Source organism: Mucilaginibacter sp. GW821-FHT07H05 (assembly GCF_059418485.1).
This window is the reverse complement of the sequence record NZ_JBWKPY010000001.1, coordinates 115343-173013: the sequence shown is the minus strand read 5'-3', so window position 1 is coordinate 173013 and position 57671 is coordinate 115343. Positions and strand designations below refer to the sequence as shown.

Here is a 57671-nt window from a genome sequence, read left to right as displayed (position 1 = left end):
CGCCGCCCAGTACGAAGTATTACGCAGCAAAGGCCACTCGCCATCCGAAGCGTTTAACGAAACTGTTGAAGAATTAACCCAATCGTTAATGCCATTGGTTGCTGAAAACGGTATGGACTGGATGTACGCCAATTGCTCAACTACCGCGCAACGTGGCGCTTTAGATTGGTGGAAGAAATTCCGTGATGCTACCAAACCGGTATTTGAAGACCTGTACAACAGCGTTGCAACCGGTGTAGAATCACAGCGTTCAATCGACTCGAACAGCAAAACTGATTACCGTGAAAAATTAGATGCTGAATTGGCCGAATTACGCGACAGCGAAATGTGGCAAGCTGGCAAAACTGTACGCAGTTTACGCCCGGAGAACCAGGCTGTAGAAGCATAATTTTACAAGTCTAAAGTCAAAAGTATTAAGTCAAAAGTCAGCAATGGCCCGACTTAATACTTTTCACTTAAGACTTAGAACTTTTGACTTGAGACTTAAAAAGGACTTAAGACTCGAGACTTAGAACTAAAGACTTAAAAAATGGGACAAACATTATTTGATAAGATCTGGGATGCGCACGTCGTCAGTAGCGCGGAGGGTTTCCCGGACATATTATATATCGATACACACTTTATCCACGAGGTTACCAGTCCGCAGGCATTTGACGGGCTCCGTAAGCGTGGATTGCCTGTTTTCAGGCCAAAGCAAACCGTAGCAACGGCCGATCATAACGTGCCTACCTGGAACCAGCACTTGCCCATCAAGGAGGAGCTTTCGCGTTACCAGGTAGATATGCTGACCAAAAATTGCGCGGAATTTGGCATTGAACTATACGGCTTAGGCCACCCTTTCCAGGGCATTGTACACGTAATAGGCCCCGAACTGGGCATTACCCGTCCCGGTGGCACTTATGTATGCGGCGACAGCCATACTTCTACCCACGGTGCATTTGGCGCTATCGCGTTCGGTATCGGCACATCGCAGGTTGAGCAGGTTTTAGCTACCCAGTGTTTGCTGCAATCGCGCCCCAAGCGCATGAAGATCGAAGTAAATGGCAAACTACAAAAAGGTGTTGGCGCTAAGGATATCATCCTGTATATCATCTCTAAAATATCCGCGGCCGGCGGTACCGGCTATGCTGTTGAATATGCCGGCGATACCATCCGCGGGTTAAGTATGGAAGGCCGCATGACTATCTGTAACATGAGCATTGAAATGGGTGCCCGTTGCGGATTAATAGCGCCCGATGAAACCACCATTAACTATGTAAAAGGCCGCGAATTTGCCCCTAAGGGCGAAGCGTGGGACAAAGCCGTAGCTTACTGGAAAACATTATATAGTGACGACGACGCGCAATTTGACAGCGTACTGAACTTTGACGCGGCCGATATTGAGCCGATGATCACCTACGGTACTAATCCGGGCATGGGCATTGGCGTTACGCAAAACGTTCCGGCTACAGCCGATGTAGAAAAATCAGAGCAATTATCGTATACAAAGGCGCTTAACTATATGGGCATTCACGATGCCGAACCTTTGTTGGGAAAGCCGGTAGATTATGTGTTCATAGGCAGTTGCACCAATTCACGTATTGAAGACCTTCGCCAGGTGGCTGAGTTTGTTAAAGGCAAACACAAGGCCGATAACGTGGTGGTTTGGGTAGTACCCGGATCGAAACAGGTACAGGAACAAGCCATCCGCGAAGGTTTGGACAAGGTATTTGAAGCAGCTGGTTTCCCGCTGCGCGAACCGGGCTGCAGCGCGTGCTTAGGCATGAACGAGGACAAGATCCCCGCAGGTAAATACTGCGTATCCACCTCAAACCGCAATTTCGAAGGCAGGCAGGGACCAAACTCACGCACGTTTTTGGCAAGCCCGTTAACTGCTGCGGCGAGTGCGATAACTGGTGTAGTAACCGACATTAGAGAATTTCTGTCTGAATCAGAATTTGCTGAACTATAGAATTTACAGAATATTATAAGCTTGATGGAACGGGATGAACTTACATACAAAATAATTGGTTGTGCCATGAAAGTGCATAACACGCTTGGTAACGGCTTTCAGGAAGTAATTTACCAAAGGTGTTTAGCAATTGAATTGGCAGAAGCAGGTATAAGTTTTGTTCGTGAACAAGAGCATACAATTTTTTATAATGGGATAAATGTCGGCACAAGAAGAGCAGACTTTGTTGTTGAAAAAAGATTATCGGTTGAACTAAAAGCAATTATTAATTTGGAGGATGTGCATTTAGCACAAGCAAAGAATTACACCATTGCTTATGATTTCCCTATAGGCTTGTTAATAAACTTTGGAAGTCAAAGTCTTCAATACAAACTGATATTTAACCCCAAATACAATATTAAAATCAATAATAATTAGAGTGAAAGGATTCTGAAAATCCTAAAATTCTGAAAATTCTGATCACATGAGTACTAAAATTTTCAAACATATCCAAAGCACCGTAGTGCCGGTTAATATCGAGAACATCGATACGGATCAGATTATCCCGGCAAGGTTTTTAAAAGCCACTACCCGTGATGGTTTTGGTAATAACCTGTTCCGCGATTGGCGCTTTGACGAGAATGATCAGCCTAAAACTGATTTCATTTTGAATAACCCGTTATACTCGGGCAAGATATTACTGGCGGCCAAAAACTTTGGTTGCGGCAGCAGTCGCGAGCATGCTGCCTGGGCCATTGCCGATTATGGCTTTGATGCCGTGGTAAGCAGCTTCTTCGCCGATATTTTTAAAGGCAACGCGCTGAACAATGGCTTGCTGCCCGTACAGGTAAGCGATGAGTTTTTGACCAAGCTGTTCGCAGCCGTAGAAGCCGACCCGCACACGCAGGTGGAGATTGACCTGGTAGATCAATTCATCAAAATATCCGCCACCGGCGAAATGGAAAACTTTGAAGTTAATCCATACAAAAAAGCCTGCATGACCAATGGGTACGATGATATTGATTATATCCTGAGCAATAAAGGTTTGGTTGAGGAATTTGAATTAAATAAATAACATATGCCATTGCGAACAATAGCGTTGCAATCTCATCGGGTGCAAACTAACTACGAGATTGCCACATCGCTACGCTCCTCGCAATGACAAAGCTTATAGAAATGGGACTTAAAAAACACATATTAGTAATACCCGGCGATGGTATCGGCCCTGAGGTTACCACCTGGGGTAAAGCCGTACTGGAAAAGATAGCTGAAAAATTCGGTCACGAGTTTACTTATGACGAGGCCCTGATGGGTCACGCCGGCATTGAAGCTACAGGTGAGCCACTGCCCGATGAAACTTTGGCTAAAGCTAAAGCCAGCGATGCCATTTTGTTCGGCGCTATCGGTCATATTAAATATGATAACGATCCATCGGCAAAGGTGCGCCCTGAGCAGGGTTTATTAAAGATCCGCAAGGAACTGGGCCTGTATGCCAACCTGCGCCCTATTATGCTGTTTGACGAGTTGCTGGATGCATCGAGCCTGAAACCGGAAGTACTAAAGGGTACCGATATCCTGTTCTTCCGTGAGTTGACCGGCGACGTATACTTCGGCGAGAAGAAACGCAGCGAAGACCGCAATACCGCATCCGACCTGATGATCTATCACCGTTACGAGGTAGAGCGTATTGCCCGCAAAGCTTACGAGGCCGCCCGTGTACGCAGTAAACGCCTGTGTTCGGTAGATAAGGCTAATGTGCTGGAATCATCACGCCTGTGGCGCGAGGTAGTGCAGGAACTGGCCCCGCAATATCCTGATGTAGAGACTGAACACATGTTTATTGATAACGCCGCCATGCAGTTGGTGAAGAACCCTAAAAAGTTTGATGTGGTATTAACCGCCAACCTGTTCGGTGATATCCTGACCGACGAAGCATCACAAATTGCAGGATCGATGGGGATGCTGGCCTCAGCCTCTATTGGTGATGGCACAGGTTTCTTCGAGCCTATCCACGGTTCGGCACATGATATTGCCGGGATGGACAAAGCTAATCCGCTGGCCTCTATCCTATCCGTAGCGCTGATGCTGGAGATCAGCTTCGGCCTGAAAGACGAAGCTAAGGAAGTAACTGCTGCTATTGATAAAGTATTAAAAGACGGTTACCGCACCGGTGATATTGCCGATGCCAATACCGATAAGGCCAAGATATTAGGTACTAAGGCTATGGGAGCTAAGGTAATCGAAAACCTTTAACCCCCCGGCCCCCTAAAGGGGGAGTTAATGTGCAGATATGCGAATATGCAGATGTGCAAATGAATAAATCGGTGTAATCAAAAAACATCGGTGTAATCACGAAAAAAATGAAATGGAACGCAGATTTATATGATGACAAACATTCTTTCGTATTTCAATACGGCGAGAATGTGCTGGAATTGCTGGATGTAAAACCGGGCGAGCGTGTGCTTGACCTGGGCTGTGGTACGGGTTATCTGGCCAGTCAGATCAAAGCACAGGGCGGTATAGTTATTGGCGCCGATGCATCGCCGGAAATGATCGCGAAAGCTAAGGCTACTTATCCTGATGTAGAATTTGTGGTGGCCGATGGTACATCCTATCATTTTGATGAGCCCTTTGATGCCGTGTTCAGTAATGCTACCCTGCACTGGATAAAGGATGCCGATGCGCTGACCAAAAACGTTTACAAAAGCCTGAAACCCGGCGGCCGTTTTGTGGCCGAAATGGGCGGCAGGGGCAACATGGACCAAATAGTGGCCGCTACCCTAACCGTGTTAAACAAATACGGCTACGGCGCTAACGAAGCTTACAATCCGTGGTATTTCCCATCCACTGCGGAATATGCCACAAAGCTGGAAGCAGCTGGTTTCAGGGTAACGTTTACCGCACACTTCGATCGCCCTACGCTGTTGCAGGATGGCCGGGCCGGTGTGGCTAAATGGTTGCAAATGTTTGGGTCTACTTTTTTTAAAGATATCCCGGAAACGGAACTGAAACAAATACTGGAAGAAATTACTGACATACTGGAACCCGATTATAACAAAAACGGTGATTGGTATGCCGATTATAAAAGATTGCGTTTTGTCGCGGTGCGACAGATGTGAGAATTGAGATATGAGATTTGAGATATCAATTCACTTAGAACAAACTGAACTAATTAAACTAAACAATAGATAAATTAACCGATGTAAGATACACGAGTGAGACAGCAAAAGTCTCAAATCTCCTATCTAACATCTCAAATTTAAAAAGACAATGTTACACGACCCCAACCGCGTTTATGTATTTGACACCACGCTTCGCGATGGCGAACAGGTGCCGGGCTGCCAGTTGACAACCCCCGAAAAGATAGAGATAGCCCGCGAACTGGAAGCGCTGGGTGTAGATATTATTGAAGCCGGTTTCCCGGTATCAAGTCCGGGAGATTTTATGAGCGTGGTAGAAATATCAAAAGCCGTAAAAAACCCAACCGTGTGCGCCCTTACCCGTGCCAACAAAATGGATATCGATGTGGCGGTAGAATCGCTAAAATATGCCAAGCATCCGCGGATCCACACCGGCATTGGCTCGTCTGATCAGCATATCAAACACAAGTTTAACAGTACGCGCGAAGAAATTTTAGAGCGTGGCGTTGAAGCCGTGAAATATGCCAAAAAATCGGTTGAAGATATTGAGTTTTATGCCGAGGATGCCGGTCGTGCCGATGTAGCATTTTTAGCTAAAATGGTTGAAGCGGTTATTGCCGCCGGCGCTACCGTAGTTAATATCCCCGATACCAATGGCTATTGCCTGCCCGATCAATACGGCAGCAAAATTGCCTACCTGAAAGAACACGTTAAGAATATCGATAAAGCCATTATCTCGGTACATTGCCATAATGATTTAGGTTTGGCTACGGCTAATTCAATAGCCGGACTGCAAAACGGCGCCCGCCAAATTGAGGGCACCATTAACGGTATTGGCGAACGTGCGGGCAATACCTCTATCGAAGAAGTGGTAATGATTTTGAAAACCCATAAATTACTGGGCTTACATACCAATATCAACGCCAAAAACTTTTACGAGCTGAGCCGTATGGTAAGCCAGCAAATGCGGATGCCGGTACAGCCCAACAAAGCTATTGTGGGCAGCAATGCCTTCGCGCATAGCTCGGGTATCCACCAGGATGGCTTTTTAAAGAACCGCGAGAATTATGAGATCCTGCGCCCCGAGGATGTAGGTTTCCCAAGCGCAAGTATTGTATTAACGGCACGCAGCGGCCGCCATGCGCTGAAATTCCACTTAGAGCGTTTGGGTTTTAAAATGGATAAGGAAGAGCTGAACGAGACCTATAAAAACTTTTTAACCCTGGCCGATAATAAGCTGGATATAGATGATAACGATTTACAGAGCCTGATGGCAAATCGTTTGGTGAAACAATCGTAAATGGAAACAGCTACTAAATACCAGCTCGATTTTGAAGCGGCGTATGCCCGCCTGAAGGGGGTGGTTAAACACACACCTTTGGAGTTTAACCAGCGTTTATCTGACAGGTATGGTTGCGAGATCTACCTGAAACGTGAGGACCTGCAAATTGTGCGTTCGTACAAACTGCGTGGCGCCTATAATATGATCAGCCAGTTAGGGGCCGATCAGCTGGCTAATGGCGTGGTTTGCGCCAGCGCGGGCAATCATGCGCAGGGCTTTGCCTATTCCTGCAAAAAACTGGGGATTAAAGGTGTGGTTTTTATGCCCGAAATTACCCCCAAGCAAAAGGTTAAACAAACCGAAATGTTTGGCAACGGCAACATCCAGATCGTTTTAACCGGCGATACCTTTGATGATTGCCTGCACGAAGCCCTGGCCTATACCGAAGCCCATGAAATGACCTTTATCCCTCCTTTTGATGATTATCGTGTGATTGAGGGACAAGGTACCGTAGGTATGGAAATATTGGAGGACCTGCCCGAAGTTGAGGCTGTAATTATGCCTGTCGGTGGTGGTGGTTTATCTGCCGGAACAGGTAGTTATTTAAAACAGCAAAACCCCAACATTTTATTATTAGGTGTTGAGCCCGAGGGCGCGCCATCTATGGTGGAAGCCATGCGCCAGGGACAACCTGTAACTTTAGATAAGATCAACCGTTTTGTTGACGGCGCCGCGGTAAAACGCATTGGCCAGTTAACTTACGAGATTGGCAGCAAAATACTGGATGATATGCAGCTGGTGCCCGAGGGCAAAGTTTGTACCTCCATCCTGAAACTATATAACGAGGATGCTATTGTGGTTGAACCTGCAGGCGCCCTGTCTGTTGCCGTGCTGGATGTTTATAAAGAGCAGATCAAAGGTAAAAAGGTAGTCTGCATCATCAGCGGCGGCAATAACGATATCGACCGCATGCAGGAGATCAAGGAGAAATCCTTACTATACGAAGGGTTGAAGCATTACTTTATCATCACCTTCCCGCAGCGCCCGGGTGCACTGAAACTGTTTGTGAACAACGTATTAGGCCCGGCGGACGATATTACCCGTTTTGAATTTATCAAAAAAACCGAACGCGAAAGCGGCCCGGCCCTGGTAGGTATCGAACTAAAATCGGCCGATGATTACGCCGGCTTATTACAGCGCATGGAAGCGCACCGCTTTGGTATTAAAATATTGAACGAAGATCCTACTTTGTTTGAGTATTTGGTGTAGGTGCACTGGCACCTACACCACCATGTCATTGCGAGGTACGAAGCAATCGCGAACTATACAAAGCCGCTCTGCTGACGTGCGATTGCTTCGTACCTCGCAATGACGTCTCTATTTTAAACACCATGTCATTTCGAACGAACCTGCGGAGGTAATGGGTTGGTGTGAGGAGAAATCTTATACGATTTACCTATCGCGTGTATAAGATTTCTCTTTCGCTCCCCCCCATCCCTACCCGGGCTCTATCGAAATGACAAACTAATCAATAGCGCCAATACAAATACTAATTTATTTAGCAAAACCCTTGCTAATCCCAATCCATCTTCCTATTTTTCGTGCAATATTCAATCGCACTGAAAAAATAAATGTCAGATACCCCAACTTTAAACAAAGAGCAAGCACAGGCATTTAAAGCCATTAAGTCATTTTTGGAACATCCATCGGCCAATACCTTTGTGCTGAAGGGATATGCCGGTACTGGCAAAACCTTCCTGATGCAGCATTTGGGCAAGTGGCTGGAAGAGCAGGAGCTGAGTTTCAGGATGCTGGCCGCCACCGGGCGGGCCGCTTCAGTCCTGCGCGGCAAAACAGGTTTTGATACCAAAACCGTGCATAGCGAGATCTATAACTTTAGTAAGGTTGAAGGCCTGGAAAACGCCCCGGCAAAAGATGGTGGCACAGATAAAGGCGGGCAAATGAGTATGCAGTTTTTATTGCGCGTGCCCGACGAGGATAAGATATTATACATAGTAGATGAAGCCTCGATGATGTCGGGCGAGCAAAGCGGCGGTGATGATCACTTTGCCAACTTTGGTTCGGGGGTGTTGCTGGACGACTTGTTTGAGGTGGCCGGGAAAAACAAAATTATTTTTGTGGGCGATCCCTGCCAGTTGCCGCCTGTTGGTCAAAAGGTTAGTCCGGCGCTGGATATGGATTGGCTGGCTAAAAAGGACCGCATAGCCGTATCCTTCACCCTGCAAAAAATTGAGCGTACCGATGCCGGGAATGATGTATTGAAACTGGCCAGCGCTGTGCGGACCATGGGCGGGCAATACACCGCCAACCGTTTTATTAAACTCCCGGCCGCCGGATTAAATAATGTAAAACTGCACGATTCGTTGCAAAGTATGTTCAGGGTATACTCCGACCGTTACCGGAAAACCGGCCCCAACCAAACATTGGCTATTGCCCGCAGCAATAAACTGGTACAAAATATCAATAAAGCCATGCGGCGCGATCTGCATGGCAGTCAGCATATTCCTTTAAAAGTTGGCGATGTATTGCTGGTTACTCAAAACAATTACAAAATACCGCTTACTAACGGCGATTTTGTGACAGTGGTTAGCCTGGGGACGATCAATAAGCGCATGGAATTGAGTTTTCAGAAGATCAGGGTAAAAGCCCTTGCATCGGATATTGAGTACGATACCATGCTATCGCTTGATGCCTTGAACGACGAAAAAGGCGGGCTGGATACCGAGCAGCAAAAAACGCTGATGATAGACTTTAATGCCCGTATGAATATTAAAGATATCAAATCAAACAGCGCCGAGTATAAAAAGCATTGGAAGGAAGATGAATATCTGAACTGTATTCGCGCCAGCTATGGTTACGCGGTAACCTGCCATAAAGGCCAGGGCGGCGAGTGGACCGATGTGTTTTTATTCCTGGATAAAAGCATGTATGGCATGGACCCGCCCGAGCTTTGCAAATGGTGGTATACTGCCATTACCCGGGCAAAAACCGAATTGAATTTGGTTAGGGATTGGTGGGTGACCGATAGTGATGGTACAACCGTTACAGTATTTGAAAATGCGACAAATTAAGCTATTTGATAAAGCTATAAGTAAGCCAATACTTTACCTCCTTACCCATTAATATCCTTGCTGTATTAATAATAACCAAGCAGGCATTAATCAGAGGGAATAATACAATACATATTAAAATAAGTTCGGGTGCGCCCAAACCGCCCGTAAATCCTCTGCCAAAGTTCATTATAAAGAATATACTGATGACCAGCCAAAGCAAAAACGCAATGAGGTAGGTAAGTTGAAAATTAACTATCCTTTTACCACTTTCATTAATTGCTGGTTCGCGATCTTTTTTTATCAGCCATAATACCAATGGTAATATCAAACCCAAAATTGGAAAGTATAAAAACAGGCAGCATATGCCCGAGAGATTCATGAGGGCAATATAACCATCGCTGGTTTTAGCCGCTTCAGCCCCTATCAATTCATCAATACTTACTTCTAAGGCTTTAGCCAGCCGGTTTAAGGTATCACCGCGGGCTTCTGTCTCGCCGTTCTCTATGCGCTGCACAGTTCGCAGGCTTATTTGTGCCAGGCTTGATAAGTGCTCCTGCGAGTAGCCCTTGCTATTACGCAGGGTTTTAATTTTATCGCCCAGAATTTCTTTTTCCATAACCCAAATTTAGGTGGCCCGTTGGGTAATATACAAAGATTTGTTTACGTCATATTTATGACATTACACATAAATTGTCATTGCGAGCGATAGCATGGCAATCCCATAGGACAAGCAACGCGGACCTGCCTATGAGATTGCCGCGTCGCCCCAACACCCTCTCCCTGCCGCTCCTCGCAATGACATGGAGTTAGTGTACTAATACTCCAAATACTTCCTTACCTTCAACTGCACGGTATCGCCTTCCTTATATTTATCGGCATGGGCGTTCATCACGCGAATGCTTAGGTCATCACGGGCAATCACCAATTCTTCATAAAATCCTTTAAACAGCACCTGGCTGATGACCCAGTGCTGGTGGGTATAGCTGGGTGTAGTAGTCGCCCAGTCTGGATAGATCACAATATGATCCTTTTCAGTTACAATGCCGCACAGTTCGGCCTCGGTACGGCTTAGTACGTTGCAATTGGTTAACAGTTGCGCTGTATACAAATGCTGCGGATTTTGATATAAGGCTTTAGGATGGCCGTGTTCCAGGATCTCGCCATCTTTAAGCACGATCAACTCATCAGCCATGGATAGCACCTCGGCCGGATCATGCGATACCATGATTACGGTCAGTCCGGTTTCCCGCACCACTTTACGGATATCCTGCTGCAGGCCTTCGCGGAACGAGGTATCTACCTGGTTAAAGGGCTCGTCTAACAGTAAAACCTGGGGCTGGGTTACCAGCGCGCGCGCAATAGCCACACGCTGGCGCTCGCCGCCGCTTAAGTCGGCTACGCGCTTGGTTTCTATACGCTTCATGTTCAGTTGCCGGATCACCTGCGCGGTTTTGCTGTGCTTGGCCTCGATATCGGTATTAGGCAGCAGTACCGATATATTATCATATACCTTGGCAAACAAGTTCATATCATCGGTTTGCTGGGTCACCATTTTCATAGCATCATGACCGGGTATCAGCTTTTCGTGCGGGCCCCAAACGCGCTCGCCTTTAAAATAAACCGCACCGGTATCAGGTGTGATCAACCCGAACAACATGTGCAGCAAGGTAGTTTTACCGCTGCCGCTGGCACCAATAATGGCGGTAATTTTACCGGGGTGGATAGTGAGGTCGGTAGGTTTTAAGCCTGCCGGTTGCACGCCGGGATATATTTTACTAATGGCGCTGGCCTGTAAAAAAGATACGTTAGTCATTAGGGACAAATGTAATTACATCCGCTCATCCCCCAAAGTCATGCTGAATTTATTTCGGCACCCCATCATAAGTTTAAGATTGGCTGTTGCCCACTTTGTATGTGGGGTGCTGAAACAAGTTCAGCATGACAGATTGATATTCTCAAAAAAACAATCTCACATTATTACACTTTATTGATATATATCAATTGTTCGATATGATTTAAATGAGCACATTTGCATGTTTAAACATTTAATAAAACAAAAACGATGAAAAAAACACTAATCACCCTATTTACAGCAGTAGCTTTATTAGCATTTAAACCTATTGCCGATGGTACCTGGACCGTAGATTCGGCCCACTCAAAATTAGGATTCTCTATTACCCACATGATGGTGAGTGATGTTGACGGAACCTTTAAAAACTTTACCGCTACCATTACCTCATCTAAAGATGATTTCAGCGACGCGGTTGTTGAGCTGAGCGCCGATGTAAATTCGGTAAGTACTGATAACGAAGCCCGTGATAAACACATTAAAAACCCCGACTTTTTTGATGTTGCCAAATACCCTAAAATGACTTTCAAAAGTACCTCTTTCAAAAAAACAGGCGACAAAACCTATAAAGTAACCGGCGACCTGACTTTAAAAGGCGTAACTAAATCTGTTGTTTTAGATGCTACTTTCCGTGGTGTTTATACCAGCCAACAAACTAAAAAACCGGTTGCAGGCTTTAAAGTTAGCGGTACCATTAAACGTAAAGATTTTGGTATCGGCGCTAACTTCCCTACCGCTGCTTTAAGCGACGAAGTTGTACTGACCGCTAATACCGAGTTTGCTAAAAACTAATTCTGCGCGCTTTATTTTCTTATAAAGCTGGCTAACAAAACAAGCCCCGGCAATACCGGGGCTTGTTTTGTTTTATAATTTCAGTATCATTTCTTGAGTTTGGCTTAATGATTGTTTAATTTTTATTTAACATTTAAAACATATCATTATTTTTGCAGCCGCTTTACAGGCTTAATATTTTGAATAAATCTAACACCATATCCCCTAAAGAAAGCTGGAAAATGATCTGGAATTCATCTACATCCCGGTTCCAGCTCATCAGCGGCTCTGTATTTGTGGCTATATTATTAGCTATAATGCCTTTCTTTTTTAACACCATCGAAAAACGCCGCGGCGGCGTGCAATTAAACGATTGGGTACTAAACCATATACCTGCCCACAATGTATCAGGCTGGATATTTGCCATTATCTGGGGCATGGCCGCGCTGGCATTTTACCGCGCCGCGCGCAAACCGCAAATGTATGTCACCTATGTTTGGGCTTACTCGTTCATTATCCTGATCCGCTTTTTTACCATTAGTGTAGTGAAACTGGAACCACCTGCCGGACTAATACAACTGATAGATCCTCTTACCGGTATATTTTATGGCAATGCTAATATCACTAAAGATCTGTTCTTCTCGGGCCATACGGCTACCCTGGTGCTGATCTTACTTACGCTCGAAAAAAAATCGGATAAAATGATCGGCCTGCTGGCGGTAATTGCCGTGGGTATCCTTTTACTGGTTCAGCATGTACATTATACGCTTGATGTGCTTGTTGCCCCCTTTGCGGTATACCCCATCTTTAAACTGGTTGTCTGGATGCTTGGGAATAAGGAAAAAGCCGACACTGCTTATTAATTTTACGGCACATTAGTTCCCATTGCGAACGGGATGTCACGGGGCGCTTGTCGAACCATAGCGGGCAGACCGACACATGCACCCTTCGACGGGTTACCCGTGACGGCTTTACTTTTTAGTTTTCGACAGCAAAAGAGCTTCCGGGTGAAAACGGGCAGAACAATGGTGGCTTGTGTGGCTGGAAAGGGCATTAGCTTGGTGCAGAAGCGAGGGTAAGTGGGTGCGCGAGCGGGGCATCAAGGTGCGGCCCTGTGGTTCTGCCCGGTTTGCAGGGCAAAGGCCCGTGCGGCAAAGGAAGCATTTTTGCTGTCTTGAATTTTGCTACTTTTTTTCAAGAAAAAGTAGTAGGCCGCTGCTGCTATGAGCAGACTGCCAAGCATAATGCAGACCCAGACGGCTACGAGATTGCCATGCTATCGCTCGCAATGACAATTATTTTTAACTTCAGATCACCTTTAAAGTCCCACCGGGATTTGGTAGCTTAGAATGACACCCCTCCTCTGTCGTCCAATCCTTTAAAGTCCACCGGGACTGATAACCCGACATTTTTTACAACTTTCCTCACTTCAATATCACCTTGGTAGCGCCGTAACCAAACTTCTCTTTACGGGCATCCATAAAGGTTTGGATCCGGTTATTTTTGCTTAGTAATTTATGGAGTTCGTGTTTTAAAATGCCGTTGCCCGCGCCATGTATAAATGTTATCTCGGGCAGTTGGTGTACGATGGCGGCGTCCAGCGCTTTTTTGAAATGATCCAGCTGAATATTCAGGATAGTGGCGCTGCTTAAAAACTGGTGATCGTCCTTTAATTTTTCAATATGCAGGTCAACCTCGGCAGTGGGCTTATCTATCAGTTGCTTTTCTTCGGCGGGTTTAAAAAAGCTTTCCTTCAGCTTCCCGGCATCTATTACCAGTTCGTCTTCATCCAGGCGGATCAACCACCCTTGCTGATTAAGTAAAGGCACCTGCTTTTTACTCCCGGCAAAATCTTTGGCTTTAAACTTTTCGGTAATAATGAGCGGCTCAACCGTCTTTTTATTTTGCGTGGTATAGTACAGTATCTGCAGGTTAAAAGCCGGCCAGATCTGTAAATCGGCCAAAGGCGCCGAAAATATTTTGGCCTGCCCTGCCGGCATTACCACTCCTGCAAATTCACCTTTATATTGCTGATTTTGCACGGTAGTTAAGGTAAGCAGTAGCTGGTACGATGTATCGTTCACCAAATGGAAATGCACTACGGCCGCTGTTTTTTGATCGGGCACTACGGCCAGGTAAACGCCTTTCTCTTTAAATTCGGTAGGGATAATGGGTGTCGCCGTGTTACTTTGCGCATTATTATCCCCGTTAGCATGCCCATGCACCGATGTAACCTTGCTGGCCTGTACCGGTATCTCAAAGTCGTCGACGCCGGTAACGCCTATCATATCATCGCCAATAATCCGGGTAACATAGCCCTCCATGTTCTCGTCTACAAACCGCACAAAATCGCCTAACTTATATTTCATTTTCCGTTGGTTTCAAGCCTCAAAGATATTGTAATAATGAGGTTATGCCCATTCGAATTTATAATATCCGTTAAAACATAACTTATGCTTTTTAATTTACGTATCAGGATTAAATAAATATGCTGATAAGGATTATATTTGTTATTCACTTCATCCCTGATTAATATGTCTTCTGAACCTTCACATGTGACAGACCCGTCGGTTTTAAAACATTTATTTACCCACAACCTAAACAAGCTTTACTACGGCAAGCTTTATATTAAAAACAACCTCGATCATTTAATTGAAGTGGCATCGTTTAAGGCCTTGCAATTAGCCCTGCAAGAGTTACAGGACGATGTGGATAAACAGCTTGGCCGCTTGAATGAAATATACCAGACGTTAAACATTACCCCATCCAACGAGGAATGCATTCCTGTTAAGGCCATTTTTAAAGAAACCTTCGCGCTGGAAAAGAAAGGCATAGGCCAGGAATTGCTGGGTGACATGAACATTATGCTGTATATGCAACTGATAGAGCATATCAATATCAACGCATTCCGCATGCTGCGCATACTGGCCAAACACTTAAAACTGACGGAGATTGAACAATTGTTACTGGAAAGCTTTGACGAATCTATCGACGATGACCGCCTGTTTATGCTGATCACTACCGAGTACCTGCATACCCAGGGTTACGACGAAATAGCTTAAAAAAATAAAACCGGGCTTTGCAGCCCGGTTTCGGTGATAGTTATTCAATACCCCTATTAAAATAACCACTCAAAATTAAAAGAATTTTCTGTTTGTAATCGCATCTTTTTTAAAAAATATTTTTAAAAAGTCTTTTACGTCAGTAACAACTGTAAAAACTTCAGGTCGAGCCAACGGTTAAACTTAAACCCTACCTGTTTAAAATGCGCTACTTCAATAAATCCTAAAGATTGGTGCAGCCTCAAACTGCCTTCAGCAGCGCTATCTACACCTGCAATCAATACATGCATGCCTTTACCACGCGCATGCGTAATTACCGCCTGAACCAATAGCTTGCCCACACCCCTGCCCCTTTCGCCCACATGCACATATACCGAATGTTCTACCGCAAAACGGTAACCCGGCCAGTTGCGGAAAGGGCCATAAGTGCTAAAGCCAATTACCCTATCATCCGCTTCGGCAACAAATACAGGGTGGCCCACCTTTAATTTATCAGCAAACCACAACTCGCGCATGGGCAGGGTATGTAGATCTTCCTGGTAAACCGCGGTGGTGTTAATAATGGCGTGGTTATAAATATCCAGTATAGCCGGTAAATCGGCAGCATTGGCATGGCGGATGATGGGTGCTTGCATGTTTAAAAATATGGATTTTGTATTGATATCCCATAATATCTGGTCATACTCCACCGTAGTCGCTTCGCTCCGGCCCACAAGTGTTCGGAAGATTTTTAGTTCCCTCCCACGGGAGGGGTGCGGCTGACTGTGTTGTGGCAGGGAGGGGTTTCTACGCTTGATGAAACCCCTCCCTACACCCTCCCTATGGGAGGGAATCGCACAATCCCACCCCTTTTTCTAATCTTCCGAACACTTGTGGGCTGGAGCCGAGCGACTGCAGGTGAAGCTCCACAAAAATTACTTTTTTTCAGCACCTTCAGGCTGTATACCGCCTTCGGGATGGGTAATGCCATGGTGACAAGTGATACAGGCTATACCGCTGTTCATCACCATACCTAAGGAGTCTTTACCGGCTTTAAAATATTTCTTATTGATCTTTGCCGTCATTTTAAACATTTCGCGGGCCATTAATTTTTCGGGCTTAATATCCGATGCTTCGTTACCCCGTTCGTGGCAAAAGTTGCAGCGTACACCCAGGGCCTTTGTCCACGTGCGCATAATCTTTTCTACCTGGTCGTGCGATAAATTTTTAGGTAGAACTTTCAGGTTCTTCGGCTTTTCAGGATCGGGCGGCATGGAGGCTAAAGCGCCGAAAACAATGAGGGAGGTTAGTCCCAGCGTAACGAATAGTTTTTTGTTTAGTGCGATCATATTTACTTTAATAGGGTGAGCTACTAAAATAATCAACTTCTGTTAAAATAACGATTTGCCATAAAAAAGATACGATACTTATCTATTTTAAAAACCCTGCTGATAATTGCTTGCTGAGATCCCAAAGCCGGTTTCGGGCCGCTTCATCATTGGCGGTGGCAGAAGATTTGGCAACCCTTTGTTTTTTAAAATATTGCCCACTTTTGGCATCCAGTTTGGGTTCGGTTGCCAGATAGATGGAGGTTTGGGCCCCTTCTTCGGCCGATATCATGAAAGGCCTGGCCAAAAACAGCAGTTTCTTTTGCCAACCGCTAAAATCATCCCAGAATGCCGATTTTACTACGCCCGGATGCAGGGCGAATGCTGTAATGCCTTTGCTTTTATACCGTTCGGCTAAGGATTTGGTAAAATAAATATTGAATAGTTTGGCCGTGCCGTATGCTTTTATGGCTGAGTATTTATGCGCCGACTGCAGATCATCAAAATCAGGTTTCCCCATTTTGTGTGCCGAAGAACTGACATTGATGATACGTGCCTGCCCGCGCTCCAGCAAAGGCATTAAGCACATGGTTAATACAAAATGACCTAAATGATTAATGGCGAAGGTCATTTCAAAACCGTCTTTACTCAGCTCCCTCTCCGCGAAAATACCTCCCGCGTTGTTAATGAGCACATTGATAGAGAAAAGTTTATCCTTTAAAGTTTGGGCGGCGGATTTAACAGTAGCCAAATCGGCCAGATCACAGTAGATCACATAAACTTCCTGGCTTTTGCTTGCGCGGATGATCTCCTGCCGCAATTCTTCGCCCTTGGTTATATTACGCACCAGCATATAAATGGCGTGGCCCTTTTTTGCCAGGGCAAGCGCGGTTGCTTTACCAATTCCGGATGTTGCGCCGGTGATGATGGTTGTTTTGATGGGCATAGTTCAGCGTTATATTTAACCACAAAGATACCATCTAAAAAGACTTACGAAGTTTTAAAACTTCGTAAGTCTGGCAGTCAAAATAAACCTATTATTCAGCCAGGGAATAAGCATACGCCCGGGTCGATTTTATTTTTAAGGCAACCCGTTCCATGTTTTCTTCCATAGCCGACACCTGTTTTTTACTACTGGATGCCAGCAGTGCTTTCCGGTACATTTCTGTAGCAGCAATCCAGTTGTTGTTCTTTTCGGCCATTAAACCCAGTTGCTCGTAAATCCCCGAATGATCTACCCCCGGAACCTGCAAAGCTTTTTTGCTGACGGATGCAGCAAGGTTCTCCATATTCAGGAAAACCAGTAATTCCAGGTAAGGGAGGTACACATCCGGGAACAAGGGTTCCAGTTCGGCACACAGTTTTAAGTGGTAGCCGGCGGTTTGATAATCGCCTACGTTATAGTAATAGATCAAGCCCAATTGATAATGCGCACGGGCGTATAAGGGCTCGGTTTGTATAATATCATTCAGCAGTTTCAGGCTCTTGGGTGTCGATCCATAGTTCAGCTTGTCTACCGCTTTCAGATATTTTTCTTCGATAGTATAATAAGTGTCCATAAAGATATCGTTGGCTGTTAAGCCCGATGTTTAATTCGATAAATAAAAAATTGATAAGTCGCTGTGGCAGAAAAACGCTAAACAGGACTGGAGAAAGGCTTAACAGATGCAAAACCCTCCCGCTGCATGCCTATGGGCCGCATATAGGTGTTGATATGGATTTGAAATAGCATCGTCGTAAATTTTCACAAAGGTAGAGAATTTATTTGAATACTAAAATCAATGACCTGATGACGCGAAGCATAATGACCCGGTGACACGCGGTATTAATACTCCATCAACCTTTCCCCAAACCTAAACTCCTTATACTTTTGCCAGCGCGATTGCGGCACATAGGTTTCGCGCTCCAGCACGGTGAGGCATTCGGCTGTAAAGCTATTCTGATACCGGCACCCTTCAAACTTGGGCCAAAGCAATTTAAATTTATCGGGCGAAATATTTTTTACGATGGTAATATGCGGCACAACGTTTTTTTGAATGATGCGCATACTGCTTTGCAGACCTTTAAACCAGCGGGCGGTACGCTCGTTCATCACAACGCAGGCATAAATGGTAAAACCGGTTTGCCCGTGGGTAAAGTATTTAAAGTTATAGATCTGTATTTCGTGGGTGGATAACAGTCCCAGTTTCTCTCCCATCTGGCTGATGGCATGCCGGGCTATAAACGGCTTGCACCGGTGCTGATGATTAATGCTGATATGCGCCGGCGAATTCATGCCCAGGAAATCGCCGATCAGCCGGGCTGATGCTCTTTTGTAGCGGCCGATATCATATATTACACTTTTGGGCGGGGCAATCAGCATCAGGTAATCGGTGTAGCTTTCCATATCAAACCATTTTATCGGGCTATAAAATTGCTAATAATTTTAGTAATTACGAATTATTTTTTACATTTTTGTACAGTGGAAAACAAACGGCACATTGTACATATCGACCTCGATTCGTTCTTCGTATCGGTTGAGCGGAAGTTTAACCCGGCGTTGATTGGCAAACCCGTGCTTATAGGCGGCTCGGCCGATCGTGGTGTGGTAGCATCCTGCAGTTACGAAGCCCGCAAGTACGGTATCCACTCGGCTATGCCTATGAAAACAGCCATGCGGCTTTGTCCGCATGCTATTATTGTACGGGGCACGCATGGCCGCTATGGCGAGGCATCGCGTGAGGTAACACAGATCATCCATGATACGGTACCCCTTTATCAAAAAACATCGGTAGATGAGTTCTATATCGATCTGACCGGTATGGACCGCTTTTACGATTGCTATAAGTTTGCCGGCGAACTGCGCCAAAAAGTGATCAAAACAACAGGCCTGCCTATATCGTTTGGGCTATCATCCAGTAAAACGGTATCTAAAATGGCTACTAATCAGGCCAAGCCCAATGGGCAGTTGTTTATCCCTCATGGTAAGGAGATGGAGTTTTTGGCGCCTTTATCCATCCGTAAGATCCCTATGCTGGGCGAAAAGACCTGCCAGAAACTGTACGAATATGGCATTGAAAAAATAGGCGACCTGCAAAAAGTGAACCTGAAGTTTTTGGAGACCGTGTTTGGCAAGGCCGGTTTGTTTATTTATGAAAAGGCACATGGGATAGATCATAGCGAGATCGTCCCCCACTCCGACCGTAAATCCATCTCTACCGAGCATACTTTTCATGTGAACGTATCCGAACAGCGCGAACTGGAAACCATCCTGATATCCATGACCGAGGAACTGGCCGGTAAGCTGCGCCGCGAAAATAAGGTGGCCAGCTGTTTAGCTATAAAAATACGCTATGCTAATTTTGAAACGCACACCATTCAGGAAAAGATCCCGCTGACGGCAGCCGAACATATCCTGCTGCCCGGTGTAAAAAACCTGCTAAAAAAGGCCTGGAACGGGCACCGGCCTATCCGCTTAATTGGGGTGAAACTGAGTAACCTGTGCACTGGCAGCTACCAGATCAATTTGTTTGAAGATAACGAGGAACGCATTAAACTATACCAGGCTATGGACCGTATTAACTTTAAATTTGGCGATAAAACCGTATGCCGTGCCGCGGGTATGGAAATAGGCACAAGAAATTTTAACCCTTTTATGAAAGGCTGAGGTTTACTTAACCCGTGCATATTTATAGGTATAACCGTCGCTGATCTGGTAATCAAACATCAACAGGGTGTCCCGTATATCGGCGTTGTATGACTTGCCGACAGAAATATCAGTAACAGTAACCACATAAACCCTCTCATTAGTACCGGGCCTTGTTACCACGCTGGTATGGAATTTACTTTGGCTAATAATCTGGTTATTTTGATAAAACTTATATATGCTATCGGCAGTAAATTCAATAGCTGTAGGCGTAGTTGGCGTATGGACTCCACCTGTAAAACCACCCGATTGCTGCACCAGGTTCCATTTGCCAATTAATCCTTGGCCGCTGGTTTTAATGGCATTTTTATCTGCTGTGCAGCTATATAAGGCTAATGCCAGGGCTGATAATAATAAGATCTTCTTCATACTGACAGGTTGTTTAACAAAAAATACGCTATTATTGTTGTAAATGCTACAGGCAGTATTTTTATTTCTTCGGGAAAGCATCCAACACACTCTTTACCAAACCGTCCATTCCATTATTGGCTATCCAGCGGGCTACTATTACCAAATCATGCTCCGGGTCGCAGTAGATCATGTTGGTGCCGTTGCCTATATGTACCCAGGTATTTTCGGATGCCGATGGCAGCAGTTTTTTATTGGTGTTTAAAAACCAATTCATATAACCATAACCTGTATTGGCTGTTGTGGGGGTAAGCGCCTGCTTCACCCACTGTTCACTAATCAATTGCTTGCCGTTCCAGTTACCGTGGCGCATAGTAAGCAAGCCAAAGCGGGCCATATCATACGCGTTAATAAACATCCCCCCGCCCCAATGCCCGCCGCCGCTAACCGATTGTACAGCCTGCCCATCCAATACTATCCACGAGTTTTGGTAGCCAAACCAGCGCCAGGTGTTTGATGCGCCAATGGGGTCCATTATATTTTCTTTCAGTACCTGCGGCAAAGGCTTACGCCATACGTTAAGCGTGGCTAATGCCAGCGCGTTCACGCGCACATCGTTATATTTGTATACGGCGCCCGGCTCGTTACGCTTGCGCAGCTTATATTGTTCAATATCCGCTTCGGGGCGGTCGGCCCAATCGGGTTTACCCCATAGCGTGCCCTCCCAATCGCTGGTTTGGCGCAGCATAACTTCCCAGGTCAGTTTTTTGTTATGTGCCGATGCAAAGGGATAAATGATATCGCTTTGTCCGGGTTCCGGTTTGCCGGGATTGTAAAGTTCAACAGGTGTCATATAATTGGCTACGGTATCCATCGTATTGCGGATCAGCCCCCTGTCTACCGCCAAACCTACTACAGTTGAGAGGAAACTTTTAGTTACACTATGTGTCATATCCACACGCGATGGATCGCCCCATTGGGCTATGATATAACCTTTATAAATAATAAGTCCGGCCGGGTCATCCCTATCCTTCATCGGGCCAATAATATCGCTGAATGGTTCCTTACCAAAACTTTGGGATTGAGAGACTTCGCCTTTGCGGGATGCTTTGATCTCGTGACTCTTAGCAAAGCTGATAGCCTGCTGAACAGCATCGGCATTTAAACCCAAAGCCGCAGGTGTTTGATGCTGCCAGTTATTAGCCGGTGGAAAATATACAGCTGCCTTGCTTTTTTGACTATAAGCTATGGTACTTGTGAAGAATAGTAATAAGATGAGGGTGAGGTGCTTCATATATAAGCAAGATAGTAAAAACCGATTTAAGTTGAGCGCGCCGTAACTATCTGTGATGTGTTTGTTTTTTGGGTTCTCCCCTCAAGAGTAATAGCCCATTCATAGACATTTTAGGGTAGCCCCTAGCCGGGGCATTATGGTTTCTGTTGCGTTTCTACAAACAGGTAGTCTCTCCGGGACACAGAACCTTGATGATCTATCAATATAACAACAAACGCCCCCGGATATCCGGGGGCGTTTGTTGTATAAAAAGAAATATTTTATTTACTGCTCGATGCCGGTTTAGGGGCCGGTTTAACAATAGGCACCGGCTTGTTTTTAGCGAAACGCTCGCTGATCATGGCAATTTCCGAATCCTTTAACTTCGAAGTTTCTTTCAGCACCTTAGCAAAATAGGCCACTTCGCTTTCGTCGGCGGGGCAGCCTACGTTATTGCCGTAAGTATCCAGGGCCGCGCCGGCAGGACGGATCTGGCTATCGGCCAGTTTGTTACCCTTAGTATCGGCTATAAACCAAAATGGCAAACCTGCCTTATCGCCCTGATATTTGGCCATATATTCTTTCGATCCGGGGTTCTCTAAATTCTCTTTCCCTTTGTTTTCCAACACATCCAGGTAAGCTATTACGTAATTATCGGTAAAAAATTTGTTTAGTGTTGGCTCGTTAATGCTGGCCTCCATTTTTTTGCACCAGCCGCACCACGAGGCATGGAAAATCACCATTACCTTTTTGTTTTCTTTAGCTGCTTGTGCATAAGCCGCCTTCATTACAGTTTCGGTTGATGGCATTTCTGCGGTTTGGGCCAGGCCGGTCACCCGGATGGCAAATATCAGGATGAGTGATAATAGGAATTGCTTTTTCATATGGTTATTGCTTTTTTTTAAGCAAGTTAGGGATTTTATTTATCAATAGGAATAGCGTTGATGAATACCTCGCAACAGTTATTCATTACCTTCCGGGCACATTTCAATTCATCCAAAATACCGAATTACCCGTACCAAACTCATTTTGCTCCCATTGCTTGTTGGTATTATCCAGCACCCAATCGCCGTCTACAATAAACTTGTACAGGCATTTGCCCGGTTTAAGGCGGATACTGATGGTCCAGGTATCGCCCTGGTGGGCAAGGGTATAGCCATCCTCGGCCCAGTTGTTAAAGTTGCCGGCCAAACGTACCGTTTTAGCGCGGCTAAAACCTTTTAGCGTAAAGGTATGATTGGGTTTTACAAACAGACAGGAATTGGTTTGTCCATCAAAATTAGCCGTAAACGGATTAGCCGGGTCGGTCATCCAGCGGCCATCTACAATAAATTTATACTGGTAATTGCCTGCAGCAAAAGTGTATGGGAATGCCCATCCGGTGGCAGTTTTCTGCATATAAATATCGTTGGGTTTCCAACTGTTGAAGGTACCGGCTATGCATACCTGCCGGGCATTGGTAAAGCCGTTCAGCTTAAAGTTAACCGTTTCGCCCAGGTTCAGCACCGATTTCACCGCACCCGCGGCATCCTTATTGGTCAAAGGGTTTTGCGGGTCGGTAATCCATTCGCCATCCACCATAAAACGGTAGGCATAAATACCATCGTGCAGGTACATGTGGCGCTCCCAGCCATTAAACGTACGCGACAGCGGCAACTGGTTAACGTTCCAATTGTTAAAATTGCCGGCCACATTTACGTTTTTTGCCGACGCATGTCCTGCCAGTTTAAAGGCATAATTATAACGGTAGTAAATAGAATTGGTATTACCTACGCCATCGTCCTGGGTAAGCTTGTTATTCACATCGATGGTCCAGTTACCGTCAATAATAAACTTGTAGGCGTAAATGCCGGGTTCCAGCTTTATATCGCTGATCCAGCCGCTATCGGTACGGGCCATTGCTCCTTTGCCGGTACTCCAATCGTTAAAACTGCCTGATAATATCACCCTTTTGGCTTTTAGATTACCGGGAACAAAAAAGCGGGTTAAACCCGAAGGTAATTCGTGAACAGAAACTTTTGAGAAATTATTGATGCCGAACAGTACTTCATCCGGGTAACCGGGGCGGCCTTCGGTTTTGTTTAGTTTAGTCGTGATCTGGAATGGACTAACCATATCACTGCTCAGGTTTTTGAGCGACAGATCAAACTGCAACAGGTTATCCTGCAGCTTCACAATATTCCAGCCATCCTTGCGTAGCGCCGAATAATCACCTTTAAAAACCATCTCGGCCTTGGCGCCGGTAATGCCCGCGGCTTTCAGAATACTATCTATCTGGGCTTTGGATGAACGGAGATCGATCAACAGGATCAGGTGATCGTTAGCGAGCATCATGTTATTTTTGCGTTGCGACAACACATTGGTAACGGTGCAAACCATCAGTAAAAAAAGAATGATATGTCGTTTTAGCTTACTCATGTAAATTGTCGCGATTGTAAATGTACATTTCAAACTCCTTTTTCACGAAATTGATGGTAAATATCCCCCGCGAATAAAAATCGTAGCCCAGCATGGCATCTACCGAATAACCATAAACCGATCCCATTTTATCCAGATCGGTTATCACCGCCTTGTTTTTCAGAAATTCGTGATCGCCGATGACCAATCTATCAAACCCGGCCGTAATTACATCAAAGCTGGTGCCGCCAATGCCTGTCAGTCTCGACCGGCTGATCACCTGCATGCTCCGCACCAGTTTTTTGTTCCGGTTATAATCCACCAGGTTACTTTCGGCGCCGGTATCAAAGGCAAACCATAGTTTCTGGTCGTTAGCTGTTCCTTTTAGATAAACCACATCGTTCAGTAATTTAAACGGGGTCTTCATATCAGCCTGCGCATAAATCCGTTCAGCTTCTGGGATATTGCCTTTTTCATCCAGTTTATGGATGTACAGTACGCTTTGGTTCACATCTACCGTCAGGGCAAATTTGGCGAACAAGCGGGTACCCAGCAGCCCCAGTATCTTTATATTACGCCCGTTCTCGATAGCCGACAGGTCGCAAACATCGGCAGACAGTCTATCATAATTTAGCTCAAAAATAGACAGGTGTTTAATGCTGGTTTTAAAAGCGCGGTCGGATGCGCCGTTAATGCCGCCCGCATCCCGGTCTTCGATATGCGGGGCATCACGGTAATAAGTTTTGTTAAGCACCAGTCCGGGCGCGCCGGTATCTAAAATAAAATTGCCATAAACGGAATCGATCTGCGCCTCGATAACGATCAGGTTACCTACTTTTTTAAAAGGCACTATTAGGGTTTTAAAATCGCCGTAAGGTTCGGGATCGGGGTTAAAACGGACATTTTTTAAAACAAAATGACGTGCAGGTTGCGGATGGCGCATAGCATTTGCCCGGATACAGATCCCCATCATACAGAGGAGCAGCAGGTATAGGCAAATTTTGCGCATTGGTGGTGATTGATTTATTTACAATATAGACAACAAAGGGAGGTTAAACGTTACATTTCATATGGTTAAAAAGAGCTGATCTATAATATTCATCGCCAGTTCAAGCGTCCACGCTTGAACTTACATTCTAATTAAGCGTCCACGCTTAATTTATAACGTGAGCGTGGACGCTCAATCAGGATATCAATCAAGCGTGGACGCTTGATTGGGCGTAGCTTTCAATTCCCGCTCAAATACCCGTACCTCACCAGTTCATCCGCATGCTTAATGTGCCGGGTATAGCCGTTATCTAATAGCATTAGTCTGTCGCTTACATCAATAATATTATAATATTGATGATCTGTTAGGATAATGCCCTTGGTTTTGGCTGTTTCGCGCAGCAGTTGTTTAAAGCCTTCGGTTTGCACGGGCGAAATATGTGTAAAGGGTTCATCCAGCAAAATAAAATCGGCCCTGCTGTAGATGATCATCAGAGTTTCCACCTGTCGCAACTCACCACCGGATAACTCACCTGCCGTTTTGTTGGAGTGGTTGACATAGATATCCAGTTTGGTAAACTCGTCCCAGTGTTTTTCATCAACCAGCATTTTGCACAGTTTGCCTATTTTAATACCATCGGGCAGGTAATTATGCTGCGGCAGATAGGCAATGCGGTTGTGATGATAGCCTTTATGAATAAATTGTCCGTTAATGCTCACATGCTTAAACAACGGGGCAAGTGTGCCAAAAATGATCTTTAACAGCGACGACTTGCCCGAACCGTTACGGCCCAGCATCCCTAAAATCTCCCCTTGTTTGCAATCCAGAAAAACGTCCTGCAAAATTTTGCGGCCGTCAAAATCAAGCTGTACGCTATCAACCTTTAGCGTTAAGTAATCCATCAGGCAATATTGAGTAAAGCACCATTAAAACAATATAGATCAGCATATCAACCAAAAAGGCATAGGTATACATGCGCCTGACGCTGTAACCAGCATTACGAAAGTAAAAATAGCTTTTGTTGGCCATAAAGTACTGGTAGCCCAGCGAACTGCCATAGCCGGTAAACTTTATCAGCAAGGACATGCCTATAGCACTAAACCCGTTTTTAATTAAAAAGATTACGCCGCAAACGCTAAAGATCAAATTCCATAGCCATATGGGCCGGTAAAACTGGTAAGTAAGGGTGACGAGGCGATTCATTAACTGATACTATACGCATATCAACGGAATAAATTGTACTGTCCGTTAGATTTATCGCCATCTGCCACCCGGATCTGGTTCACCAGCAGGTGTGCCTGCCGTGTAGGTTCGGGAATGCGGTAGCCGCGGATGCAGTTTTTAATAATCTGCACACTTTGTTCCATACTTACACGGTGGCCGGGCGATACATAAATAGGATTGCAGTTGCGCTTACTACGGATAGCCATACCAATCAGCTCGCCTTTATCATACATGGGGCTTTGGGCAAAGGGAATATTAGCCGGCTCATCATATTTTCCATACAGCCGGCTTTTAGCGCTGCCAATGCTGGGCACATCGGTAACCAAACCAAAGTGGGTGGCAATGCCTAAGCGGCGTTCGTGCGCTATGCCCTGGCCGTCCAGCACCATTACACCGGGTTTAATGCTCAGCTTATCCCAGGCTTCCAGCAAGGCCGGCACTTCCCTAAATGCCAGCAGACCGGAAATATATGGGAACGAGGTGCGACTGATAGCGGTAGCGTTACCGATGATCTTCAAGTCGGGATAGCTGAATACCACGATGCCTGCGTATACCACTTCCGAATATTTATTAAAAGAGATATCAGCCCCGGCAATAGTGGTGATGGGTTGAGTCAACGGCTCAATCCTGATCTGTTTGCGCAGTTCCTGCTGGTAAGCGATGGCCTGGGCTGGGGTAAGTGTTTCGTAATCAATCGGCTGCATGCCAGGTATAGCGTTCTATTTCGTCGGCCAGCAGGTGTAATACTTCTTCATCTACTTTACCAGTATTTTTACAGATATGCAAAATTTGCTGCGCGTCGGGTTCAAAGCCGGCTATCAGGCTATCATCCTTAAACACCTCAAATTTGCAATGGCCCGCATCATGACGCGGAAGATCGGCCACCTCGAAGTTAAAAACCTGCTCGTCCTTAGTTATGGTAATATGGTGCCTGTTCATCTTACTAACGTTTATACAATAACCACAGACACGGTAATTTGTTGTTAAACAAAAAAGAGACACGAAGTATCGTGTCTCTACAGTATATATCTTTCGGACTTCCGGTCTTTTCCGACTTCCCGACTAGGTAGTATACCCCAGTATCTTCAATACCTGTTTACTATTCTGCTCCTCGCCAAACACCTCGAAGTTAAACGTCTCGTCGCGGTTGCGGCGGATGATCACATGTTTGGGCGATGGCAGCAGGCAGTGGTGTATGCCCCCGTAACCGCTTAAAACTTCCTGGTAGGCACCTGTATTAAAAAAGCCTAAGTATTGCACCTTTCGGGTTTTAGGCATAAATACGCTGTTCATATGCGCTTCCTGGTTATAGTAGTCCTGTCCGTCGCAGGTAATGCCCCCTAAGTTCACGCGCTCGTACTCGCTGTCCCAGTTATTTACCGGCAGCAGGATGTATTTTTGGTTCAGCGCCCAAACATCGGGCAGGTTAGTAATAAATGATCCATCCAGCATCAGCCAGCGCTCGCGGTCGTTTTGTTGCTTGCGACCCAATACTTTGTATAAGATGCCCGATGCTTCTGCCACGGTGTATTTACCAAATTCGGTAATGATATCCGGTTCCATGGTATCGTGCTCGGCGCAGATCTCCTTGATCCGGCTCACAATCTCGTTGATCATGTACTCGTAATCAAAATCAAACACCAGCGAATCTTTAAACGGCATGCCGCCGCCAATATCCAGCGTATCCAGCGCGGGGTTTACCTTTTTAAATTTGCAGTAAAGGGTAACGTATTTCTCTAACTCGTTCCAGTAATAGGGCGTATCAGATATACCCGAATTGATAAAGAAATGCAGCAGCTTCACCTGGAAGTTGGGATTATCCTCTATCTTATTATGATAAAAATCAATCACATCTTCCATCCTTACGCCTAAGCGCGAGGTGTAAAATTGCGAGTCGGGCTGCTCTTCCGCCGCAATACGGATGCCCAGGTTGCAGGGGGTATCCATCTCAATCTCGTCGTCGTACAGGTTAAACTCTTCTTTGTTATCCAGCACGGGGATGATGTTTTTAAAACCATCGTGCAACATATCAATAATATATGTTTTGTACTGATAGGTTTTAAAGCCGTTGCAAATCACGGTCATATCCTTTGTTAAAGCACCTTTTTTCTCCAGCGCGTCAATCATCGGCATATCAAAGGCCGACGATGTTTCCAGGTGGATCTCGTTTTTCAGGGCCTCTTCAACTATATGCTTAAAGTGCGAACTTTTGGTACAATAGCAGTATTTATAACTGCCGCGATAATTATTTTTAATAATGGCCTGCTGAAACAGCAATTTGGCCTGTTGTATTTTTTTAGAAATAATGGGCAGGTAAGTGAAACGCAGGGGTGTGCCATACGTTTCAATCATCTCCATTAAATTCAGGTCGTGGAAATATAATTCATCCTCAATGATCTCGAAGCCCTCCTGCGGAAAGCCAACACTCAGATCAAGAAACTCCTGGTAACTCTGCATTTATAAAAATTTGTGCAAAAATGTAAAATTAGAACGGGAATATGCACAAATAGTTAGCGATTTTTTGTAGTGGTAAAGTAATTGTTTGTGGTTCATAGTTGATGGATCATAGCTCATAGAAGAATAACATGTTGTGAGCGAATAACAGCACCACGTCATCGCGAGCTATCAAACCAGCGGTATGTAAAAGTGCAATGACAGCGGGTGTCACCCTGAGCTTGTCGAAGGGTGCGTGCGTAGACCTGCCCACCATGGTTCGACAAGCTCACCATGACACCTCTCGCTAAATCTGCCATGAGTAGCGATAGCATGGCGATCCCCGGCAGGCAGAGCAATGTGGCGATTAAACCACAGAGGGCGCAGAGAGAGGAATCCACAAAGGACACAGAGATTTAAATCGGTGAAATCATCTATCAATAATTGGTGAAACCATATTCAGAAAATGAACGGGTGGTAGCACTTCGGTTACGTTAGCCCCGCTATCCGTTCCAACTCCTCATTCCGCTGCGCTGCATTGCGGGGTTTTCACTGCTATCAGGTTTAGGCTGAAAGAATAGTGCGGTGCAATCGCCCGATAGTGTTAAGCACTCGTTGCAAACGAGCGCAGATAAGTGCGTGAAATGTCAATTAATGAGAAAACGCAGCTACTATTAACAATAAAAATAAAATAAAGATTGCTATTGATAATATATTCCAGTTTCTCTTTTCTGGAGTAGTGCGGTTAGAATATTGAGTGTTTTTTATTCGTCCAGGTACATCTGTATGATTATAAATTAAATACCTTGCAACTAATAATATGATTGTAAATAAAGCTATCCAAAAGCCGGGACCTTTACTAAATAATCCAGGAATTGACTTAAGGGCTTCAAATAGTGATCTCATAAAATATTAAAGATATTAAATCATTTATAGATAATGAACTGATATCATTTTTCTATAAGTATAATAATATAATCCTTTAATCATTTGTTATGCAGGTAACCTCACCTCCGCCATCATACATCTTGCACTGCCACCCCCATTACGCTCAATAGTAGGTATCGGCGCATAAACAATCCGCGAGAACTGCTGCAAAGTAGCTATCTGCCGGTCATCTAATGAATTGTACGCGCTGGCCGACATCACCAGCAAACTTTCGCCATCGGTATTAAACACTTCCAGCATATTGCCGGCAAAGTGGTTCATCTGGTCGAAAGTAATATCGAATATATCTTTCCCGGTTTGGAAAAAAGAGGCGGTCACCGTTTCACGTTCCTTAGCATCGGTAATACTGTCCAGGCAAATCACCACGTAGCGGTCGGCTATGCACATCATTACGTTGGTATGGTATATGGCCTGCCCATTTTGATCGAAGGCGTGGAAAACGATAGGCTGGTAGCCGGTCTGCTCGCAAAACACATTCAGCACCTCCATATCCGTCCGCGGCGAGAGGCAGGCATAGGCCAGTTTGTCCTCGCGGTTAAGCACCATGCTGCCGGTGCCCTCTAAAAATTTACCCTCTGCCTCAAACCTGCTCAGGTCTATAATATGCCTTACCTTAAACTTATCTTCCAACTGACTGATAATATCCTCCCTGCGTTCCAACCGGCGGTTTTCGGCCTGCATGGGATAAAGCAGGATGTCGCCTGTTGAGTGAAACGATACCCAATTGTTAGGAAAAATGGAGTCGGGGGTATGTGGTTCGGGCGTATCGTTAATCACCATCACCTCTACCCGGTTGTTACGTAGTATCTCCACAAAGCCGTCAAACTCCTGCAGGGCTTTGTCCTGCACCTGCTGTTGTTCGGCATCCTGGTTTTGGAATGCGTTGCTGCCTGCCGTTTGGGGGTTAAAGCCAAAACTAACCGGGCGGATCATTAAGAGTGTAGTGGGGTGGTTCATTAATACAAATATGTGCAAATGTGCGCATATGCAGATGTGCAAATGGTAACTTCTCAAAGTTCCCTCCCATGGGGAGGGGTGCGGCTGCTCCGTGTGGTGGCGGGGAGGGGTTTATGCATTTGGCCGGGTTTCTACGCAAATGTAACCCCTCCCTACACCCTCCCGTCGGGAAGGAATCGCACAGGCTATGCTTTTTAGAATCACAAAAAAAGCCCCGAATAAATTCGAGGCTTTTCAATATTTGTAACAAAAACTAATTACTCAGCAGGTGCTGCTTCTTCAGTTTCGGTTGCTGGTTTTGCTTTTGGCTCTGCTTTAGCTTTAGGAGCTTTTTTTGCAGGGGCTTCTTCGGCTACCGGTGCTTCTTCAGCAACTACTGCTTTAGGCTCTGGCTTAGCTTTAACTTCTTCTTTAACTTTAGGTGCAGGTGCTGCAACTTCGGCTACTTCAGCAGTTTCGAAAGGTAATACCGATACATAAGAACGGTTATCAGCTTTCTTTTTAAATGTAACTACACCTTCTGTTAATGCAAACAGGGTATGGTCTTTACCGATACCTACGTTAAGGCCCGGGTTGTGTTTGGTACCACGCTGACGAACGATGATGTTACCGGCAATTGCAGGCTGACCACCGAAGATCTTAATACCTAAACGTTTACTATGTGACTCGCGACCGTTCCGTGAACTACCGGCCCCTTTTTTGTGTGCCATTATTTATGTCTTTATGACCCTGTTGTTAAACAAGATCGAGTTTAACCTTAGGAATTATAATGTGATACCAGTGATCGCTATTTTAGTGAACTGCTGGCGGTGACCATTTTTCTTTTTGTAACCTTTTCTTCTTTTCTTTTTGAAGATAATTACTTTATCACCTTTTAAATGAGACAAGATCGTAGCTGATACTTTAGCGCCTTTCAAATCAGAACCTAATTTGAATTTACCTTCGTTTTCTGCTAATAACACACTGTCAAATTCAATATTAGCGCCTTCATCACCTTGTAATCTGTGTACAAAGATGTGCTGGTCTTTAGCAACTTTAAATTGCTGTCCGGCTATACTTACTATTGCGTACATTGTTAATTAGTTATTTGTTTTTTAAAATTCGAGGTGCAAATATAGGGTTTAGTTTTTTGAAAAGCAAATATTTTTAAGTCGTAAATCTTTAGTCATTAGTCCTGAGTCGGTTCACCTGACTTTAGGCTTAAATCTTTGAACTTCAGACTTAAAACTACCGTTTCAACTTATCCTGCGTATCATCAATTACATGCTGAATTTCTTTGATCAGCCTTACATTGGCATCTATCAGTTTAGGGTTACCCCCAAAGTTGCGGTCAAATACTACCCGTTTGGTTTTTCGCTTATAGCTAAACTCAATGATGTAACGTAGTTCTTTTGGCCCGCTCGCCTTCGCGGTATCATTATTAATAGTCTCGTTTGACGGGAAATCCCAAAAACCCAGGTCGGCCGCTTTACGGTGCAGGTATAACAGGTCGTTCTGACTTAAAGGCAGGTGTGTTTTTATCAGCGAATCGTTCTTATTCAGGAATTGGTAATTGCCCGTTTTAGAGTTATACCGGTTCAGCAGGCTATCGCCGGTGCCATACACAAAAGTAATATGGTCAAACTCCGAGAATTTATACGGCGCGTTCTTGATCATCACCCCATAGTAATATCCCGAATATAACAGAAACGGTACAGTAATACAGGTAATAAGAAATATTTTTTTGTTACGATTGTCCATAGTTATGAGTCCGGAAGTCGGAAAGACCGAAAGTCCGGAAGATTTTTAAGGCACAAAGATAGGAGAAAGTCTGCAAGACGGAAAGTCCGAAACGCTGAAAGAAAAAACAGGTTAATGCTCTATCTTTCTGACTTCCCGACTTTACGGACTTCCGGACTATATATCCATCTCCGATTCCTTCTCCGGCCCCAGTTCGCCTTCCCACTTGCTTACAACGGCTGTCGCCATGGCATTACCCAATACGTTGGTAGCCGAGCGGCCCATATCCAGCAGCGGATCGATACCGATCAGCAGGCCTAAACCAGCTTCGGGAATACCGAACATGGCAATGGTGCCTGCAATAACCACCAGCGACGCGCGCGGAACACCGGCTATACCCTTGCTGGTCAGCATTAGTACCAATAACATAGAGATCTGCTGCGCGATAGATAAATGCACGCCATACGATTGCGCCAGGAAAATGGATGCGAAGGTCATATACATCATTGATCCATCCAGGTTAAAGGAGTAACCCAGGGGCAGCACAAAGCTTACAATCTTATTATTACAGCCAAACTTCTCCAGTTCTATTAATACACGCGGATAGGCCGCCTCGCTGGTTGAGGTACTAAAGGCTACCAGCATGGCATCCTTAATATTGCCAACCAGCCTAAATGCACGGCCCTTTAACACCATAAATCCGGCAAATACAATCACCAACCAAAGCAGTATCAGCGAAAAATAGAACTCGCCTATAAATATAGCATAGGTGCTCAGGATACCTAAACCCTGCTTGGCTACCACGGCTGTAATAGCGCCAAACACGGCTATGGGCGCCAGCTTCATTACATAACCGGTAATTTTTAATATTACGTGGGCTATAGCATCCATGGCTTTTACCACAATTTCGCCTTGCTTGCCAATGGCAGCCGTAGCTACGCCGAAGAACATGGAGAAGATAACGATCTGCAGGATCTCGTTATTAGCCATCGATTCGGTAAAGCTGCGGGGAACTACGTGGGTAATAAAGTCTTTTAACGATAAGGCCGTTTTCTTGATCTCGGTACCTAAATGACTATCAGGTAATGGAATATGCATAGTGATACCCGGTTTAAACAGGTTCACCAGTATCATGCCTAATAACAGCGATACCAATGTAGCGCTTAAAAACCACAACAGGGTTTTACCACCAATACGGCCTACGGCTTTAATATCGCCAACTTTGGCAACGCCCACCACCAGGGTAGTAAACACCAGCGGCGCGACGATCATTTTAATCAGCCGCAAAAATATATCACTCAGGATGGTAAAGCCTTGCAGCTTGTCCTCGCGGATACCATCATTCTCCTTCCGCACCTTTATTTCGGCGCCGCGCTGGGTTTTAAGGGCTTTAAAATCGGCAACGGTGGTGTCTTTTAACAGCACCAGTTTGGTATCAATGGCTTTAATATTAGCATCGGCGGTGCTGATCTTTTTGTTGTATTGATCAATCACTTTCAGGTTATACAGGTAGCCTGTTACAACGCCAACAATTAATGCTATAAAAATGTAAAGAGTGAGTTTGTTTTTTATCATCCCGGTGGTTTAATGGTGGCTAAAATACAAAATTGCGAGATGATTTTATTATTGTGGCAATTTAACCACAAAGTACACAAAGAAGAAATCACAAAGGTCACAAAGCCTTTCCCGTAAAAAAAAGACTTAGTGACCTTTGTGTTAAACTACCTGATATTCTTTGTGACCTTTGTGGTTAAATTCTCAAACTTCAATTTAACCACAAAGTGCACAAAGGAGGAAACACAAAGGCCACTAAGCTTTTGTTGCTAATAACGCCTTTGTGATCTTTGTGTTAAAGTATATGTTATTTCTTTGTGGACTTTGTGGTTAAATTCTCACCCCTCTGTTTTTACAACTTTTACTGCTGTACCATAGGCCAGTACTTCGGTGATGCCCTGCATTACTTCGTTGGCATCATAGCGCATGCTGATAATGGCGTTTGCGCCTACTTGCTGGGCATGCAGCATCAACAATTCGTAAGCTTCCTGGCGGGCTTGCTCGCACAGGTCGGTATAAACGCTGTTGCGGCCGCCTACCAGGCTTTGCAAACCACCTAAAATATTGCCGCCTACTCCGCGCGAGCGTACCGTAATGCCGCGTATAATACCTAAGTGTTCGGTTACCTTGTAACCTTCTAAGTGAGTGCTGGTTGTTACTATCATGGTGTTGAGGTTTTATTTATTTCAAACATAGTTCATCGTACTGATATTTATATAGCGTGTTAATTTATTAATTTGCTGAACTTATGGCGATAGAAGCATACGGCTTACAGGATATAAAAAAGGAATTGCAGCATTTAAGCGGCCCGCAACTGGCCGAGCTGGTGCTGCGGCTGGCGCGCCATAAAAAGGAAAACAAAGAGCTACTGGCCTACCTGCTGTTTGTATCTGCCGACGAGACGGCTTTTATAGAGCAATCTAAATACGAGGTAAGCCTGATGTTTTACATGATGCCCTCGCAAGCTTTTAACGCGGTAAAGGTGCTGCGTAAGATATTGCGGCTGATCACCAAATTATCCCGTTTCTCGGGATCAAAAAATGTAGAGATTAGTTTGCTCATCGGCTTTTGCCATAATTACCTGGAGTATGTTGACCGCAAGGTAAACTACAAACCCATGCGCACGGTATTTATCCGCCAGATAGAAAAGGTGGCCAAACTGATAGGCAAACTGCACGAAGATTTGCAGTTTGATTATGTGAATGATTATAACCAAATGCTCGACGCCGCCGACACCAAATTAGCCTGGTTCAATAAGCTGGAATTTGAGATTTAGTCCTGGTTCAGACCAGTATATTACCTCTGGCCCGGGGGTGTTTTTATTTTAATAATCTAACTATCAAATAATTGTATCTAAAATAAGCTTGTTTATGTTACCTTGCGCAAGTTTTTAAATCAATTATAAGGTAACACCTTGCTAAACTTACACCCATCCAAGATGTAGGAAACATCGTTTTTTGCTGCGTGGCCTGTATAGGTAACCTAAATTCTTTTTTGCAGGCACGTATATAATCAGTAATTTGTAGGGATTTACGTCCACTACAATCACTTATAAACAATTTAACCTATAATAAACCATGTTACGACCCGAAATGAACGGATTGATCATCCTAATATTTAACAGCAATAATAACGGAAATGATATGTACCTCGTAGACGAAGGCAAGGCCCGTCATATCACGATTAGAGATACGATTGGCGCTATGTTCAACTCAAATGCACGTCTCTTTGATTTCACGTTCAATCATGCCGATATGATCGATATTGGAGCCAGTATGGATAATGGGAGCTTGTTCACGTATGACGATAAATACTACATATGGGATGAGCACAAATATCGTCATATTATCGATCCGGCCACCATGAATCGCTATAACTTCAATTGGGATGCGGATAGGGGTATCCTGAACCCGCTGGACTACCCGGAACTTTTAGGGAACCCTATTCAATGGATTCCCAAGTTTAATGGGAACCGGGTTAAAACTCACAATGCCCCCGCTGCATATCTTATAGACAAAGGCAAGAAACGTCATATAGTCGATCCCGATACTTTTTACAGCCTTTTTGGACACAACGACGAGGTGCAACTTGTTGAGAGCCTGGATGACATTCCGTTGGGGCCGGACCTAAGCAACCGCACAACACGGCTGGTAACAGCTAATGACCAACCGGGTGGCGCCCATGTTTATCTACTGGATCAGGGATTAAAACGGATAATCAAAGGAACCTATGCCATGGATTTTATCGGTTACGGGTTCTGGGCTGGCCAGGTGACCAATATGGCCTGGTCTACACTTTTGGAATGTCCGGACGGTTCCCCCATTGTGTGGCCAGAGCCGAGTTATTCCTAATATTTTATTACATAATAACAGGCCGCACCATGCGCTGAATTCAAAACTCCAGTGAATTGACCGGAGCATGTATTAAACTGAAAATTTTACTTTTAGTTAGCCCGGAAAGCAGGGAAGCTACACTTGCTTATCAGCCGGGTGTATCGGCAATGCCCAATAAGGTATATTTTGCTTGCTCACCGGCTGATAATTCGCTTTGCATTTGAGAACCCCAAATGAATGAAGATCATTTGCAAATCAGCATATCTGCCATGAACAGTAATTCAAAAAAAATTGTAACATTTGCCCCCGGTAACAATCCAACAAATAAATTAACAGCATAGTGGCCAATAAAGAAGTAGCCTTCAGGAATATATTTGAAGCTAACTCCAAAAAGATCTATCATTTGTGCTATGGTTATACCGGCGATAACGATGCCGCTAACGACCTGCTACAGGAGACTTTTTTAAAGGTTTGGCAAAACCTGGATAAATTCCGCAATCAGGCCATGATCAGTACCTGGATCTACCGCATTGCTGTTAATACCTGCTTAACCTATTTACGATCTGAAAAACGCCAGGCGAAGGACGAACTAACGGAAACGATAGCGGAAACGCGCGCAGAGGAATTTTCGGAAAAAAATGAACAGGTGGCATTGTTGTATAAGTGCATATCAAAATTAGAGGAAACAGAACGTATTATTATTACAATGGTGCTGGATGAATTGCCGTACCCCGAAATTGCCGAGATATCAGGGATATCGGAAGGTAACTTGCGGGTGAAGATTCATCGTATTAAACAGAAGTTAACAGAATTATATAACCACCATGAAAGACTTTGATCATTTAATGTCGGTGTGGCAGGAGCAGCCTGTTCACGACAAGCTTTCAGTGGATGAGGTACTGAAGCAGGTAAAAAAAGATTTAAGGGGCATGGCCAATAAGCTGCGCTGGAGTATTATTGCCATGATAGCAGCTTTGGTTAATACCTTCGCTATTATGTTTTTCCTTGTATTTAATTCGTGGGTTACTTATGCCGGCATCCTGATTATGATGATTTGCATGCTGCTTTATTGTAGTCTGATCATCAGGCATTACCGCATACTTAACAAACATGATGCTACGCTTAACCCAACCGACTACCTGATGAGCCTGCACCAATACCAGAAAGAGCGGGCTAAAACAACAGGCTGGTTCTACTATATTTATGTAATGCTGATTAGCTTAGGGTTACTGTTGTATTTTTTTGAAGTGCTGGCTACTTTCTCGTTACCAGGTAAAGTAATGGTTTACTCTACCATAGCTGCCTGGTTTATATTTTGTACGTTCTATTTAAAACGCCGCATCCTTAAAAACGAGCAGGAAAAGCTGAATGTAATGATCGATAGGCTGGAACGCCTGAAACTGCAATTTGAATAAATGGCTGCCCTTATTATCCGTAAGGTAAGTGCTGATGAATTAGGCACCTTACTACAGTTTAGTAAACAAACCTTTTTTGATGCCTTCTATCACCTCAACAACCCTGCTGATATGGAGGCTTACGCCGATAAGTTTTTTAACTTATCCCAAATCAAAAAGGAATTTGACCATCCCCAATCCTATTTTTATTTCGCGATGCTTGGCGATGAACTTGCCGGCTATATTAAACTGAACACCGGCGCGGCACAATCTGATTTGCAGGATGATACCGCTTTAGAAGTGGAGCGCATTTATGTAAGCGCCGCCCATCAGGGCAAGCAAATTGGCAAGCAATTGCTGGATTTTGCTGTGCAAACCGCTGTCGAAAAACATTTGCAATACCTTTGGCTGGGTGTATTTGAGCAAAATCACCGTGCCATTAAATTCTATCAGCAAAATGGGTTTGAGCAATTTAGCAGTCATACTTTTATGCTGGGGAACGATTTGCAGCGCGATGTGCTGATGAAACGAAGCCTATAATTTGTCCTGCTGATTTATCCCCCCCCGGCGGGGCCTGATAAATCAACAGGACAAGAATAGCTTATATCCACCCACTCCTTTCATCAATTATCCGTCATTACCCTTACCTTTAAAAAGCTGGGGTGTAATTTGCTGGTATACACTTTTTGCGTGGCTTTCCGGAAGTCGCTCTCCTTCGCCTTCATAATATCTACAAAGGTTTGCGGGTTACGGTCTATCAGCGGGAACATGCTGCTTTGTACCTGCACCATAATACGGTGCCCTTTTTTAAAGGTGTGTAACACATCCTGCAATTCCCAGTTAACCGGGGTTACCTTGCCGGGGATAAATGGCACTGGCTTATCAAAAGCGTTACGGTATTTACCGCGGATAGGTTCGCTGCGTACCATTTGCTGGTAACCGGCCATGTTTACGCCTTTCCTGGTATATTTATTATTGGCAGCGGTATCCGGATACACATCCAGCACTTTTACAATAAAATCGGCATCGGTACCTGTGGTAGCCACTTTCAGGTTGGCCCAAATGTTACCTGCTATGGTGATATCCTTGTCCAGCACATCACTGGTATAGCTTAATATATCCTTGCGGCCGGCCAAAAAACGCTGGTCGCCGGTCATGTAATCACGGTCCATATCCATGCTTTTGCCGGGAGTGAACGGCACCGGGTTAGCCGGGTCGGATACATACTCGTCATAACTGTCCTTAGCCGCGGTTGGCGCCGTGAATGATAACTTTCCGCCGGGCAGCAGGTAAAGGTTTTTTTCGGCAGCATCAACTGGCGGCCATTGTTTATAGGTTTTCCATTTGTTTACGCCGGTTTCAAACGCGTTTATCGGTGCAAGGTCGCCAAGTTCGGTACCTTTCAGATAGTGGCTAAAAAACTTAAACTCTACATTTTCCCGGTACCACGGACCGGTTGGCCCGCCAAAGTAAACATCTCCCAGCGATTCTCCGTCGCCGCGCGCCCAGCCGCCATGCACCCAGGGCCCCATAGTGAAATAAATGGGCGATTTGGGATTGTTTTTAGCCAGGGTTTTATAGGTATTAATAGCGCCGTACAGATCTTCGGCATCGTACCAGCCTCCGGTAACCAGTACGGCAGCCTTAATATCGTGCAGATGGGTTAGTACGTTGCGGTCTTTCCAATGCTGGTCATAATCCGGGTGGTCCATCATTTCATTCCACAGGCGGATGGTATCTTTATAATACTTATCGTTGGTATTCTTCATCGAACCCATTTTCATAAAAAAGTCGTAGCCATCGTCGGTACCGGGGTTAAAACGGCCTCCTCTGCGCTGGGTTGGCTTATCATCCTGGCGGTTGGTAAAGCCGGGATAAAAACCAAAGTTGGCTACTAAAAAGAAAGCCCCGTTGTGCCAGCCGTCATCACGCCACAGATCGGCAATGGGCGCTTGCGGCGATGCAGCCACTAAAGCCGGGTGACGGCTCAGCAAAGCGGTAGTAGTATAAAAACCCGGATAAGATATGCCCCACACCCCTACTTTGCCATTGTTGCTCGGCACATTTTTCAGCAGCCAATCAATGGTATCGTAAGTATCGGTGCCTTCATCCACATCCTTATTGGTTTTATGGTTTTCCAGTTCGGGTGTCATCTCCTCATAGATTCCCTCGCTCATATAGCGGCCACGCACATCCTGGTATACAAAAATGTAGCCATCGTGCAAAAACCGGGACGAAGGGCCCAAACTACCCTTATATAAATCGGGCCCGTACGGCGCTACACTATAGCAGGTACGATCCATCATAAAAGGATACTTTTTAGTTTGATCTTTAGGCACATATACCGATGTGAACAGCTTTTTACCATCGCGCATAGGGATTTGGTACTCAAACTTGGTATAGTTGGCTTTTACATAGGCGGCATCTTCGCCACCACCGCCCCGCTGGGCAAAGGCGTTTAGACTGGTGAGGGAAATAATGAGGATAAGGAATTTCTTCATGCGGATTTTGATTAATGCTTAAAAATACAGAAATAAACAAAAAAGCCCCGATAAATCGGGGCCTGAACAAAGATTTTACGCACCCCCTCTAAATCTCCCCCGAAGGGTGAGACTTTCAGAAGCATTAAAGCCCTCCCCCTCGGGGAGGGTTGGGAAGGATTTACTCATTTATCGCTTTCACGCCAGGCAACTCCTTACCTTCCATATACTCCAGCAGGGCGCCGCCGCCGGTTGATACGTAGCTTACATCGTCAGTCATCCCAAACTTAGCTACCGCAGCTGCCGAATCGCCACCACCTATTAGGGAAAACGCGCCGTTATCGGTAGCCTTTGCAACAGCATCGGCAACTGCTTTAGTACCCACCAGGAATTTCTCCATTTCAAAAACGCCCATAGGGCCGTTCCATAAAATAGTTTTCGATCCTTCTATAACTTCGCTAAATATCTTAACGGTTTCGGGGCCAATATCCAGTCCCATCCAGCCATCCTGTATCTCGCCTGTTTTGGCAAGGCCGGTATTGGCATCGTTAGAGAAAGCATCGGCAACAACGTTATCTACCGGCAGTAACAGCTTTACACCTTTCTCTTTGGCTTTTTGTACCAGGCTCAGCGCCAGGTCCAGCTTATCGGCTTCTACTAACGAGTTGCCAATATTACCGCCATCAGCCTTGGCAAAAGTATAGGCCATACCGCCACCTATGATCAGGTTATCTACCTTATCCAATAGTTTTTCAATCAGTTCTATTTTATCCGAAACTTTAGAACCGCCCATTATCGCAGTAAATGGCTTGGGGGCATCGTTCAGGATCTTTTCGGCATTGGTTAATTCGGCTGCCATCAGGTAACCGAAGTATTTGGCATCGGGGAAAAACTGCGCGATGATAGCGGTTGATGCATGGGCGCGGTGCGCGGTACCAAAGGCATCGTTCACATAAATGTCTCCTAATTTGGATAACTTTTCGGCAAAGTCCTTATCGCCTTTTTCCTCTTGCTTGTAAAAGCGCAGGTTTTCTAACAACAGCACTTCGCCGGGGGCTAAGGCTTTTGCTTTTTCAACCGCATCTGCACCAATACAATCATCGGCAAACTCTACCTGCTGACCTAAAAGGTCTGACAAATGCGGCACTACGTGTTTTAGAGAGTATTTATCGGTGGGGCCATCTTTTGGGCGCCCAAGGTGCGACATCAGGATAACGGCGCCACCATCACGCAGAATTTTCTGGATGGTTGGTAATGCGGCCGTCATGCGGTTATCGTCGGTTATATTGAAATCTTCATCCAGAGGAACATTAAAGTCGACCCTGATGAGTGCTTTTTTCCCCGAAAAACTTATTTGATCTACTGTTTTCATACGATAGTTAAATGGTCAGAAATATAAATTGCGGCCAAAATCAGAAAAATAATCTTAATTCAGGAACGCAAAATTGTTAAAGGTGTTTGATTAGGCTAAAAACTTCAAGATATCTTAACATACATTACGTAATGCGGACCAATGTTGGGCACTTCAAATTCGTCCGAAATAATCTCGAAACCCAGGTTTTTATAAAACATGGCAGCCTTTTTACGGGCATTACACCAAACATAATTTACTTTTTGGCCACGCAGGTAAACAATAGCAAAGTTAACCAGCTGATTGCCCAGGCCCTGGCTGCGGTATTTTAGCGTAGTAGCCATGCCGCGCAACTGATAAGCCTTGCCCGGATAGTTTTTATAGGTTTGCAGATGGAAGGAGGCGATACAAGCCAGTTCGCCTTTTACGTAATAGCCCAAATGGAACGCACCTTCATTTTTATCGCCGGGAAAACGGCATTCATCCAATTTTAGCCGGCCTTCGCGCAATACTTCGTTACGAATGGGTAACAGTTCCTCTACTTCTATAAATCGGATCATTTTAAATCTTTAATTTCTTCCACCAAATCGGCCAGGCGGTTAGCGTAACCTACTTCGTTATCATACCAGCCAACCACTTTTACCAGCCCGCCTACAACCGAAGTAAGTAATGCATCAAAAATACAGCTATGCGGATTATCCAATATATCGGTAGATACGATAGGGTCTTCGGTATACTCTAAAATATTTTTCATGGGGCCATTTGCAGCAGCTTTAAAGGCGGCATTTATTTCGGCCACTGTGGGCATGGTTTTAAGGCTGCAGGTAAAATCTGTCAGCGAACCGTTTAATACCGGCACGCGGATACCCGCCCCTCCCAACTTGCCATCCAAATGCGGGAATATAGAGGTAATAGCCTTAGCCGCACCTGTTGTAGTTGGGATAATTGACCCTGATGCCGCGCGTGCCCTGCGCAGGTCTTTATGCGGGGCATCATGCAGGTTTTGATCGCCGGTCATAGAGTGCACCGTGGTAATATAACCATCTACAATACCCCAGTTTGCATCCAATACCTTGATCATAGCCGCCACGTTGTTGGTGGTGCACGACGCGTTTGAAATAATAGGCGCCCGCAGGTGCGCTTCGTCATCATTTACACCTAATACGGTGGTTGGGATATCCCGATCTGGCGATGGCGCCGAAATGATCACTTGCCTGGCGCCGGCGGTTAAATGCTGGGTTGCGCCCGCGCGGGTGGTATATTTACCGGTAGATTCTATCACCAGGTCGATATCCAACTCCTTCCATGGCAGTTGCGATGGGTCTTTTACAGATAAGGTTTTTATAGCTATGCCGTTTACCAGCAGGCGACCATCGCCGGCGCTTACCGTACCTTTAAAGCCGCGGTGAACCGAATCGTACTTAAACAAATGGGCCATGGTTGGGGTATCGGCCAAATCATTAATGGCTACTACCTGAATACCCGGCTTTAACAGGATATTCCTTAAAAATATACGCCCTATACGTCCAAATCCATTAATTGCTATTCGCATTCATTGATCATTTAAGCGTGCAAATCTAGTTAAAAATAAGAAAGCGGCTAATTCAATGCGCCTATGAGGAAATTAAAGATGACGCTTAAACAAAGAAGTAGCGCAGCGAAATCTGCTCGCGCTCCTTACATCTTACACAAAAGGTGATAAGCCAGTTAAATAATAAGGAAGCTACGCCAATAACCACGATCATTACGGTACTGCCAAAACCACTGAATAATAAAGCTAACGCGATGCTGATAATATTAACGCCGGCCAATATTAACGTAGTTTGCATATGGTTAAACCCTAAACGTAATATGCGGTGATGAACATGGTTCCTATCGGCATGAAAAGGCGACTTTTTATTAAGGATACGGATAGCAAATATCCTGAAAGTATCAAATATGGGCCCGATCAGGATGGCTATAGCCAACGCCGGTACCGAATAGATGTGCGGCAAGTTGGCATTATAACGTGAGGGGCTGTTTACTTCTATAAATTCTATAGCCATCACTATCGATACCAAACCAATAAGCAGCGACCCGGTATCGCCCATAAATATTTTTGCAGGTGTAAGGTTGTAGCGCAAAAACCCTAACAACGCCCCTACCATGGCCAGGCAAACGCTGGCCAGCTCATATTGGTGGATATAAATAAACAGGGTAGCGAAAGCGCTGTTTACAATAACTCCGGTTGTGCCCGCCAGGCCATCAATACCATCAATTAAATTAAAGGCATTGATGATCATCATAATAGTTAGTATCGTAAAAATGGCACTGGCTATATAGGGGAGTGTATAAACACCTAATACACCATACATGCTGGTTAAACGTATATTACCCGGTACTACTAAAACAGCGCTTACCACAAATTGTATAAAAAACTTGGTGCTTGGGTTAACGCCCGACAGATCGTCCTTTACCCCCATTGCAAACAGGATAACGCACGCGGTAAGCAGGTAATTAAGGGGCAATTCCTTACCTGTTACGCAAAAAAGTAATAATGTGATAATAAAACTGACAAAAATAGCCACGCCACCCAGGCGCGGGATGCCGTGATCGTGCTGTTTCCTGAAATGCCCCAGGTCATCATACAGATGACGGGTACGGGCCACATGCAGGATAGATGGTATAGCCTGCAAAGTAATCAGGATTGATAATACTAATATCAGTGTGTAATAAACAAACTGATGATTATGTAAGAATTCCGACATTAATCAATATATATATAAATGTTAGGGACAGATATATGGCCCCAAAGTTAGCAAATATAATTACCTGATATACTGAATAATTTTACGAAACGGTTTCCATATTATAGCAAAACAGGGAAACAATAACCCATTATTAACCATGGCTTTATAATCGTTTTGCCATGCTTTGATCCTATTACTTATGTTTTTATTACTCACCCCGCCAATAAGCATTTTTACCAGTACTTTGTTAATATAAAATACTTTTGCTTTATGCGTATGTATAAAGCGCAGCATCAGTTCGTAATCGGTAGCGCTGCCATATTGCAGGCGGTACATTCCCCACTGCTCAAAAAGCACCCGCCTGGCATAGAAAGAGGGGTGAGGAGGCATCCAGCCCCAGTTAAATTTGCCCTGTTTGTAGGCTCCCGAGTGCCATTTCCGGATGATTTTGCCCTGTTTATTTATATAATTAATATCGCCATAAATAATATCGGTATCTGCCGGGCCGAATGCCTGGTTTATCGCATTCAGCACATGACCATCAGCAAAACAATCATCGGCATTCAATATACCTATCACATCGCCGGTTGCTAATTTAATACCTTTATTCATAGCATCATATATACCTGTATCTGGCTCGGAAACAATTTGATGGATATATTTTTTATATTTATTAATAATGGCAAGGGTTGTATCTGATGATCCGCCGTCGATAATAATATACTCTAAATTAGAGTACGATTGCTCAATAACAGAACTAATACAGTTTTCAATAGTATCGGCAGCATTAAAAGTTACAGTTATTAATGATATTTTTACGGTGTTCACTGCTGCAAAATATACTTATTTATACAAAAATATGCTATTTTTGAAATTCTTTGTTTAATTAGTTAAACAATTGTACCAATTAATACTATGCGTTTTAAACACCTGTATTTTACAGCACTAATTTGTTTATTATTATATTCCTGCTCATATAAACAGCAACACGCGCTTTTTGAGCAAAAATCGCCCGAACAAGCAGCCAGTAGCACGCAACAAGCCCCCCCATCGGTATATCGTATTAAAACAGATGATATTTTGCAGATCAGGAACCTGCAAAACTATAAAGCATTTGCTAACGAAGGCGGGGCAGAACCGGCACCGCAAACATTTCAGGTTGAAGAAGATGGCAGGGTTACGCTTCCAATTATCGGGCATGTACCTGTAGCCGGCTTAACCCGTTATGAAGCGGCTAATAAAATAGAAGGCCTGTATCGCGATTCTCTTTTAAAGAACCCGATTATCGAACTAAAAATATTAAACCTGAAAGTAACCGTTTTGGGCGAGATAAAAAGTCAGGGTAATTTTAATTTGGTTAAAGAAAAAACCACTTTGATAGATGTTATTGGCCAGGCCGGCGGCTTAAGTACTGCTGCCGATGAAAAAAATATAAAAATAATACGCAGCGATAAAGATGGCCCCAAAACGATATGGGTTGACTTAAGTAATATTAATATATTAAACGACCCAAAGATTATTTTGCAGGATAACGATATTGTATACATTGCGCAAAACAAACGTGCCGTACGTGATGATAAACTGCAAAACTTCACCACACTTATACAGCCGTCGGTGCTTATTTTTAACACAGCGTTAATTATTTACTCGCTTTTCAGGTAGATGCAGCAGGAGACAGATAAGTTCCAGAAAAAATTACCTAATCAGGAAATTGATTACTTTAAAATAGGTAAGATCCTGTTAAGCCGCTGGTATTGGGTGGCCGGCATGGTTTTAATATGCATGGGTTACGCCAAATTTTATTTGTGGGTAACCCCAAAAACGTATCAAACAAGCGCTACCTTAAAATTTGAAGAAAAGAAATCGGAATTAGCCGACCTGGGGGCAGGCGGTATAATTGCTAACGACAGGAACAGGATACAAAGCGAACAGTACGTAATACAAAGCAGCCAGTTACTGCTTAGGGCCATCAGAAAAATTGATTACCGGATCAGCTTCTACCTGTCGGGCAGGGTGCGCACTACCGAAACTTATCCACAAAAGCCATTGGATATCCAATTTATCAGCCTGGATAGCACCAACTTTTTTCGCGATCAGCTAACATTTAAAGCAGTAAATAAAAACACGTTTAATTTATCTTATAAGGAGGGGAATAAAACCATTCAAAAAAATTACGTGTATAATAACCCGGTAACTATCGGCCCCACAACTTTTACGATTAAGTACCCCGGCGAATTAAGTAGCAATACCATTTATATATTCAATTTCAACTCGCCCGAGAATTTTTTGGGCAGGGTGAAAGGAGGCCTGCATACCGGCGAGATCATGAAAAATTCAAACATTATTTCATTATCGCAAACAGACCTTAACCCCGTATTTGCCGCCGATATACTAAATAAGATAATGGACGAATACCTGTTGTATGACAGGGAACAAAAAACCAAATCGGCGTTGCAGATCATTAAGTTTATTGATAAACAACTCGATTTTCTTTCAGATTCGGTAAAAAGTTCGGAAAGATCCTTACAGCAATACAAGCAGAAGAACAAAATAATAAATGTAAGCACGGCATCGGATGCTGTGATGTCCAAATCAAAAGAGATCGAATCGCAACGGTCTTTACTCAAGATACAGCTGATGGCCATTGACCAGCTGAAGGAAAAACTGATCAGGGAAAAGGATAATATCAATATCAATTTTGATCTCTCGGGCTCGCTCGACCCCCTGTTGAACGGTATCATCGCATCATTTAACAACGCATTGACCGAAAGAAACACGCTGCTTAAAATCTATAACAACAACTCAAAACCCATAAGGGACATTAACGCCCAGATTATCCAAATTAAAAGCGCGGCGCTTGCCAATGTTAATTCGACAAGGGAAACCATTCAAAAAAACCTGGCCTATTTGGATGCCCAATCAAACACGGTTAATCAGCAAATAGCTGTTTTACCTGTTGCAGAGCGCGATATGATCAGCCTGCAGCGCGATTTTGAGATCAATGAAAAAGTATACGCCTTTTTATCTGAAAAGAAAATTGATGCCCAGATCAGTAGTTCGGCAATTTTGCCCGGCGCTTCAATTGTCGACCGTGCACAGCCTAATTTTGGCCCAATTGGCCCCAACGAACAGGAAATAAACCGAAATGCCTTGATTATTGGTTTAGTATCGGGCTTAGCTATCATTATATTAATACGCATGCTTAACCCTTATATTTATGATAAGGAAACCGTTGAAAGCCTTACCACTATCCCGATAATCGGTGTTATCCGTAAATTTCCGGCATCACTTGATGAAAACAATTCGGAATTGCTGGCATTAAGTAAACCACGATCTATTTTTGCCGAATCGGTACGGTCGGTACGTACTAACTTAAATTTCCTGGCATCAGAAAAAGAAAGCAAGGTTATTTGTATCACATCTGAAGTTGCCGGCGAAGGAAAATCATTTGTGGCGGTAAACCTATCCAGTACATTGGCCTTAATTAATAAAAAGGTAGTACTTATAGGCGCCGACCTGCGCCGTTCGCGCATACATAAAACGTTTGGCATACCTAACGATATCGGCTTAAGTAATTACCTGGCTAACCAGGCGGCAAGTACCGATATTATCCATCATTCGGAGGTAGAGAACCTGGATTTTATTATTTCGGGCCCGGTGCCCCCCAACCCTTCCGAACTGCTGCACTCGCATAAGATGAATGAGCTGATAGCCGAATTAAAAACTAAATATGATATCATCGTAATTGATACCGCTCCTATTGGCCTGGTATCAGATTCTATTCCGCTTATCCGGGTAAGTGATATCAATGTTTTTGTTATACGATCGGGCAAATCAAAATATTACGCGGCAACCGTACCACAGCGCATCGCGCAGGAATACCATTTAGATAATACCGTAATTGTACTGAATGCTTTTGAAGAAGACCTGCTGCATTCGCGTTACTACACCACCAGGTTTACCGGCGAAGGTTATGGTACCCGGTATTATTACTACTCTGATTATTCGGGCTATACCGGTTCGGGGTATTATGTAGATGACGAGGAGAAGAAGTGGTGGAATATTAAACGCTGGTTTAAACTATAATAAACATGGCTTTAGGGCTTAATCATCATACAAACCAGTGGTATCCTGTTTATACAAATCCCCGTGCCGAAAAAAAAGCTTATGAGGCATTAGTTAAAAAAGGCATAACTACTTATTTGCCTTTGCGCAAAACATTAAAACAGTGGAGCGACCGGAAAAAATGGATTGACGAACCATTTATAAAATCGTACCTTTTTGTACATATTAAACCCGGCGAACAAACCGAGGTGCTGATGACTAAAGGTATTGCAAGATTTATTTATTTCTCGGGCAAAATAGCATCCATGCCCGAAAGGCAGATAGATACTTTGAAGCTGGTATTGGCCAGTTCCCTTGATGTTGAAATTACCGAAGAAGATTTGCAGCCGGGCGAAAGGGTGCGCATTAAGGCCGGTCCGCTTAAGGATCTTGAAGGTGAAGTGGTTGCTTACCGCTCACAAAAACAATTAGCGTTACGATTTGAAAGCATTGGCTGCTCCATCATTATACATGCCGGGGCGTCATTAATAGAAAGGGTTTGATCATTTACAAATCCTGATTAATATCAGTTTATTTAACAATCTGATATTCAATAAGTTACAAACTTAAAATGTGACTTACGGGGCGAAGCTGTGCCCGGACCAACTATAAACTATGTGCCGTATAGCAGGTATTATATCTACTAAAATTCCGCAGGATGAATTGCTGCAAAAAACACGCAACATGTGCCAGGCTTTGGCGCATGGCGGCCCCGATGATGAAGGGATATACCAGGCGCCATTACATGGATTAGTATTCGGGCATCGCAGGTTATCAATTATTGATCTTACAGCCAACGGGCACCAGCCTATGGCAGATATACAACAAAAGGTATGGATAACCTTTAATGGCGAGATATACAATTACCCCGAACTAAAAGAAGAGTTGTTAAACGCCGGGGCGGCCTTTCATTCGGATAGCGATACCGAAGTTATTATACAAGCTTATATCAACTGGGGTACCGCTGCCTTTGCCCGTTTACGCGGCATGTTTGCCTTCGCGCTGCACGATACCGAACAGGCCCTTACTTACCTGGTGCGCGATACATCGGGTATTAAACCCTTATATTATTATACGGATAATACCGGGATCAGTTTTGCATCAGAAGTTAAAGCTTTAAAAATGGCCGGTATAGCCACACAGCCTGATGAAAATTGGCCGATACGTTTTTTAGCTTTTGGCCATATCCCCGAACCATACACCACGCTAAAAAATGTGCTTAGCCTGCCTAAAGGACATTTTTTAAAATGGGAGCATCAAAACGGCAGTTATGCAATACTCCCCTACTATTTAACAGATGATGGCGCAATTGAAATACACACTGCCGACGAAGCACACAAAGGCATCAATACCCAGCTGGATAAAACCATTAAACGCCAGCTTTTAGCAGATGCCTCAATTGGTGTGTTTTTAAGCGGTGGGATAGATTCGAGCCTGATCACCCTGCTGGCTACTCAATATAAAAAGCCAAACCTTAAAACAGTTTCGATATTTTTTGATGAGCAGGCTTATAATGAGCGTACTTATCAGGATATTATTGTTAAGCAAACGGGCGCCCAAAATTACCAGCACCTGGTAAAGCAACAGGATTTTGAAGCGGCCCTGCCCCATATTATTACCGGCATGGATATGCCTACTACGGATGGGATCAATAGTTGGTTTATCAGCAAATATGCCCGGCACGAGGGGCTTAAAGCAGTACTCTCTGGTCTTGGCGCTGATGAACTGTTTGGCGGGTATCCATCATTTAAGCGCATTAAATATTTAAAATACATCAAACTGCTCCCATCGTTTATTTTAAATGCAGTTGCACGGCTAAGCGTTGGGCCTTTAAAGCGGATAGCCTTATTAACCCACGATCACCCCTTGGCCGAATATCTTTTTTTGCGCGGCTTATTTGTACCGGCGGATATCGCTAAAATTTTAAATGTTAGTGAACAGCATGTATTGGACGTGTTATTTGCCATGCCCTTAAAGCTTGGCCATTTAACCGATATACAAAAAGCCGCCTGGTTTGAAACCAACCTGTATATGCAAAACCAATTGCTGCGCGATACCGATGTAATGAGTATGGCCCATGGCCTGGAAGTAAGGGTGCCTTTTTTAGATGAAGACTTTGTGCAAATGGTTAACCGGATTGATCCGTCGGTTAGATTTAATAACGATAAGCCGAAGCAAATATTAATTGACAGCTACCCCGGTTTACTGCCAAAGCAAATATGGGACAGGCCTAAAATGGGCTTTTCATTCCCACTGCAAAAATGGATGCATGCGCATAAGCAAATTGCGCATATTGATTTTTACAAAGGGAAGCAGGCGCGCAAGGTTATTAGACGTTTCCAGAATAATGAAGTGCATTGGTCAAAGGCATTTGCTTTATACCAATTGCAATCATTAGACCTGATCAGCGAACCGGCCGCGCCTAAAAACATATTATTGCTTACCCTCCAAACTTTCGGCGCTACGGGCGGAATCCAAAAAATGAGCCGTACCATGGCCCAGGCTATACAGCAAATAGCGGTTAAAAAGCGCTGGGGTTTCAGTTTATGGTCGGGGTATGATCATAACCATGATCTGGACAAAAAATACACACAACCAGGCAATTTTAAAGGCTTTAACAAAAACAGGGGCGTGTTTGCAATAGATGCTGCCATTAAAGGCATGCAAAGCGATGTAGTGATACTAAGCCACGTTAACCTGGCCCTTATCGGCTGCATTATTAAAGTATTTAACCCCAAATGCCAGGTATGGCTGGTTGCACATGGTATTGAGGTATGGCGCCCGCTCAGGTTATTTAAAAAACAGATCCTCAGTACTTGCGATAAGATCATCTGCGTAAGCAATTTTACCCGGCAAAAAATGATCGGCGTACATCATGTCGACCCGGCTAAATGCATCGTTTTAAATAACTCGTTAGATCCCGCTATTAAACTGCCCGATCATTTTACTAAACCCAGCTATTTGTTAGACAGATATGGCTTATCGGCAAAAAATAAGATTATTTTTACCTTAACACGGCTGGCATCAACCGAACAGTATAAGGGATACGAGCAGGTGATTAAAGCAGTAAGCGTTCTGAAAAATACCTTTCCGGATATCAAATACGTACTTTCGGGTAAATATGATGAACGGGAGGATAAACGGATCAGGAAACTGATTAACGATCACCGGGTGCAGGACCAGGTAATTGTAACCGGTTTTATTGATGAAGCCGAGTTGGAAGATCACTTTCTGCTGGCCGACCTGTTTGTATTGCCCAGTAAAAAGGAAGGCTTTGGTATTGTATTTATTGAAGCATTGGCCTGCGGCCTGCCGGTAATTTGCGGAAACGAAGATGGCAGCCTGGATGCTATCCGCAACGGCGAACTGGGTAAGGCCATTAACGTAGACAATATGACCGAACTGGAGGATGCCATTACCGGTTATTTAAACATACCGCTTACCCCCGAATACCGGCGCAGCCTGCAAAGCAAGTGCCTGCAATATTTTAACGCGACAGATTATAAGGACAACTTAGAAAAAATGCTGATTTAATGGAACCCGTACACGAAGAATGGGACCTGGAAATAACCCCGCATAATAATATCCTCGACTTAAAGTTAAAGGATATTTGGCGTTACCGCGATTTGCTGATGCTATTGGTACGGCGCGATTTTGTATCCTTTTACAAGCAGACCATATTAGGGCCGCTGTGGTTTTTTATCCAGCCTTTGTTTACTACTGTTATTTATACATTTGTGTTTGGTAACCTGGCTGCTATCCCTACCGATGGTTTACCACAACCCCTGTTTTATTTAGCCGGTATTACCGCCTGGAATTACTTTGCCGATTGCCTTACCAAAACCTCAACCGTATTTAGCACTAATGCAGGGCTTTTCGGTAAGGTTTACTTTCCACGGTTAATTGTTCCCCTAAGCATTGTTGTATCTAACCTTATTCGTTTTGGGGTGCAAATGCTGCTGTTTTTTATCATTATCGGCTTTTATTGGGCCAAAGGGACTGCTCTTCATCCTAATATCTATTTACTGCTCTTTCCCTTTTTGCTATTGCTGATGGCGATGTTAGGTTTGGGCCTGGGGATGATCATATCGGCCATGACCACAAAATACCGCGACTTGGGTTTCCTCATCACATTCGGCATCCAGTTAATGATGTATTTAACTACCGTAATTTATCCTTTATCGATTGTTCAGGTTAAATACCCGCAATACCTGTGGCTGATAGCCTATAACCCCATGACGGCCATTATTGAAGCTTTCCGCTATGGTTTTTTAGGTCAGGGCACATTTACATTGGTATCGTTAGGCATCACCACCATCATCACTATCGTGATATTATTAATAGGCATTATAACCTTTAACCGGGTTGAACGCAATTTTATTGACACCGTATAACACATGCCAGCCGTAATAAAAGTAGAAAACCTATCTAAAGCTTACCAGTTAGGCGAAATTGGAACGGGCACCATCTCCCGCGACCTGGAACGCTTTTGGGCAAAAATGCGGGGCAAAGAAGACCCTTTTTTAAAGATAGGCGAAGTGAATAACCGCGCTGCAAAAGGCGAAAGCGATGTAGTTTGGAGTTTAAAAGACCTGAACTTTAATATTGAGCAAGGCGACGCGGTAGGCATCATCGGCCAAAATGGGGCGGGTAAAAGCACATTGCTTAAAATACTGAGCCGGGTTACAGCCCCTACCACCGGATCGGTAAAATTAAAAGGTCGCATAGCCAGTCTGCTGGAAGTAGGCACCGGTTTTCACCCCGAATTAAGCGGGCGGGAGAACATTTACCTGAACGGCGCCATACTGGGGATGCGTAAAGCCGAGATTAAACGCAAGTTTGACGAGATAGTAGATTTTTCGGGCGTAGAACGGTATATCGATACCCCGGTAAAACGGTATTCATCGGGTATGTATGTGCGCCTGGCCTTTGCCGTGGCGGCACATTTGGAATCGGAGATCATGATCGTAGATGAGGTTTTGGCTGTTGGCGATGCCGAATTCCAGAAAAAATGCCTGGGTAAAATGGGCGATGTAAGCAATAAAGAAGGCCGCACGGTACTATTTGTGAGCCATAATATGGATGCGATAACCCGGTTGTGTAATACCGCCTTACTATTAAGACACGGCCTGTTAGCCGACCATGGCCCCGCATCGCAAATTATTACTACATATTTAGATACCGATGAAAAATCGACTGCCTATAAACAGTGGGATGTTGGAAACGCGCCTGGAAATAATGTTGCACGTATTTTATCGGCAGGTATATTTAACGGGGATAATGAGGTATACGAATACGTTGATATCCGCAAACCTGTAATTATAAAAATGCAATATGAAGTACTGCAGGATGGTGTTAAATTAACCCACGCTTTTGTTTTTCATAATGAGCATGGCGTACGTTTATTCGATTCGCATGATATCAACTCTGACTGGAAAAGTAATTCGGTAAGGAAAAAAGGAAAGTACGAAGCCGAATTATTAATACCCGGAAATTTCTTTTCTGAAGGGAAAATAAAAATCAGCCCGGCGGTTATTACATCCGATCCATTTGAATTACATGCCTATGATGAGGATGCGATTTCGTTTTTTGTAAAAGATGCGCAAGAGGGCGATTCGGCCCGTGGCGCTTATGCCGGAAGCTACGGCGGAGTTGTAAGGCCGGTGTTTGACTGGCGTGCTAATTATATAGGCTAATGAGGATTTTAATTATAGGTGCGGGCCTTTTTGGAACATCGGCAGCAACCACTCTTGCTGGTAAAGACAATCAAATAGATCTGCTGGAAAGTGAAAACGATATTATGCAATTGGCTTCGCGGGTTAACCATAATAGGATACACCTGGGCTACCATTATTTGCGCAGTATACAAACAGCCGAACAAAGCATAGAAGGCCTGTTGTCGTTTTTGTTTAATTATGGCGGCGCTGTTATACACCAGTTACCAAATTACTATGCCATAGCCAAAACCGGCAGTAAAACTACCCCGGCAGAATTTATTAACTTTTGCGACAATGTGGGCATTGGCTATGATAATGAGTATCCCGGTAAGCATTTTTTGCAGCGCGATAAAATTGAAGAGTGTTTTAAAGTGCCCGAACCGGTTTGGGATTACGAAAAGCTAAAAAAAATCATCGCGGCAAATCTTAAAAAATCCAAAATCAACTTGATTTTAAACACTACTTGTACGGATTTAAAAAAAATGCCCGATGAAACTTTTGAAGCCAGTTTTAACAATACCGTTAAACACTATGATGTTGTTATTAATACAACCTATTCAAACATCAACCAAATTAACAGTTATTTAGGCGTAGGGCAAAAAAAACTACTGTTCGAGAATGTGATCATTCCCGTTTTTAAATACCCATCGCGGGCTTTGGGTTTAACCATTATGGATGGCCCCTTTTGCTCGGTAATGCCGCGGGGTAAAGTAAAAAATGAGTTCCTGTTATATCACGTAAAGGAGTCGGTTACGCAATCACAACTATCGGCTAACAATCCGGGTTACGGCAGCAACCCTGTTTTAGATCGGGAGGCTGAAGCTATCATTTACAAACAATCGGCATTGTATATGCCATTTTTAAATGATGCTGTACGTGCAGGTCATAACAAAACCACCCGTTTGGTTTATGAAAACAGTGATGATGCCCGCATAACCGAATTGCAAACCTATCCCGACATCAAAAACTATTTCTCGGTACTATCGGGCAAGGTTACTACCTGTATACAGGTGGCATTAGAAATTAAACACATATTGCAGGGCAAACAAAAATTAAAAAGAGCGAAAATATGAAACTTCACTTGGGCTCGGGTAAAAACATAAAGGAAGGTTATATCAATATTGATAAATATGTTGATTATCCGGGGGTAGAAAAATACGACATATTTAATTTGCCTTTTGATGACAATAGTGCAGATGAAATATTATCTGAACACCTGGTTGAACACGTAGGTTTTAAAGATGAGGAGCGTTTTTGGCGCGAGTGCGCACGGGTATTAAAACCAGGAGGTAGATTGATAACCGAAACACCCGATTTTGAATGGCTGTGCAAACAATTTACACAAGCCGAAGACTCGTTTAAGGAGTTTTATAAGGTAGGTGCAATTGACCATTACTTTGGTAACGGACGCAGTATTGACCAACGCTGGGGAATGATTACTACGCATTTTTTTGGCAATCAAAACGGCGAAGGCCAGTTTCACTATAATGCTTATACCCGTCAAAAACTAACAAGGATAGCTGAAATGATGGAATTTACGAGTTGCAGTGTAACTGAAATATTTAACAAGGGCGCCCAGGCCATTGTAGCCATCATGATTAAGTAAATGGAAGAAAGTATCCTGCTTTTTGGAGGTAATAGTTTTTTAGCAAATGCTTTTATTGAAAAATACAACCAGGAATACGCTATACAAAAAGTTTACAGGAGCGACGCAAATCAACAGTTTAATTTTGATTTTGAAACTGATGATATTGAATCGATAGTTACCAAATTAACCTCCCGCTACAAGGCAGTTTTATTTTTCCAGGGTTTAAATCCATCAATTGGCATAAATGATATTACGGCCGGTCATTTTATCCGGATGTTAAAAATTAATTTGATAACCCCTGCTTTGTTAATTAAACGCCTGGCCAATCAATTAAGTGACGGCGCACTGGTATTATTCATATCATCGGTAGCTAAAAAAAAGGGGAGCTATGACCCGGCTTATGCCAGCGCCAAAGCCGGCCTTACCGGTTTAATGCATAGCCTGGCTAATGCATACCCACAACTGCGCTTTAATATTATATCATTGGGATTAGTTGAAAACTCGCCTGTGTTTAATAATATGACGCCCGACTTTAGGCAAAAACACGCGGACAGGATGATCAATAACGAGTTTATTAAAGCAAGTGATGTAATTATCGCAATTGCGGATCTGATAAATAACAACACGGTTAACCGGACTGATATTGAAATTGATGGCGGATATCAATAAACAACCTTTAGTAACGGTTGGTATTTGTTGCTATAATCGCGAGGCCGGCTTTAAAGAAACGTTAAAGTGTATGATTAACCAGTCATACAAAAATCTGGAGATCATTATTTCCCAGGACTATAACGAAACACTGGATTTCGCACCGATTGTCAATAATGAAAATGATAACCGGGTTACCTTTTATAAACAGCCCAAGCGCTTATCCATGTATAACAATTTCGGTTTTTTGCTTGAAAAAGCAAATGGTGATTATTTTATGTGGGCGGCCGACGATGACTGGTGGGCACCTGACTTTATTGAAAAAATCATGGGGCGGCTGTTGACCAATCCAGGCTCGGTAATGGGGTTTTGCGATTTTATGGAGGTTGATGAATCAAATAACCGGATGCCCATATATCCACAGCACTTGCCTTTATTACAGGAGTTTGTTAGTACGAATAGCCTAAAACGCGCAAAAAGCTACATTAATCAATTTGAAGGTTTTGGCAAAGCCAACCTATTTTACGCCATATTTAAAACTGAAGCGTTAAGAACCCCTGAAGTTTTTGGGATTTTGAAAAAAGGGGATTTACCCGGCGATATGTTAATTAACCTGTCGGTGTTATTAAAAGGTGAAATAGTTATAGTGCCTGAGCTATTGCGCACCTGCACATTTACACCAGTTAAGGATTATTTCCAGGAGTTATATCAACCTGAAATGAAAAACCTGCTCATTGTCCGGGTGAATTTTGGAGGGATTAAGTATCTCCAAAAAAAATGGAGCAATTACCTGTATAGCCATTTTAAAATCATCGGTCAATCAAGATTAGGCTGGTTAAAAAAGTTAAGCCTGCACACAACAGTTTTAAAAAGGATACTCCTTTTTTATTATGATACTATTTGTGATCATGTTTACCTGAGAGGATATAACATCTTCGATAAAATAAAAAGACAAAACAGGCTTAGCTAAATGGCGGGAACCAACTATTTAAAAAGGATAATAAAAAGACTAATTGCAAAATTAGGACATGATGCCCCGGCGCAACAATTAAACTATACTTTACAAAGCAGCACAGTGGGAGTTTGGTGTAAAATCGGGCAAAATAGCTTTTTATACAACACCCACATTGGCGACTATACCTTCCTGTCCCAAAACGTCACCATCATGAACACCCGCATAGGCAAGTTTTGCTCTATTGCGCAGGGTGCAGCCATTTGCCTGGGTAAACACCCATCCTCAACATTTGTCAGCACACATCCTGCGTTTTTCTCTACCCATAAACAAAACGGCATGACGTTTGCCGACCAAAATTACTTTGATGAAATGGGTAAAACCACCATTGGCAATGATGTTTGGATAGGTGTTAACGCCATTATTATGGACGA

At 44.1% G+C, this 57671-nt stretch carries 60 protein-coding genes (2 of these 60 running past the window's edge); 29 read left to right on the top strand and 31 right to left on the bottom strand.

Translation table 11 applies throughout. From position 1 onward, the window contains the following. The 9 genes from ilvC to AC07M6_RS00800 all read left to right on the top strand — a co-directional run. Positions 1 to 388: the final stretch of a ketol-acid reductoisomerase gene (gene ilvC / locus AC07M6_RS00840; RefSeq protein ID WP_494886774.1), read on the top strand. 671 nt of this gene lie to the left of the window's left edge; only the last 388 of its 1059 coding nucleotides appear in the window; its start codon lies beyond the left edge, outside the window; it ends in the stop codon at positions 386 to 388. Positions 389 to 529: 141 nt separating this feature from the next. Continuing rightward, entirely contained in the window at positions 530 to 1951 is a 1422-nt protein-coding gene (leuC, locus tag AC07M6_RS00835) for a 3-isopropylmalate dehydratase large subunit (protein WP_494886772.1), read from the top strand. Positions 1952 to 1975: 24 nt separating this feature from the next. Then, the gene (locus tag AC07M6_RS00830) at positions 1976 to 2368 is read left to right on the top strand and encodes a GxxExxY protein (protein ID WP_494886770.1); all 393 of its coding nucleotides are present in this window, start codon (positions 1976 to 1978) and stop codon (positions 2366 to 2368) included. Positions 2369 to 2414: 46 nt separating this feature from the next. Further along, the gene (leuD, locus tag AC07M6_RS00825) at positions 2415 to 3005 is read left to right on the top strand and encodes a 3-isopropylmalate dehydratase small subunit (protein ID WP_494886768.1); all 591 of its coding nucleotides are present in this window, start codon (positions 2415 to 2417) and stop codon (positions 3003 to 3005) included. Positions 3006 to 3106: 101 nt separating this feature from the next. Continuing rightward, positions 3107 to 4183 (top strand): 3-isopropylmalate dehydrogenase, encoded by a 1077-nt coding sequence (gene leuB / locus AC07M6_RS00820; RefSeq protein ID WP_494886766.1) that lies wholly within the window; start codon positions 3107 to 3109, stop codon positions 4181 to 4183. 107 nt (positions 4184 to 4290) lie between these two features. Beyond that, on the top strand, positions 4291 to 5049 hold the full coding sequence (locus AC07M6_RS00815; RefSeq protein WP_494886765.1) for a class I SAM-dependent methyltransferase: 759 nt from the start codon (positions 4291 to 4293) through the stop codon (positions 5047 to 5049). 151 nt (positions 5050 to 5200) lie between these two features. Then, the gene (locus AC07M6_RS00810; RefSeq protein WP_494886763.1) at positions 5201 to 6370 is read left to right on the top strand and encodes a 2-isopropylmalate synthase; all 1170 of its coding nucleotides are present in this window, start codon (positions 5201 to 5203) and stop codon (positions 6368 to 6370) included. Further along, entirely contained in the window at positions 6371 to 7621 is a 1251-nt protein-coding gene (gene ilvA, locus AC07M6_RS00805; RefSeq protein ID WP_494886762.1) for a threonine ammonia-lyase IlvA, read from the top strand. Positions 7622 to 7983: 362 nt separating this feature from the next. Further along, entirely contained in the window at positions 7984 to 9444 is a 1461-nt protein-coding gene (locus AC07M6_RS00800; protein WP_494886760.1) for an ATP-dependent DNA helicase, read from the top strand. A gap of 1 nt (position 9445) precedes the next feature. Here the strand turns inward: AC07M6_RS00800 and AC07M6_RS00795 are convergent, their stop codons facing one another. Both AC07M6_RS00795 and AC07M6_RS00790 read right to left on the bottom strand, forming a co-directional pair. Further along, positions 9446 to 10042, bottom strand: coding sequence for a magnetosome magnetite crystal formation protein family (locus AC07M6_RS00795; protein ID WP_494886758.1), 597 nt, complete (start codon positions 10040 to 10042; stop codon positions 9446 to 9448). Positions 10043 to 10240: 198 nt separating this feature from the next. Further along, entirely contained in the window at positions 10241 to 11239 is a 999-nt protein-coding gene (locus tag AC07M6_RS00790) for an ABC transporter ATP-binding protein (protein WP_494886757.1), read from the bottom strand. Between the two features lie 249 nt (positions 11240 to 11488). Between AC07M6_RS00790 and AC07M6_RS00785 the strand changes: the two genes are divergently transcribed. Both AC07M6_RS00785 and AC07M6_RS00780 read left to right on the top strand, forming a co-directional pair. Next, a complete protein-coding gene (locus tag AC07M6_RS00785; RefSeq protein ID WP_494886755.1) occupies positions 11489 to 12067 on the top strand; it encodes a YceI family protein in 579 nt (192 codons plus the stop codon). Between the two features lie 179 nt (positions 12068 to 12246). Next, the gene (locus tag AC07M6_RS00780; protein WP_494886753.1) at positions 12247 to 12909 is read left to right on the top strand and encodes a phosphatase PAP2-related protein; all 663 of its coding nucleotides are present in this window, start codon (positions 12247 to 12249) and stop codon (positions 12907 to 12909) included. A 561-nt stretch (positions 12910 to 13470) separates the two neighbouring features. Here AC07M6_RS00780 and AC07M6_RS00775 read toward each other — a convergent pair. Next, a complete protein-coding gene (locus AC07M6_RS00775; protein WP_494886752.1) occupies positions 13471 to 14415 on the bottom strand; it encodes a Smr/MutS family protein in 945 nt (314 codons plus the stop codon). A 165-nt stretch (positions 14416 to 14580) separates the two neighbouring features. Between AC07M6_RS00775 and AC07M6_RS00770 the strand changes: the two genes are divergently transcribed. Further along, positions 14581 to 15108: a DUF892 family protein gene (locus AC07M6_RS00770; RefSeq protein WP_494886751.1), complete on the top strand. Its 528-nt coding sequence runs from the start codon at positions 14581 to 14583 to the stop codon at positions 15106 to 15108. A gap of 134 nt (positions 15109 to 15242) precedes the next feature. On the opposite strand, the gene AC07M6_RS00765 is transcribed toward AC07M6_RS00770, so the two are convergent. The 5 genes from AC07M6_RS00765 to AC07M6_RS00745 all read right to left on the bottom strand — a co-directional run bounded on the left by AC07M6_RS00765 (position 15243) and on the right by AC07M6_RS00745 (position 18801). After that, positions 15243 to 15743, bottom strand: coding sequence for a GNAT family N-acetyltransferase (locus AC07M6_RS00765; RefSeq protein ID WP_494886749.1), 501 nt, complete (start codon positions 15741 to 15743; stop codon positions 15243 to 15245). A 279-nt stretch (positions 15744 to 16022) separates the two neighbouring features. Beyond that, positions 16023 to 16436: a c-type cytochrome gene (locus AC07M6_RS00760; protein ID WP_494886747.1), complete on the bottom strand. Its 414-nt coding sequence runs from the start codon at positions 16434 to 16436 to the stop codon at positions 16023 to 16025. 82 nt (positions 16437 to 16518) lie between these two features. After that, entirely contained in the window at positions 16519 to 17361 is an 843-nt protein-coding gene (locus AC07M6_RS00755) for an SDR family oxidoreductase (protein WP_494886745.1), read from the bottom strand. A 91-nt stretch (positions 17362 to 17452) separates the two neighbouring features. After that, positions 17453 to 17974 carry a hypothetical protein gene (locus AC07M6_RS00750; RefSeq protein ID WP_494886743.1) on the bottom strand — a complete coding sequence of 174 codons (522 nt, stop codon included), beginning with the start codon at positions 17972 to 17974 and terminating at the stop codon, positions 17453 to 17455. Positions 17975 to 18240: 266 nt separating this feature from the next. Continuing rightward, a complete protein-coding gene (locus AC07M6_RS00745) occupies positions 18241 to 18801 on the bottom strand; it encodes a hypothetical protein (RefSeq protein ID WP_494886741.1) in 561 nt (186 codons plus the stop codon). Positions 18802 to 18876: 75 nt separating this feature from the next. Here AC07M6_RS00745 and dinB point away from each other — a divergent pair, with 75 nt between their 5' ends. Further along, positions 18877 to 20061: a DNA polymerase IV gene (dinB, locus tag AC07M6_RS00740; protein WP_494886739.1), complete on the top strand. Its 1185-nt coding sequence runs from the start codon at positions 18877 to 18879 to the stop codon at positions 20059 to 20061. A gap of 3 nt (positions 20062 to 20064) precedes the next feature. Here dinB and AC07M6_RS00735 read toward each other — a convergent pair whose 3' ends face one another. The 17 genes from AC07M6_RS00735 to AC07M6_RS00655 all read right to left on the bottom strand — a co-directional run bounded on the left by AC07M6_RS00735 (position 20065) and on the right by AC07M6_RS00655 (position 34606). Next, positions 20065 to 20469, bottom strand: coding sequence for a hypothetical protein (locus tag AC07M6_RS00735; RefSeq protein WP_494886737.1), 405 nt, complete (start codon positions 20467 to 20469; stop codon positions 20065 to 20067). A gap of 61 nt (positions 20470 to 20530) precedes the next feature. Then, positions 20531 to 21742, bottom strand: coding sequence for a serine hydrolase domain-containing protein (locus AC07M6_RS00730; RefSeq protein ID WP_494886735.1), 1212 nt, complete (start codon positions 21740 to 21742; stop codon positions 20531 to 20533). A gap of 260 nt (positions 21743 to 22002) precedes the next feature. Continuing rightward, positions 22003 to 22605, bottom strand: coding sequence for a thioredoxin family protein (locus AC07M6_RS00725; protein WP_494886734.1), 603 nt, complete (start codon positions 22603 to 22605; stop codon positions 22003 to 22005). A 103-nt stretch (positions 22606 to 22708) separates the two neighbouring features. Then, a complete protein-coding gene (locus AC07M6_RS00720) occupies positions 22709 to 24139 on the bottom strand; it encodes a hypothetical protein (RefSeq protein WP_494886733.1) in 1431 nt (476 codons plus the stop codon). Then, complete coding sequence (locus tag AC07M6_RS00715) at positions 24132 to 25127, bottom strand: aspartyl protease family protein (RefSeq protein WP_494886731.1); 996 nt, start codon at positions 25125 to 25127, stop codon at positions 24132 to 24134. The genes AC07M6_RS00720 and AC07M6_RS00715 overlap by 8 nt, the downstream gene beginning before the upstream one ends. 218 nt (positions 25128 to 25345) lie before the next feature. Further along, positions 25346 to 26008 carry an ATP-binding cassette domain-containing protein gene (locus AC07M6_RS00710; protein ID WP_494886730.1) on the bottom strand — a complete coding sequence of 221 codons (663 nt, stop codon included), beginning with the start codon at positions 26006 to 26008 and terminating at the stop codon, positions 25346 to 25348. Beyond that, positions 25983 to 26309 carry a hypothetical protein gene (locus AC07M6_RS00705; RefSeq protein WP_494886728.1) on the bottom strand — a complete coding sequence of 109 codons (327 nt, stop codon included), beginning with the start codon at positions 26307 to 26309 and terminating at the stop codon, positions 25983 to 25985. Before AC07M6_RS00705 ends, AC07M6_RS00710 begins: the two co-directional genes overlap by 26 nt. A 20-nt stretch (positions 26310 to 26329) precedes the next feature. Beyond that, positions 26330 to 27034 carry a deoxyribonuclease V gene (gene nfi, locus AC07M6_RS00700; protein ID WP_494886726.1) on the bottom strand — a complete coding sequence of 235 codons (705 nt, stop codon included), beginning with the start codon at positions 27032 to 27034 and terminating at the stop codon, positions 26330 to 26332. Next, positions 27021 to 27269, bottom strand: coding sequence for a hypothetical protein (locus AC07M6_RS00695; protein ID WP_494886725.1), 249 nt, complete (start codon positions 27267 to 27269; stop codon positions 27021 to 27023). Before AC07M6_RS00695 ends, nfi begins: the two co-directional genes overlap by 14 nt. 123 nt (positions 27270 to 27392) lie before the next feature. After that, positions 27393 to 28787, bottom strand: a complete 1395-nt coding sequence (locus AC07M6_RS00690) for an arginine decarboxylase (RefSeq protein ID WP_494886723.1) — start codon at positions 28785 to 28787, stop codon at positions 27393 to 27395. Between the two features lie 627 nt (positions 28788 to 29414). Further along, positions 29415 to 29669 carry a hypothetical protein gene (locus tag AC07M6_RS00685; RefSeq protein WP_494886722.1) on the bottom strand — a complete coding sequence of 85 codons (255 nt, stop codon included), beginning with the start codon at positions 29667 to 29669 and terminating at the stop codon, positions 29415 to 29417. Positions 29670 to 29756: 87 nt separating this feature from the next. Next, the gene (ctlX, locus tag AC07M6_RS00680) at positions 29757 to 30668 is read right to left on the bottom strand and encodes a citrulline utilization hydrolase CtlX (RefSeq protein ID WP_494886720.1); all 912 of its coding nucleotides are present in this window, start codon (positions 30666 to 30668) and stop codon (positions 29757 to 29759) included. A gap of 257 nt (positions 30669 to 30925) precedes the next feature. Continuing rightward, entirely contained in the window at positions 30926 to 31378 is a 453-nt protein-coding gene (rpmA, locus tag AC07M6_RS00675) for a 50S ribosomal protein L27 (RefSeq protein WP_494886718.1), read from the bottom strand. A 54-nt stretch (positions 31379 to 31432) separates the two neighbouring features. Beyond that, positions 31433 to 31741, bottom strand: a complete 309-nt coding sequence (gene rplU, locus AC07M6_RS00670; RefSeq protein WP_494886717.1) for a 50S ribosomal protein L21 — start codon at positions 31739 to 31741, stop codon at positions 31433 to 31435. Between the two features lie 154 nt (positions 31742 to 31895). After that, positions 31896 to 32408 carry a hypothetical protein gene (locus AC07M6_RS00665; protein WP_494886715.1) on the bottom strand — a complete coding sequence of 171 codons (513 nt, stop codon included), beginning with the start codon at positions 32406 to 32408 and terminating at the stop codon, positions 31896 to 31898. Between the two features lie 156 nt (positions 32409 to 32564). Then, positions 32565 to 33962, bottom strand: a complete 1398-nt coding sequence (locus AC07M6_RS00660; RefSeq protein WP_494886713.1) for a dicarboxylate/amino acid:cation symporter — start codon at positions 33960 to 33962, stop codon at positions 32565 to 32567. 317 nt (positions 33963 to 34279) lie between these two features. Then, complete coding sequence (locus AC07M6_RS00655; protein WP_494886711.1) at positions 34280 to 34606, bottom strand: YbjQ family protein; 327 nt, start codon at positions 34604 to 34606, stop codon at positions 34280 to 34282. 83 nt (positions 34607 to 34689) lie between these two features. Here AC07M6_RS00655 and AC07M6_RS00650 point away from each other — a divergent pair, with 83 nt between their 5' ends. The 5 genes from AC07M6_RS00650 (at position 34690) to AC07M6_RS00630 (ending at position 38208) form a co-directional block, all read left to right on the top strand. Then, positions 34690 to 35217 (top strand): hypothetical protein, encoded by a 528-nt coding sequence (locus AC07M6_RS00650; protein ID WP_494886710.1) that lies wholly within the window; start codon positions 34690 to 34692, stop codon positions 35215 to 35217. A 316-nt stretch (positions 35218 to 35533) separates the two neighbouring features. Then, on the top strand, positions 35534 to 36292 hold the full coding sequence (locus AC07M6_RS00645; protein ID WP_494886709.1) for a hypothetical protein: 759 nt from the start codon (positions 35534 to 35536) through the stop codon (positions 36290 to 36292). A 322-nt stretch (positions 36293 to 36614) separates the two neighbouring features. After that, positions 36615 to 37112, top strand: coding sequence for an RNA polymerase sigma factor (locus AC07M6_RS00640; RefSeq protein ID WP_494886708.1), 498 nt, complete (start codon positions 36615 to 36617; stop codon positions 37110 to 37112). Beyond that, positions 37099 to 37689, top strand: a complete 591-nt coding sequence (locus AC07M6_RS00635; protein ID WP_494886706.1) for a hypothetical protein — start codon at positions 37099 to 37101, stop codon at positions 37687 to 37689. Before AC07M6_RS00640 ends, AC07M6_RS00635 begins: the two co-directional genes overlap by 14 nt. Further along, positions 37690 to 38208, top strand: a complete 519-nt coding sequence (locus AC07M6_RS00630; RefSeq protein WP_494886705.1) for a GNAT family N-acetyltransferase — start codon at positions 37690 to 37692, stop codon at positions 38206 to 38208. Positions 38209 to 38291: 83 nt separating this feature from the next. On the opposite strand, the gene AC07M6_RS00625 is transcribed toward AC07M6_RS00630, so the two are convergent. From AC07M6_RS00625 to AC07M6_RS00600, 6 genes are all read right to left on the bottom strand, one after another. Next, positions 38292 to 40169 (bottom strand): CocE/NonD family hydrolase, encoded by a 1878-nt coding sequence (locus AC07M6_RS00625; RefSeq protein WP_494886704.1) that lies wholly within the window; start codon positions 40167 to 40169, stop codon positions 38292 to 38294. A gap of 160 nt (positions 40170 to 40329) precedes the next feature. Continuing rightward, complete coding sequence (locus tag AC07M6_RS00620) at positions 40330 to 41520, bottom strand: phosphoglycerate kinase (protein WP_494886702.1); 1191 nt, start codon at positions 41518 to 41520, stop codon at positions 40330 to 40332. 104 nt (positions 41521 to 41624) lie between these two features. Next, the gene (locus AC07M6_RS00615) at positions 41625 to 42059 is read right to left on the bottom strand and encodes a GNAT family N-acetyltransferase (RefSeq protein ID WP_494886700.1); all 435 of its coding nucleotides are present in this window, start codon (positions 42057 to 42059) and stop codon (positions 41625 to 41627) included. Continuing rightward, entirely contained in the window at positions 42056 to 43051 is a 996-nt protein-coding gene (gene gap / locus AC07M6_RS00610) for a type I glyceraldehyde-3-phosphate dehydrogenase (RefSeq protein ID WP_494886699.1), read from the bottom strand. Before gap ends, AC07M6_RS00615 begins: the two co-directional genes overlap by 4 nt. Before the next feature lie 85 nt (positions 43052 to 43136). After that, on the bottom strand, positions 43137 to 44246 hold the full coding sequence (locus AC07M6_RS00605) for an MraY family glycosyltransferase (protein WP_494886697.1): 1110 nt from the start codon (positions 44244 to 44246) through the stop codon (positions 43137 to 43139). Between the two features lie 60 nt (positions 44247 to 44306). Next, positions 44307 to 45056 (bottom strand): glycosyltransferase family 2 protein, encoded by a 750-nt coding sequence (locus AC07M6_RS00600; protein ID WP_494886695.1) that lies wholly within the window; start codon positions 45054 to 45056, stop codon positions 44307 to 44309. Positions 45057 to 45143: 87 nt separating this feature from the next. Between AC07M6_RS00600 and AC07M6_RS00595 the strand changes: the two genes are divergently transcribed. The 11 genes from AC07M6_RS00595 to AC07M6_RS00545 form a co-directional block, all read left to right on the top strand. Beyond that, entirely contained in the window at positions 45144 to 45890 is a 747-nt protein-coding gene (locus AC07M6_RS00595) for a polysaccharide biosynthesis/export family protein (RefSeq protein WP_494886694.1), read from the top strand. Then, positions 45891 to 48314 carry a GumC family protein gene (locus AC07M6_RS00590; RefSeq protein ID WP_494886693.1) on the top strand — a complete coding sequence of 808 codons (2424 nt, stop codon included), beginning with the start codon at positions 45891 to 45893 and terminating at the stop codon, positions 48312 to 48314. Positions 48315 to 48319: 5 nt separating this feature from the next. Continuing rightward, positions 48320 to 48835, top strand: coding sequence for a UpxY family transcription antiterminator (locus AC07M6_RS00585; protein ID WP_494886692.1), 516 nt, complete (start codon positions 48320 to 48322; stop codon positions 48833 to 48835). Positions 48836 to 48947: 112 nt separating this feature from the next. Beyond that, positions 48948 to 51866 (top strand): asparagine synthase (glutamine-hydrolyzing), encoded by a 2919-nt coding sequence (asnB, locus tag AC07M6_RS00580; protein WP_494886690.1) that lies wholly within the window; start codon positions 48948 to 48950, stop codon positions 51864 to 51866. Then, positions 51866 to 52726, top strand: coding sequence for an ABC transporter permease (locus AC07M6_RS00575; RefSeq protein WP_494886689.1), 861 nt, complete (start codon positions 51866 to 51868; stop codon positions 52724 to 52726). The genes asnB and AC07M6_RS00575 overlap by 1 nt, the downstream gene beginning before the upstream one ends. A gap of 3 nt (positions 52727 to 52729) precedes the next feature. Then, on the top strand, positions 52730 to 54028 hold the full coding sequence (locus AC07M6_RS00570; protein WP_494886688.1) for an ABC transporter ATP-binding protein: 1299 nt from the start codon (positions 52730 to 52732) through the stop codon (positions 54026 to 54028). Next, positions 54028 to 55122 carry an FAD-dependent oxidoreductase gene (locus AC07M6_RS00565; protein ID WP_494886687.1) on the top strand — a complete coding sequence of 365 codons (1095 nt, stop codon included), beginning with the start codon at positions 54028 to 54030 and terminating at the stop codon, positions 55120 to 55122. The genes AC07M6_RS00570 and AC07M6_RS00565 overlap by 1 nt, the downstream gene beginning before the upstream one ends. Continuing rightward, positions 55119 to 55655, top strand: a complete 537-nt coding sequence (locus AC07M6_RS00560) for a class I SAM-dependent methyltransferase (protein WP_494886685.1) — start codon at positions 55119 to 55121, stop codon at positions 55653 to 55655. Before AC07M6_RS00565 ends, AC07M6_RS00560 begins: the two co-directional genes overlap by 4 nt. Beyond that, positions 55656 to 56306: an SDR family oxidoreductase gene (locus AC07M6_RS00555; RefSeq protein WP_494886684.1), complete on the top strand. Its 651-nt coding sequence runs from the start codon at positions 55656 to 55658 to the stop codon at positions 56304 to 56306. Continuing rightward, a complete protein-coding gene (locus AC07M6_RS00550) occupies positions 56290 to 57255 on the top strand; it encodes a glycosyltransferase family A protein (RefSeq protein WP_494886682.1) in 966 nt (321 codons plus the stop codon). Before AC07M6_RS00555 ends, AC07M6_RS00550 begins: the two co-directional genes overlap by 17 nt. Next, positions 57256 to 57671, top strand: the 5' portion of a protein-coding gene (locus AC07M6_RS00545) for a CatB-related O-acetyltransferase (protein WP_494886680.1). It continues 232 nt past the right edge of the window; the window shows 416 of its 648 coding nt (coding positions 1-416); it begins with the start codon at positions 57256 to 57258; the stop codon falls past the right edge of the window.

Excerpts from the sequence above, each read along its gene's own strand:
- leuC (WP_494886772.1), top strand. The coding sequence starts at position 530 with ATGGGACAAACATTATTTGATAAGATCTGGGATGCGCACGTCGTCAGT.
- AC07M6_RS00830 (WP_494886770.1), top strand. The coding sequence starts at position 1,976 with ATGGAACGGGATGAACTTACATACAAAATAATTGGTTGTGCCATGAAA.
- leuD (WP_494886768.1), top strand. The coding sequence starts at position 2,415 with ATGAGTACTAAAATTTTCAAACATATCCAAAGCACCGTAGTGCCGGTT.
- leuB (WP_494886766.1), top strand. The coding sequence starts at position 3,107 with ATGGGACTTAAAAAACACATATTAGTAATACCCGGCGATGGTATCGGC.
- AC07M6_RS00815 (WP_494886765.1), top strand. The coding sequence starts at position 4,291 with ATGAAATGGAACGCAGATTTATATGATGACAAACATTCTTTCGTATTT.
- AC07M6_RS00810 (WP_494886763.1), top strand. The coding sequence starts at position 5,201 with ATGTTACACGACCCCAACCGCGTTTATGTATTTGACACCACGCTTCGC.
- ilvA (WP_494886762.1), top strand. The coding sequence starts at position 6,371 with ATGGAAACAGCTACTAAATACCAGCTCGATTTTGAAGCGGCGTATGCC.
- AC07M6_RS00800 (WP_494886760.1), top strand. The coding sequence starts at position 7,984 with ATGTCAGATACCCCAACTTTAAACAAAGAGCAAGCACAGGCATTTAAA.
- AC07M6_RS00795 (WP_494886758.1), bottom strand. The coding sequence starts at position 10,042 with ATGGAAAAAGAAATTCTGGGCGATAAAATTAAAACCCTGCGTAATAGC.
- AC07M6_RS00790 (WP_494886757.1), bottom strand. The coding sequence starts at position 11,239 with ATGACTAACGTATCTTTTTTACAGGCCAGCGCCATTAGTAAAATATAT.
- AC07M6_RS00785 (WP_494886755.1), top strand. The coding sequence starts at position 11,489 with ATGAAAAAAACACTAATCACCCTATTTACAGCAGTAGCTTTATTAGCA.
- AC07M6_RS00775 (WP_494886752.1), bottom strand. The coding sequence starts at position 14,415 with ATGAAATATAAGTTAGGCGATTTTGTGCGGTTTGTAGACGAGAACATG.
- AC07M6_RS00770 (WP_494886751.1), top strand. The coding sequence starts at position 14,581 with ATGTCTTCTGAACCTTCACATGTGACAGACCCGTCGGTTTTAAAACAT.
- AC07M6_RS00765 (WP_494886749.1), bottom strand. The coding sequence starts at position 15,743 with ATGCAAGCACCCATCATCCGCCATGCCAATGCTGCCGATTTACCGGCT.
- AC07M6_RS00760 (WP_494886747.1), bottom strand. The coding sequence starts at position 16,436 with ATGATCGCACTAAACAAAAAACTATTCGTTACGCTGGGACTAACCTCC.
- AC07M6_RS00755 (WP_494886745.1), bottom strand. The coding sequence starts at position 17,361 with ATGCCCATCAAAACAACCATCATCACCGGCGCAACATCCGGAATTGGT.
- AC07M6_RS00750 (WP_494886743.1), bottom strand. The coding sequence starts at position 17,974 with ATGGACACTTATTATACTATCGAAGAAAAATATCTGAAAGCGGTAGAC.
- AC07M6_RS00745 (WP_494886741.1), bottom strand. The coding sequence starts at position 18,801 with ATGGAAAGCTACACCGATTACCTGATGCTGATTGCCCCGCCCAAAAGT.
- AC07M6_RS00735 (WP_494886737.1), bottom strand. The coding sequence starts at position 20,469 with ATGAAGAAGATCTTATTATTATCAGCCCTGGCATTAGCCTTATATAGC.
- AC07M6_RS00730 (WP_494886735.1), bottom strand. The coding sequence starts at position 21,742 with ATGAAGCACCTCACCCTCATCTTATTACTATTCTTCACAAGTACCATA.
- AC07M6_RS00725 (WP_494886734.1), bottom strand. The coding sequence starts at position 22,605 with ATGAAAAAGCAATTCCTATTATCACTCATCCTGATATTTGCCATCCGG.
- AC07M6_RS00720 (WP_494886733.1), bottom strand. The coding sequence starts at position 24,139 with ATGAGTAAGCTAAAACGACATATCATTCTTTTTTTACTGATGGTTTGC.
- AC07M6_RS00715 (WP_494886731.1), bottom strand. The coding sequence starts at position 25,127 with ATGCGCAAAATTTGCCTATACCTGCTGCTCCTCTGTATGATGGGGATC.
- AC07M6_RS00710 (WP_494886730.1), bottom strand. The coding sequence starts at position 26,008 with ATGGATTACTTAACGCTAAAGGTTGATAGCGTACAGCTTGATTTTGAC.
- AC07M6_RS00705 (WP_494886728.1), bottom strand. The coding sequence starts at position 26,309 with ATGAATCGCCTCGTCACCCTTACTTACCAGTTTTACCGGCCCATATGG.
- nfi (WP_494886726.1), bottom strand. The coding sequence starts at position 27,034 with ATGCAGCCGATTGATTACGAAACACTTACCCCAGCCCAGGCCATCGCT.
- AC07M6_RS00695 (WP_494886725.1), bottom strand. The coding sequence starts at position 27,269 with ATGAACAGGCACCATATTACCATAACTAAGGACGAGCAGGTTTTTAAC.
- AC07M6_RS00690 (WP_494886723.1), bottom strand. The coding sequence starts at position 28,787 with ATGCAGAGTTACCAGGAGTTTCTTGATCTGAGTGTTGGCTTTCCGCAG.
- AC07M6_RS00685 (WP_494886722.1), bottom strand. The coding sequence starts at position 29,669 with ATGAGATCACTATTTGAAGCCCTTAAGTCAATTCCTGGATTATTTAGT.
- ctlX (WP_494886720.1), bottom strand. The coding sequence starts at position 30,668 with ATGAACCACCCCACTACACTCTTAATGATCCGCCCGGTTAGTTTTGGC.
- rpmA (WP_494886718.1), bottom strand. The coding sequence starts at position 31,378 with ATGGCACACAAAAAAGGGGCCGGTAGTTCACGGAACGGTCGCGAGTCA.
- rplU (WP_494886717.1), bottom strand. The coding sequence starts at position 31,741 with ATGTACGCAATAGTAAGTATAGCCGGACAGCAATTTAAAGTTGCTAAA.
- AC07M6_RS00665 (WP_494886715.1), bottom strand. The coding sequence starts at position 32,408 with ATGGACAATCGTAACAAAAAAATATTTCTTATTACCTGTATTACTGTA.
- AC07M6_RS00660 (WP_494886713.1), bottom strand. The coding sequence starts at position 33,962 with ATGATAAAAAACAAACTCACTCTTTACATTTTTATAGCATTAATTGTT.
- AC07M6_RS00655 (WP_494886711.1), bottom strand. The coding sequence starts at position 34,606 with ATGATAGTAACAACCAGCACTCACTTAGAAGGTTACAAGGTAACCGAA.
- AC07M6_RS00650 (WP_494886710.1), top strand. The coding sequence starts at position 34,690 with ATGGCGATAGAAGCATACGGCTTACAGGATATAAAAAAGGAATTGCAG.
- AC07M6_RS00645 (WP_494886709.1), top strand. The coding sequence starts at position 35,534 with ATGAACGGATTGATCATCCTAATATTTAACAGCAATAATAACGGAAAT.
- AC07M6_RS00635 (WP_494886706.1), top strand. The coding sequence starts at position 37,099 with ATGAAAGACTTTGATCATTTAATGTCGGTGTGGCAGGAGCAGCCTGTT.
- AC07M6_RS00630 (WP_494886705.1), top strand. The coding sequence starts at position 37,690 with ATGGCTGCCCTTATTATCCGTAAGGTAAGTGCTGATGAATTAGGCACC.
- AC07M6_RS00625 (WP_494886704.1), bottom strand. The coding sequence starts at position 40,169 with ATGAAGAAATTCCTTATCCTCATTATTTCCCTCACCAGTCTAAACGCC.
- AC07M6_RS00620 (WP_494886702.1), bottom strand. The coding sequence starts at position 41,520 with ATGAAAACAGTAGATCAAATAAGTTTTTCGGGGAAAAAAGCACTCATC.
- AC07M6_RS00615 (WP_494886700.1), bottom strand. The coding sequence starts at position 42,059 with ATGATCCGATTTATAGAAGTAGAGGAACTGTTACCCATTCGTAACGAA.
- gap (WP_494886699.1), bottom strand. The coding sequence starts at position 43,051 with ATGCGAATAGCAATTAATGGATTTGGACGTATAGGGCGTATATTTTTA.
- AC07M6_RS00605 (WP_494886697.1), bottom strand. The coding sequence starts at position 44,246 with ATGTCGGAATTCTTACATAATCATCAGTTTGTTTATTACACACTGATA.
- AC07M6_RS00595 (WP_494886694.1), top strand. The coding sequence starts at position 45,144 with ATGCGTTTTAAACACCTGTATTTTACAGCACTAATTTGTTTATTATTA.
- AC07M6_RS00590 (WP_494886693.1), top strand. The coding sequence starts at position 45,891 with ATGCAGCAGGAGACAGATAAGTTCCAGAAAAAATTACCTAATCAGGAA.
- AC07M6_RS00585 (WP_494886692.1), top strand. The coding sequence starts at position 48,320 with ATGGCTTTAGGGCTTAATCATCATACAAACCAGTGGTATCCTGTTTAT.
- asnB (WP_494886690.1), top strand. The coding sequence starts at position 48,948 with ATGTGCCGTATAGCAGGTATTATATCTACTAAAATTCCGCAGGATGAA.
- AC07M6_RS00575 (WP_494886689.1), top strand. The coding sequence starts at position 51,866 with ATGGAACCCGTACACGAAGAATGGGACCTGGAAATAACCCCGCATAAT.
- AC07M6_RS00570 (WP_494886688.1), top strand. The coding sequence starts at position 52,730 with ATGCCAGCCGTAATAAAAGTAGAAAACCTATCTAAAGCTTACCAGTTA.
- AC07M6_RS00565 (WP_494886687.1), top strand. The coding sequence starts at position 54,028 with ATGAGGATTTTAATTATAGGTGCGGGCCTTTTTGGAACATCGGCAGCA.
- AC07M6_RS00560 (WP_494886685.1), top strand. The coding sequence starts at position 55,119 with ATGAAACTTCACTTGGGCTCGGGTAAAAACATAAAGGAAGGTTATATC.
- AC07M6_RS00555 (WP_494886684.1), top strand. The coding sequence starts at position 55,656 with ATGGAAGAAAGTATCCTGCTTTTTGGAGGTAATAGTTTTTTAGCAAAT.
- AC07M6_RS00550 (WP_494886682.1), top strand. The coding sequence starts at position 56,290 with ATGGCGGATATCAATAAACAACCTTTAGTAACGGTTGGTATTTGTTGC.